The organism is Oculatella sp. LEGE 06141, from assembly GCF_015207605.1.
Lineage (GTDB): Bacteria > Cyanobacteriota > Cyanobacteriia > Elainellales > Elainellaceae > Oculatella.
This window is the reverse complement of record NZ_JADEWO010000022.1, coordinates 1-57,671: the sequence shown is the minus strand read 5'-3', so window position 1 is coordinate 57,671 and position 57,671 is coordinate 1. Positions and strand designations below refer to the sequence as shown.

General features: G+C 50.0%; 43 protein-coding genes and 2 pseudogenes (1 of these 45 running past the window's edge). 13 read left to right on the top strand and 32 right to left on the bottom strand.

What is annotated here, in order from left to right:
- On the top strand, nucleotides 1–218 hold the 3' portion of the coding sequence (locus tag IQ268_RS16015; protein WP_193880926.1) for a PAS domain-containing protein. It extends 988 nt beyond the left edge of the window; 218 of the gene's 1,206 nt are visible here — the last part of the coding sequence; its start codon lies off the left edge, out of view; its stop codon occupies nucleotides 216–218.
- Here the strand turns inward: IQ268_RS16015 and IQ268_RS16010 are convergent.
- Nucleotides 192–437 carry a hypothetical protein gene (locus tag IQ268_RS16010; protein WP_193880923.1) on the bottom strand — a complete coding sequence of 82 codons (246 nt, stop codon included), beginning with the start codon at nucleotides 435–437 and terminating at the stop codon, nucleotides 192–194. The genes IQ268_RS16015 and IQ268_RS16010 overlap by 27 nt on opposite strands.
- A 669-nt stretch (nucleotides 438–1,106) precedes the next feature.
- Between IQ268_RS16010 and IQ268_RS16005 the strand changes: the two genes are divergently transcribed.
- From IQ268_RS16005 to IQ268_RS15985, 4 genes are all read left to right on the top strand, one after another.
- Nucleotides 1,107–2,489 carry a hypothetical protein gene (locus IQ268_RS16005; protein WP_193880920.1) on the top strand — a complete coding sequence of 461 codons (1,383 nt, stop codon included), beginning with the start codon at nucleotides 1,107–1,109 and terminating at the stop codon, nucleotides 2,487–2,489.
- A gap of 337 nt (nucleotides 2,490–2,826) precedes the next feature.
- Nucleotides 2,827–4,119 carry a PAS domain-containing protein gene (locus tag IQ268_RS15995; RefSeq protein ID WP_193880915.1) on the top strand — a complete coding sequence of 431 codons (1,293 nt, stop codon included), beginning with the start codon at nucleotides 2,827–2,829 and terminating at the stop codon, nucleotides 4,117–4,119.
- The gene (locus IQ268_RS15990) at nucleotides 4,076–4,264 is read left to right on the top strand and encodes a hypothetical protein (protein WP_193880912.1); all 189 of its coding nucleotides are present in this window, start codon (nucleotides 4,076–4,078) and stop codon (nucleotides 4,262–4,264) included. Before IQ268_RS15995 ends, IQ268_RS15990 begins: the two co-directional genes overlap by 44 nt.
- A gap of 645 nt (nucleotides 4,265–4,909) precedes the next feature.
- The gene (locus IQ268_RS15985) at nucleotides 4,910–6,037 is read left to right on the top strand and encodes a DUF3474 domain-containing protein (RefSeq protein ID WP_193880909.1); all 1,128 of its coding nucleotides are present in this window, start codon (nucleotides 4,910–4,912) and stop codon (nucleotides 6,035–6,037) included.
- A gap of 324 nt (nucleotides 6,038–6,361) precedes the next feature.
- On the opposite strand, the gene IQ268_RS15980 is transcribed toward IQ268_RS15985, so the two are convergent.
- The 3 genes from IQ268_RS15980 to IQ268_RS15970 all read right to left on the bottom strand — a co-directional run bounded on the left by IQ268_RS15980 (nucleotide 6,362) and on the right by IQ268_RS15970 (nucleotide 11,156).
- Nucleotides 6,362–8,542: a CHASE4 domain-containing protein gene (locus IQ268_RS15980; RefSeq protein WP_193880906.1), complete on the bottom strand. Its 2,181-nt coding sequence runs from the start codon at nucleotides 8,540–8,542 to the stop codon at nucleotides 6,362–6,364.
- Between the two features lie 466 nt (nucleotides 8,543–9,008).
- Nucleotides 9,009–10,112, bottom strand: coding sequence for a hypothetical protein (locus tag IQ268_RS15975; RefSeq protein ID WP_193880903.1), 1,104 nt, complete (start codon nucleotides 10,110–10,112; stop codon nucleotides 9,009–9,011).
- Between the two features lie 147 nt (nucleotides 10,113–10,259).
- A complete protein-coding gene (locus IQ268_RS15970) occupies nucleotides 10,260–11,156 on the bottom strand; it encodes a calcium-binding protein (protein ID WP_193880900.1) in 897 nt (298 codons plus the stop codon).
- Between the two features lie 1,253 nt (nucleotides 11,157–12,409).
- On the opposite strand from IQ268_RS15970, the gene IQ268_RS15965 reads away from it, so the two are divergent.
- The 5 genes from IQ268_RS15965 to IQ268_RS15945 all read left to right on the top strand — a co-directional run bounded on the left by IQ268_RS15965 (nucleotide 12,410) and on the right by IQ268_RS15945 (nucleotide 19,265).
- Entirely contained in the window at nucleotides 12,410–13,192 is a 783-nt protein-coding gene (locus IQ268_RS15965; protein ID WP_193880897.1) for a peptidylprolyl isomerase, read from the top strand.
- 120 nt (nucleotides 13,193–13,312) lie between these two features.
- Entirely contained in the window at nucleotides 13,313–16,462 is a 3,150-nt protein-coding gene (locus tag IQ268_RS15960) for a peptidase domain-containing ABC transporter (RefSeq protein ID WP_193880894.1), read from the top strand.
- 99 nt (nucleotides 16,463–16,561) lie between these two features.
- Complete coding sequence (locus tag IQ268_RS15955) at nucleotides 16,562–18,037, top strand: HlyD family type I secretion periplasmic adaptor subunit (protein ID WP_193880891.1); 1,476 nt, start codon at nucleotides 16,562–16,564, stop codon at nucleotides 18,035–18,037.
- Between the two features lie 179 nt (nucleotides 18,038–18,216).
- The gene (locus IQ268_RS15950) at nucleotides 18,217–18,657 is read left to right on the top strand and encodes a hypothetical protein (protein ID WP_193880888.1); all 441 of its coding nucleotides are present in this window, start codon (nucleotides 18,217–18,219) and stop codon (nucleotides 18,655–18,657) included.
- 152 nt (nucleotides 18,658–18,809) lie between these two features.
- Entirely contained in the window at nucleotides 18,810–19,265 is a 456-nt protein-coding gene (locus IQ268_RS15945) for a hypothetical protein (RefSeq protein WP_228035422.1), read from the top strand.
- Between the two features lie 225 nt (nucleotides 19,266–19,490).
- On the opposite strand, the gene IQ268_RS15940 is transcribed toward IQ268_RS15945, so the two are convergent.
- The 10 genes from IQ268_RS15940 to IQ268_RS15900 all read right to left on the bottom strand — a co-directional run bounded on the left by IQ268_RS15940 (nucleotide 19,491) and on the right by IQ268_RS15900 (nucleotide 27,933).
- Nucleotides 19,491–19,727, bottom strand: a complete 237-nt coding sequence (locus IQ268_RS15940; RefSeq protein ID WP_193880885.1) for a hypothetical protein — start codon at nucleotides 19,725–19,727, stop codon at nucleotides 19,491–19,493.
- A gap of 118 nt (nucleotides 19,728–19,845) precedes the next feature.
- A complete protein-coding gene (locus IQ268_RS15935; protein ID WP_193880882.1) occupies nucleotides 19,846–20,640 on the bottom strand; it encodes a hypothetical protein in 795 nt (264 codons plus the stop codon).
- A gap of 163 nt (nucleotides 20,641–20,803) precedes the next feature.
- Nucleotides 20,804–21,334, bottom strand: a complete 531-nt coding sequence (locus IQ268_RS15930; RefSeq protein WP_193880879.1) for a DUF2808 domain-containing protein — start codon at nucleotides 21,332–21,334, stop codon at nucleotides 20,804–20,806.
- A gap of 207 nt (nucleotides 21,335–21,541) precedes the next feature.
- Nucleotides 21,542–23,044: a CHRD domain-containing protein gene (locus tag IQ268_RS15925; RefSeq protein ID WP_228035421.1), complete on the bottom strand. Its 1,503-nt coding sequence runs from the start codon at nucleotides 23,042–23,044 to the stop codon at nucleotides 21,542–21,544.
- A 186-nt stretch (nucleotides 23,045–23,230) separates the two neighbouring features.
- Entirely contained in the window at nucleotides 23,231–23,425 is a 195-nt protein-coding gene (locus IQ268_RS15920) for a hypothetical protein (RefSeq protein ID WP_193880876.1), read from the bottom strand.
- 522 nt (nucleotides 23,426–23,947) lie between these two features.
- Entirely contained in the window at nucleotides 23,948–24,079 is a 132-nt protein-coding gene (locus IQ268_RS32930) for a hypothetical protein (RefSeq protein WP_255527205.1), read from the bottom strand.
- Between the two features lie 6 nt (nucleotides 24,080–24,085).
- Complete coding sequence (gene cynS, locus IQ268_RS15915; RefSeq protein ID WP_193880873.1) at nucleotides 24,086–24,535, bottom strand: cyanase; 450 nt, start codon at nucleotides 24,533–24,535, stop codon at nucleotides 24,086–24,088.
- An 85-nt stretch (nucleotides 24,536–24,620) separates the two neighbouring features.
- On the bottom strand, nucleotides 24,621–25,517 hold the full coding sequence (locus IQ268_RS15910; protein ID WP_193880870.1) for an ABC transporter ATP-binding protein: 897 nt from the start codon (nucleotides 25,515–25,517) through the stop codon (nucleotides 24,621–24,623).
- Nucleotides 25,514–26,347 (bottom strand): nitrate ABC transporter permease, encoded by an 834-nt coding sequence (ntrB, locus tag IQ268_RS15905; protein ID WP_193880867.1) that lies wholly within the window; start codon nucleotides 26,345–26,347, stop codon nucleotides 25,514–25,516. The genes IQ268_RS15910 and ntrB overlap by 4 nt, the downstream gene beginning before the upstream one ends.
- Before the next feature lie 11 nt (nucleotides 26,348–26,358).
- On the bottom strand, nucleotides 26,359–27,933 hold the full coding sequence (locus IQ268_RS15900; protein ID WP_193880863.1) for an ABC transporter substrate-binding protein: 1,575 nt from the start codon (nucleotides 27,931–27,933) through the stop codon (nucleotides 26,359–26,361).
- A 353-nt stretch (nucleotides 27,934–28,286) separates the two neighbouring features.
- On the opposite strand from IQ268_RS15900, the gene IQ268_RS15895 reads away from it, so the two are divergent.
- A complete protein-coding gene (locus IQ268_RS15895; RefSeq protein ID WP_193880860.1) occupies nucleotides 28,287–28,490 on the top strand; it encodes a hypothetical protein in 204 nt (67 codons plus the stop codon).
- On the opposite strand, the gene IQ268_RS15890 is transcribed toward IQ268_RS15895, so the two are convergent.
- A complete protein-coding gene (locus IQ268_RS15890) occupies nucleotides 28,471–29,277 on the bottom strand; it encodes a response regulator (protein WP_193880857.1) in 807 nt (268 codons plus the stop codon). The two genes, IQ268_RS15895 and IQ268_RS15890, sit on opposite strands and share 20 nt — an antisense overlap.
- A gap of 176 nt (nucleotides 29,278–29,453) precedes the next feature.
- On the opposite strand from IQ268_RS15890, the gene IQ268_RS15885 reads away from it, so the two are divergent.
- Nucleotides 29,454–31,172, top strand: a complete 1,719-nt coding sequence (locus IQ268_RS15885) for an ATP-binding protein (protein ID WP_228035420.1) — start codon at nucleotides 29,454–29,456, stop codon at nucleotides 31,170–31,172.
- A gap of 17 nt (nucleotides 31,173–31,189) precedes the next feature.
- Here IQ268_RS15885 and IQ268_RS32300 read toward each other — a convergent pair.
- Nucleotides 31,190–31,910 (bottom strand): annotated as a pseudogene (locus IQ268_RS32300) (hypothetical protein); the annotation flags it as partial.
- Nucleotides 31,911–31,912: 2 nt separating this feature from the next.
- Entirely contained in the window at nucleotides 31,913–35,596 is a 3,684-nt protein-coding gene (locus tag IQ268_RS15880; RefSeq protein WP_193880854.1) for an NB-ARC domain-containing protein, read from the bottom strand.
- A gap of 577 nt (nucleotides 35,597–36,173) precedes the next feature.
- Here IQ268_RS15880 and IQ268_RS15875 point away from each other — a divergent pair.
- Nucleotides 36,174–37,949: a Rieske (2Fe-2S) protein gene (locus IQ268_RS15875; RefSeq protein ID WP_193880851.1), complete on the top strand. Its 1,776-nt coding sequence runs from the start codon at nucleotides 36,174–36,176 to the stop codon at nucleotides 37,947–37,949.
- 119 nt (nucleotides 37,950–38,068) lie between these two features.
- Here the strand turns inward: IQ268_RS15875 and IQ268_RS15870 are convergent, their stop codons facing one another.
- From IQ268_RS15870 to IQ268_RS15800, 15 genes and pseudogenes are all read right to left on the bottom strand, one after another.
- Entirely contained in the window at nucleotides 38,069–38,740 is a 672-nt protein-coding gene (locus tag IQ268_RS15870) for a metalloregulator ArsR/SmtB family transcription factor (protein ID WP_193880849.1), read from the bottom strand.
- Between the two features lie 377 nt (nucleotides 38,741–39,117).
- Nucleotides 39,118–40,065 carry a DUF6734 family protein gene (locus IQ268_RS15865; protein WP_193880847.1) on the bottom strand — a complete coding sequence of 316 codons (948 nt, stop codon included), beginning with the start codon at nucleotides 40,063–40,065 and terminating at the stop codon, nucleotides 39,118–39,120.
- Nucleotides 40,065–41,441 (bottom strand): DUF6519 domain-containing protein, encoded by a 1,377-nt coding sequence (locus IQ268_RS15860; RefSeq protein WP_193880845.1) that lies wholly within the window; start codon nucleotides 41,439–41,441, stop codon nucleotides 40,065–40,067. Before IQ268_RS15860 ends, IQ268_RS15865 begins: the two co-directional genes overlap by 1 nt.
- Before the next feature lie 9 nt (nucleotides 41,442–41,450).
- The gene (locus IQ268_RS15855; protein ID WP_193880844.1) at nucleotides 41,451–44,027 is read right to left on the bottom strand and encodes a hypothetical protein; all 2,577 of its coding nucleotides are present in this window, start codon (nucleotides 44,025–44,027) and stop codon (nucleotides 41,451–41,453) included.
- Entirely contained in the window at nucleotides 44,024–47,416 is a 3,393-nt protein-coding gene (locus IQ268_RS15850; RefSeq protein WP_193880842.1) for a putative baseplate assembly protein, read from the bottom strand. Before IQ268_RS15850 ends, IQ268_RS15855 begins: the two co-directional genes overlap by 4 nt.
- A complete protein-coding gene (locus tag IQ268_RS15845; RefSeq protein ID WP_193880840.1) occupies nucleotides 47,413–50,448 on the bottom strand; it encodes a putative baseplate assembly protein in 3,036 nt (1,011 codons plus the stop codon). Before IQ268_RS15845 ends, IQ268_RS15850 begins: the two co-directional genes overlap by 4 nt.
- Nucleotides 50,445–50,807, bottom strand: a complete 363-nt coding sequence (locus tag IQ268_RS15840) for a GPW/gp25 family protein (protein ID WP_193880837.1) — start codon at nucleotides 50,805–50,807, stop codon at nucleotides 50,445–50,447. Before IQ268_RS15840 ends, IQ268_RS15845 begins: the two co-directional genes overlap by 4 nt.
- A gap of 6 nt (nucleotides 50,808–50,813) precedes the next feature.
- Nucleotides 50,814–51,182: a hypothetical protein gene (locus tag IQ268_RS15835; RefSeq protein ID WP_193880834.1), complete on the bottom strand. Its 369-nt coding sequence runs from the start codon at nucleotides 51,180–51,182 to the stop codon at nucleotides 50,814–50,816.
- Nucleotides 51,183–51,206: 24 nt separating this feature from the next.
- Nucleotides 51,207–51,710 carry a phage baseplate assembly protein V gene (locus IQ268_RS15830; RefSeq protein WP_193880831.1) on the bottom strand — a complete coding sequence of 168 codons (504 nt, stop codon included), beginning with the start codon at nucleotides 51,708–51,710 and terminating at the stop codon, nucleotides 51,207–51,209.
- Between the two features lie 2 nt (nucleotides 51,711–51,712).
- A complete protein-coding gene (locus IQ268_RS15825; protein ID WP_193880828.1) occupies nucleotides 51,713–52,906 on the bottom strand; it encodes a hypothetical protein in 1,194 nt (397 codons plus the stop codon).
- 29 nt (nucleotides 52,907–52,935) lie between these two features.
- Nucleotides 52,936–53,226, bottom strand: coding sequence for a hypothetical protein (locus IQ268_RS15820; RefSeq protein ID WP_193880825.1), 291 nt, complete (start codon nucleotides 53,224–53,226; stop codon nucleotides 52,936–52,938).
- A 42-nt stretch (nucleotides 53,227–53,268) separates the two neighbouring features.
- Nucleotides 53,269–53,925, bottom strand: a complete 657-nt coding sequence (locus IQ268_RS15815) for a hypothetical protein (RefSeq protein WP_193880822.1) — start codon at nucleotides 53,923–53,925, stop codon at nucleotides 53,269–53,271.
- 424 nt (nucleotides 53,926–54,349) lie between these two features.
- Nucleotides 54,350–55,582, bottom strand: coding sequence for a DUF4157 domain-containing protein (locus IQ268_RS15810; protein WP_228035419.1), 1,233 nt, complete (start codon nucleotides 55,580–55,582; stop codon nucleotides 54,350–54,352).
- A gap of 22 nt (nucleotides 55,583–55,604) precedes the next feature.
- Nucleotides 55,605–56,816 carry a DUF4157 domain-containing protein gene (locus IQ268_RS15805; protein ID WP_193880817.1) on the bottom strand — a complete coding sequence of 404 codons (1,212 nt, stop codon included), beginning with the start codon at nucleotides 56,814–56,816 and terminating at the stop codon, nucleotides 55,605–55,607.
- A gap of 38 nt (nucleotides 56,817–56,854) precedes the next feature.
- Nucleotides 56,855–57,671, bottom strand: a pseudogene (locus IQ268_RS15800) (hypothetical protein); the annotation flags it as partial.

Sequence of the window (57,671 nt, the reverse complement as noted above, 5' to 3'; positions counted from 1 at the left end):
TTCCACGCGGTGTTGAATCACAATGGAAAACTCAGTCGGGTGAATGGGTTTATCTGTATAGTCAAGGGCAACCCTTTCCACTCGCCTTGAATATTGATGGCATTGCGATGAGCGGGTATAACATTACCGATCGCAAACGATTAGAAGCCCAACTAAGCGCCCACAACGAAACGGGGTCGGGAATCAAAGATCTACAAAACAGTCATCAGCGAGTCTAGAATTCCAGGTGGACCGTACGATCGCATGGTTTTCGCGTTGGGATAACAGTCGGCACCTGGGTTGTCTGACCGCACCGCCAGGGCGCGAGCATCGTCAAACTTCGCGCCTTGGCCAGTCCCATCGGCCAAGCGTAGCCAATGCAGGCACAAATTGCATTTCAGTAGGGTCATCAATCCATCAACCGTTGGCATGGTTAGCTGAAGACTAGCTGAATGCATGTATCAATGCTTGGGATGTCCTGTCTTCGATCGCCCCCTTCCCCGATCATGGGCTTCAACGGCTTCAGCGTGAGCGCTCAGCCATCGGCAGACGACAGCAAAATGCATGGAGGTGTCTCGCTGTCTGGTAGTCTCTCTATCTGGTAGTCTCTCTATCTGGTAACAGAGAAAACAGACTGAACGTAGCAACAATATGTAATATTGAATGAGTGTAAAACGTTTTACAATGATCGCTTGCCCTGCTCTCGCGAGTAACCGGCAAGCAGTCCCAATGGCAACCTAAAATAGATTGCCAGATTTAACATGAAGTAGTGGTTTCCTGTTAAAAATTAGGGTAGATTTTTGGTAGATGAACAGCGAGATTATCAAAAAAGCCCATAGCAGGTCTGCAAAAAGCAGTTGTTTAGGCATACTTTAACCCGCGATTCTCAATTACAAAAATCGTCTGAATCTCTAAGCAGGTATCTGTAGGATTGAATCGTTGAAATCATCTTTTTCAATTCTTGAATGAATAACGCCTTTACTTTGCACAATCTTCCTATTAGAGGCTTATTCATCTCAGAAGCTTGCTATAGAATACCCTTATATCAACTTACAGGCTTTGGTTTATTGAGTCTACCCAACGTTGGGTACTTAGATGTCCTGGTTTTTTCCTGATTTCGTGTTTTCATGGATCGCAAAGTTCCTGCCCCTGTTGCTGAAGAGAGGCTTGCTCAAGCTAGCTTTGAGCAAAACGCTGAGGCTGCCCTAAATCGATTTCATCAGGCTGAACTTTCTCCAGAAGGGAATGCTCTAAATGAATGTTTGGTAGAGTATGCAGACGTGTTTGATCAAGTTAGCCAGCTTGACGTAGGCGCTAAGCTTGCCCTAATTCGCAAGCTCATGGCCCACCTCGAAATTGACCAGGTTCAAGCCATTTTAGAGTTTGGACAGCGAGAAATCGCTGAGCGCCAGCGTCACACTCCATCTACTACAGCCGCGAGTAGCCATACTCGGCTGTTGCTTAAAAAAGACTATAGCTATCAGGATCGGGGTCTAAGCGAACCGACCCAATACTATGTTTATCTCCGGCGGCGGAAACCTAAGTTAGATCGCTATATTGGAACGTTATTCTATTTGCCCCAAGGGTGTGCGCTCTCCTATTTTCCCGATACGGAAGGGCGAATCATTTTCAATCCGCCTCACAACGTGTTTCAGCTCAAAGATGCTAAAGATGCGTCTGTAGTGCAGATTGTGCGCTTAATTTGTCTGGAACCTCCCCCTCCAGACTATACATTTACCAAGCAACAGAATGACATGCCAGACATTTTTTTGCGTCTGGAATATCTCGATCCCACCACGTTTCGACCGATCAGAGAAGAATCTTACCCGTTTCCTTTCTGTATGTATGAAGGGGGGCAACTCGATCGCTACCGATGGGACGTTTCCGTCATTTTGCCGTCCGAGTTACCTGTGCCCAATCAGCATACCGTACCAAAGCGGGGCGAAAAACCACCTCCCAAAGCCCATTCCTCTCAGTCCTCTTCACCGGAAACGTCCATGAACGGATCGTCTCTTCAAAGTAAGACTTCGCTGCCCCCTGTACCCGGCAAACCTGCTGCTAGCAGAACTCCTCGCCGCATAGTTGAGCTGCCTGCCCCCGTCTCTTCTACGTTTTATCTAACCAATCGCTGTGATGCCTCGCCCATTCTAGAGCGAATGCGTCTCTGGGTAGCCTGGAGCGAAAAGGCAATGCCCCAATCGCGGTGGGAAATTGTGCAAACGGGTGCGGTTTACACCCTGATGAATGCGACGTTTAAGCGCGATATTTTGAGTTTTTCGCTGGATCACGCCTCGGTATCCTTAGAAAACTCGTTGCCTGTTTTGATGAAATGGTTCCATGACCTGAGTCTGGCTGTTTCTCAGTCGCAGAGCCAACGCCAATACAGTCCAGCGCAGTTGAAGCTGGCGCACAGCCTCTTTGTCGAGATGAGCCTACCCCAAACAGAGCCTCTAGTGGTACTAAAGAAACTATTTGATGTTTCGTTCTCTAAAACGTCGTTATATAAATAAGCTCCGTAAAACGTACGTGAAGGGTTGGAAATATCCCTCCGGGGCGCATCTGTTTGCTAGGATGGTGGGCGCGGGTATCTGCCGCTTAGAGAAGGCGATCGCCTCTCTGAGCCAGTGTTTGATGGGGTTTGAGCAGTTAATCTATTCTATTTGAGCCAGTCAACACACTGAGTTAAGTAAATTCGATAAAGCACCGCGAAATTCCTGATTGCTCAATCTAGGTCTGTATGAGTAGTGGAGTAGACCTCGCTGTATTACTCCTGTATACACATACCTCTCATTCTCTCATCATCCCTTGAGCAACACTGTCAGGCTTATAGATTCCAACGGACCTTCCATGTCTTTGCAGCCTTCACCCAAGCAAGACTTTTTCCTGTTTCCGGTAACCGATCTCGGTTCGAGTATTGCGAAATCGGTTTTGTTGGCCATGGAACAGGTAGGCATTGGGGTGGCTTACTGGGATTTTGACAATGACATGATCTACTGGTCAAAAGGGTTAGCCGAGCTGTATGGGCTGCTCTTAGGTTGGTTTCATCGCACCTATCAAGACTACCTGGGACGTGTTCACCCCGACGATCGATTTGAGCTAAAAAGCTTGATTGAGCGGGTGAAAACCACGCTAGAAGGAGAGCAGATCGAATACCGGGTCATGGTGGAAGACCAGGAACGGTGGCTTCGGTCTTATTTCAGTCCAGGGATAAAGGATGGGCGGTTAACCCACATTATCGAACTGGTTTTTGATATTTCGGACTTGAAATCGGCTCAGACGGCGTTGGTGAGTGCCGAGACGCGGCGACAAAAGCTGTTAGGCAGTATTTCGGATGTGTTGATTGAAACGACGTTTTCGGGAGAGGTTGTGTTTGCAACCGACTCGATTACGCCGCTATGGGGCTATCTGCCCGACGAGTTACGAGGTGCCAGTTTGCTGTCGATCGTGGAGTTTGAGGACAGCTTTCCGCTCGATTCGTCTGCCCGGATGGAATCTGATTTTCTGCCCGTATCGGTGACGGCCAACGTCTTGCACAAGCATTATGCGTGGACAACCACTCAGTGCAATATTCAAGTTGATGCGGCTCGTCAGACCCTATTTTTTATGTTCAAGCCATCCCGGCAAACGGGCTTGGCATTAGAGGCCAGTCCGCAGATTCGCGGGGCGATCGCATCTGTAACGAATGCGCTGGTGTATCGCTATCCTCTGCCGTCGATTTATGCCAGTGTGTTTGAAACGCTGGCCTCGTTGCTGCAAGCAGACTGTATTCATCTCTATCAATATCATTCAGATCAGCAGTTGTGGCGCAATATTTACGACTATCGGCAAACTCCCGATTTGCCCTGCGCCCTGGGGTTTGAATTCCCTGATCAAGACAACTGTATCTCTCATGTACTGAAACTGCCGCATCCGAAGCGAATAGAGTGTTGGGAGTATTCTGGTATTGACCCTGAACCTGATTTCATGGCGCAGTTTTCCGGTGTGTGGCTGGTGTTACCCATTTTGGTCAATGCCAAGATCTGGGGAGCCATTTTGGTAATTTGCTTTGATGAAGGCAAACAGTGGACAGAACCAGAGTTTAATCAGGCGATCGTGTTTGGCGACTACATTAGCTTGGCGATCGCCACCCAACATCCCTGAGAACGAGCTGAAACCTGTTAAACACGCATCAAACATTGACGCGCCAACCGTTGACATTGCTGAATGGACGGCTAAATCGTTGAGCAAAGATGGCTCGGATCGTCCCCTTCAGTTCTGGCGCGTTGACGGTTCGGGCGTTCGCTAGAAGTGGGATGGAAATGCTCCAGTCTCCCTTTCAGTCTCTAATTGGAACTCTGTAAAAGTCAGGTTCTAGTTTGTTTCGATGTTGAGAGTGGGAGCAGATGTAGGAGCGTTGCTGAACGGACAGATGGCGTTGAGCGGTCGTAGTTCGGATCGCCCTTTAGATCCCCCAAGTCTGGAGGACTTTGCAGGTTCAGAAGTCCCTTAATGTGGAGGGAGTGGCGAATTCGTACCCTGATTCAGCACAGCCTCTCAGAATGGGTTTTTAGGAGCAAATTCATAGTGCGATTCAGCAACGCCTAACTGTAGCGCGATCGCTCTTTCTTGGGTACTCTTGGCTGAAACCCTCCATGCCTGCAACATGCCTGCAAGAAAAAAATATTAAAACCCGTTATAAAAGGTTACAATTGTCCCGTTTCCAACCTGCATTCGTCCTTCCAACTGCACATGGCCTTTAGGAAGAAATAGATCGCAGCCATCTTCCCAATCCATGTGCTCAACAAGCCGACTTGATTGAGAGCTTGGGGGGGTGCGTGTGTGAGCTAAATTAGCAACCCTCTAATTAGCAAAGTATTTCAACCTTAGTTCAATCAACGTGGCACTAAAGGGCAAACTGTAGGATCTCAAATCAGGATCAAACCGAAATTTCGTGCAATTAAACACTGAACTCAATCAATTACCCGTTGCAGTTTCATCCACCCACACCGCCAAGCTTCCGTTTACGCTTCAAGAGTTAAGGGCTGCAATTCCTGCCCATTGTTTTGAACCGTCTGTCTGGAAGTCTCTGTCCTACTTTGTGTTAGATATCTCAATCATCGCTGCACTCTATGCGATCGCCTACACGTTGGATTCCTGGTTCTTTTTTCCAGTGTTTTGGCTGATGCAAGGAACGATGTTTTGGGCATTATTTGTGGTCGGGCATGACTGTGGACACGGTTCCTTTTCGCGCCTCAAATGGCTAAATAGTCTGATTGGGCATCTCTGCCATATTCCTATCCTGGTGCCATATCACGGCTGGCGCATCAGCCATAGAACGCATCATGCCAACACGGGCAGCATTGAAACCGATGAGAGCTGGTATCCGGTGTCTCAGTCTTATTATGAGCAGATGCCCTGGTACGAAAAGCTGTTTCGGTTTTATGTGCCGCTGCTGGCTTACCCGCTCTATCTATTCCGTCGATCGCCCAGTCGAGACGGTGGCTCGCATTTTTTGCCGGGTAGTCCTTTATTTCGTCCGTCAGAGAAATGGGATGTCCTCACCAGTTCTGTGCTGTGGGCAATGATGTTGGTTGGGCTTGGCCTGCTCACCTACCAGTGGGGATGGCTGGTTTTACTAAAGTATTATCTGGCACCCTATCTTGTGTTTGTGATGTGGCTTGATCTGGTGACGTTTTTGCATCACACCGAGCCAGATATTCCCTGGTATCGCGGCGACGACTGGTACTTCCTCAAGGGGGCGCTATCAACGATCGATCGCAACTATGGGTTGATTAATTCCATCCATCATGATATTGGCACTCACGTGGCGCATCATGTTTTTCTGAGTATGCCGCACTATCACTTAAAGACCGCCACAGAGGCGATCAAACCGATCTTAGGCAGCTATTATCGCCACTCGAATGAGCCAATTTGGAAGAGCTTTATGCGTTCTTACTGGGCATGTCAATTTGTTTCCGACCAGGGTTCGGGCGTTTACTATCAGCCAGTGACCAAACCAGTGACCAAATCAGTGACACAGCGGTTTATCAAATCGTTGCTCAGGGTGCGATCGCGCTAATACGGTTGACCGCATAGAGGCCAATTAGGAAGTAGACCTAATTGGCCTGGAGGGTGGATGACCTGACGATACCCTGAGTGGACTCGTCTCAATCCACCATTCCTGACCTGATATTTGAAACGCAGCAAAGCTGCATTCGCCCCTAAATCTCCGCCCTGGGGATTTGGGGGCTTTCGAGCGTTAACCAGCGCTTTTACAGCAGTTCTCAGTCGAGTCAGCCACAGTCTCGCCAAGATGGATGTGGGGTATAGGGTTTGAGGCGTGGTGAATGCAACTGAAAATGGCTGTTAGCGTCCTTTTGCCTTCAATCAACCGCTGAGTTAACTACAACCACCGTCGTAAGATGGTATCTAAATCTTGCATTCGGAGCGGTTTACTGAGGTAATCGTTCATTCCAACCTTCAGACATTTTTCGCGATCGCCCACCATCGCATGAGCCGTTATACCAATGACGATCGTTCGCTGCGGTGGTGTTTCTCGCTGCCGCAACTGTTGTGTGGCCTCGTACCCGTCCAGAACAGGCATTTGGCAATCCATCAACACAATGCTGTAGTCTTGCTTTGCCAGTTGATCGAGAGCCTGCTGACCGTTGCTCACCACATCAACCTGGTAGCCTAACTGTTGGAGCATCATGACAATCAGCGTTTGATTTTCCTCTATATCCTCTGCCAGCAAAATTTGAGTGGTTGATGCAACCGCCGTGTTTGGGTTGAATGCCGCAGCGCTGGACGGTTCTGGTTGTGAAGAGCAAAACGGCTCCAGTACCACAGTGAAGCCAAAGGTGGAACCCTGGTTTAAAGCACTTTCAAGCTCAATCTCTCCTCCCATCAACTGTACAATTTTTCGGCAGATCGTCAGCCCCAGCCCTGTTCCTTCGTACCGTCGCGCGTAGGAAGGATCAACTTGCGTAAAGGGTTTAAATATATGTGCCTGATCTTCTGGGGCAATGCCAATTCCGGTATCCTGAACGCTGAAGTGCAGCTTTACACCGTCGTCTAGAGATTGATCGACTAGTTTAATCTGGATCGTCACGCCTCCGGTTACCGTAAATTTGATGGCGTTTCTAATCAGGTTGGTTAAAATCTGTCGCAGCCGATCAACAGAACCAACCAGACGACGAGGAACATCTGGAGCAATGTTAGCTGTGAGATATAACCCTTTGGCGGCAGCCTGAGGCTGGAATATCCACGTTAAACTTTGCACCATCTCCCGCAGGTCGAATGGGTGGGAGTCCAGCCGGAGTTCTCCGGCTTCCAGTCTCGACAAATCCAGAATGTCGTTGATGATAGCCAGAAGGCTTTCTCCACTCTGGGTAATGCGCTGAAGATAGCCCTGTTGATCAAGATGGGGAGACGAAATTTCTAGCAACTCAGTAAAACCCAGGATAGCGGTCAAAGGAGTGCGAATTTCGTGGCTCATGTTGGCAAGAAACTCGCTTTTGGTGCGGTTAGCAACCTCTGCGGCTTCTTTGCTAGCTCGTAGCGCGTTGGCTTGCTCCTGCAATTCAGCCGTCCGTTGCTCGACCTGTTCTTCTAATGCCTGGTTCAAGGTAGCCAGTTGTTGGCGATCGCGCTCTATGATCATGGACTGCATCACCCGCCGGAGCAACACGCAAATGGCAGCCCCACACAGCAGGCTAACGATTAGAAGGGAGGCTCCCAAATAGCGCAAGCTGAGTAGCCCTTGCTGATAAATTGTTCTCGGTGTATCAATCCGTAAGATTAGGATAGGCGTATTATGAACATCGTATAGTAGCCTATACCCCGCAACCTGGTTCTGGTTCAGCACCTGAACCACATCATCTTCCGGACGCTTGAGTAGATCTGTGCGAGCCGTTTCTATATCGGCTGGGAGTTGAGTATTGTGAAGCGGGTACACAGCGATCGATAGTTCGGTTAAATTCTCCAACCGTGCCATCTCTGTGCCGTTCAAGTAGCGTCCAATAATCAGCGTGCCTCGGCTAGGCCCTTCATCCTGGCTAGTTAAGACTGGGCTGGATGCGACCAGAAGCACCCCAGTTGGCATGAAAAGCAAGCCAGACTGGTTCGATTGGTCTGGTGGAGCTAACTGTTGCAACAGACTCGCATCTAGCCGATTGTCGCGTTCCAGACCTGAAGGGAAAGGCGTAGCTTGAAACGCTTCCCAATCAAAGCTTTTTTTGAACAATACTCGGGCGGATGGATCAACGAGCAGGGCAAGGTCTAAACGAAGATTCTCAAAGGTTGTATCGCTCCAGTTTATTTCGGTATAACTTGAATCACCCTCCTCCATGAAAATATACGTGTCATCCCAGTAGGCATAGTCCTGAGCTTCGGTTTGTAAGGCGTTCAAGTCATAGTCGATCGTATCTTGCACCCGTCGAAGGTCTTGCTTCACCAGTTGGTGTTCAGCTTCAATAACATTGTCTAAAAGGATTTTTGAAGTGACAAAATATAGAACTCCGGTGATGCTGAGAATGCCCGATGTTACAAGCAACGGTATCCGCAGAGTATTCAACCTGATCATGAATCAGTAGCCTGTATTCAATTGGAACATGCTGCAACAGAATGGGTCGCCCAAAATTATAGCTCAGGTTTCATTCGGCAGACGGAATTAGATGTAAAAAAAGATACATTCGCTGATGCGATTGGGATGATTCAGAACAGTGTTGATCGATACACATGCGCTTTATGAAGCGTGTTCGGGAAATCCCGGTTGGTGACGTACGGAGCGATCGCTTCAGGTTTCCGTAATTGAAGCCGCCGTTTTTTGCGTATTATTACGTAACGGTTAATCCCTCTGACGAGAAGAGACAAATACAACAGGACATAAACAAAGAGATAAACACAAAAATGTGATGAGGGTGCGAGTAGCACATCCTCATCTCCACAGAATATGATTCAATCGTTAGTCTGGCGACTCACTTACCTTTAGGTTAGGGTACGTTAAGTCAATGTACGTCAGGCCAATGCGCGTTAGCTTAAGCGATGCATCAAGGTTTTGCGAAGTTACCCAGTGCCTCTTTCAGGGAGTCAATAGCCGATTCGGGTGGGATAATTGAAGGCTTTGGAGCCACTGTGGTTGACGATGTGGAACTGCTGGTTGAAGTTGCTTTTCTGGTTCTAGTATTGGGCTTTGCTTCAGCCGATGGAACCTGGGGCTGCGCCCATTTCATTGCTTGTTCCAGCGCAATGGGTAAGCTAGAGCGCTTGGGAATCGGATCTACTGACAGAGGAAGAGAACCATTCATCGTAGACGATAGCGTTGGCATTCCAGCCGCAGCAGACAACTCATCGGCAGATTTTGATGCCAGTTGTATCCAGCTTTCGTCTGCTTCAAAAAGTTTATTCATGGCTTGTTGCAACAGCTCTTGCGCTGGCAGGCTGTGATACAGCAACGAGCCGTCAAGGGATCTGAGTGTATCAATCACTCCTCTCCAGTCCCCTGCATTTTTGGCGATTTTCGCTTGAGCAAACAAAGCGGCTTCCTGATTCCAGATCGTCCGTAGTTCAATGGCACGGCCATACCGTTCACTGGTTGGCGGAATGGCATTGAGCATAGAGATAGCGGTTGTAGTCTGAGCTTGTTGATAATGGTTGGCAGCTTGTTGCAGCAGTTCCTGTGACCAATCTTCCTGGAGCTGTTGCGCCATGTCGTAGTGCCGACTGTTCTTGGGAATGCCAATGATGTTAGCGATCGCCTCTGCCAAACGATCGTTGCTTGCAGCGGCTTGTGCCTCCTCTAATAATTTGCCATACACGGTTTCCATTTCATCTGGCACCACAGATGCACGCAGGTTGCCCCATAGCGCACCAAGCCGCAGAAATTCTGGAACGTTGTTAATAGTCGGAATCATACTACTGAGCTGGCACTGGCCTTGTGCCAACTGTTGAGGTAGCCAGGACGAAGTAGCCTTGGCACCACTGTTATCACAGTCAGTGACGTTTTGTTCTGGTGTAGAGGGTTGTGCCAAACCAGAAATGACCATTGCAGAGCAAGCGATCGCTCCACCACCTAATACCCGACGGTTCATAACCAGGAAGTCCCAAATGAACAACAGTAGGTTTAATAAGCGAATACTAGACGGTAGCTGCACCCCGATGGGCTGAGTGCTAAACCCATGTATTGTTCAGATCAAGGCGTTGCAATACTGATGGTTGGGTGTTGCAATGACGTAACCTTATCGAGTCGTTAATCTGTAATCTGTCACCAGGAGATGTCGATCGGTTACGGTTCATTGAAATTAAGCCAGGCTAAAATCGTTGGCTGTAAAGTTCGCCAGATTCGTCAACCCAGATTGTCCTTGCTGGTTGTTGAGGTTGGCTAACACGCTGATGTCGCCGCCATTCGCCAGATCCTTGGAGTAAACCAGTCGGCTGATTCCCAGGGTTGTGTTGAAGTAGACAAATACGCCTTCTCTCGCCTGGACGTTGTTGTTGTTGGCAATAGCACGTGCTGCGGCTCCAGCAGCAGCAAAACCATCTGTTAGCACGATGGTATTACCATCAGCCAGTTGGGCAGATTGGCCTTTTTGGAAGACCAGGTCAGATAGTCCCAGGTCTAACTTATCCAAGACGAACTGATCTTCGCCAATCGTGTAATCAGTAATGATGTCGGGTGTGTTCAAGACTTGAATACCCGTTTGTCCTGCGGGTACGGTTGGCCCATTAGCAAAGACATCACCGTTGTAGACAAACTTATCGGCTCCTGCGCCGCCCGTCAGCGTATCGACTCCATCACCACCTACTAGTTGGTCGTTACCATTGCCGCCTACTAGTGTATCAATGCCGATTCCACCATCCAGGAAGTCGTTGCCGTTGCCGCCGTCCAGTTGGTCATCTCCTGCTTCGCCGTACAGAGTATCTCGCTGAGCACCACCTGAAAGTACATCGTTGCCGCCGCCGCCAAATAGAACATCGTTGCCGCCATCGCCATCCAGACGATCGTTCCCTGCACCACCGACCAGGGCATCCCGTCCTTGTCTGCCTCTAGCAACGTTATTTTGCGGAACTCCAACAAAGACATCATTCTTCGCTGTGCCCTGGAATCGCCGCCCCTTCACGAGGTTTAAGTTATTACTGTTGCTGTTGTTGAACAGATCCAGAATTGCGTCTAAGCCTCTGCGTGAGGTGTTACTCATGATAGATTCCTTGTAATTAATGAACTGCAAAGCGGTTGTCAACTCACCTTTACAGAAGGGCTGATTGCAAGTTCAGACCAGCCAAATCGGCTTCTCAATTAAGAAGCAGCATTTCGTTTGAGAATGCCTATTGAGAGTAGTGGTAGTGCTAAAGACCCCACGCTTGCCGTGCTGTGTCTAGGTCTTGCGGTATCCCGTCCGTGCGGGCTAGTTGAACTGGCTTGGAGATTGAATGAACTAAGCGTTGTCTGAATCTAGTAGCACTGCACTTGCTGTTCTAAGTTCAAATGCGGTGTGATTCGTGCACCAGTCTAAGTAAAATTTAAAGATTTCGCCAACCCGGGAATTCCAGATTTTTTTTGAGGCGATCGCACTTTTTTATACATCAAGCTGCCTCACTGCCACATCAATCTTTTATCGCTGTACTCCTTATGGAGGAGCAGCTTCTCTACAAAATGGCTGAAATTGATCGGGTTTATGCGTAAAATTACTGAAGCAAAACATGTTCTATTTTTTACCAAAAGTTGCAATTATGGTCTAACTAGAACCCTTATTAATTTCAGGTTCTAGTTAGGAAAAGGGTCAAGCTTTGATGAACATCGAGGCTTGGCGGTTTTTTGGCTACTAAATCTGCTACGTTATCCGGGTTTGGCGTAGAACCTCTGTATACAGGGAGTGCTGTAGTAATAGGTGCAATCGCGATCGCTATCTCAATAATCTTGCCTCTGCTGTGAGCCAGATCACCAATTAATTGGAACAAAGTTTGCAAATTGGTTCTAGTTATCTGAATTGTGTTCTGGTTGCCTGGTTGTACGGATGAATGTGATATGGTTTGTATTAACTTAATAGTTTGGTGCTCTTCCTCAAGCCGCTCTTTATACACGAGCGTCAACGTGCATAGCAGGACTCAGCATAGCGACGACCCGTGCGATGCGAACTGCGACCTTAACGAATCAGGTGTTGCCACTGCTGCCGTCTTTCCCTAACTGGCTAAGTCATCTATCACCAAGTTATGAACTGCCGCACTGTATCAAACAGGCAAGGCGAATATCTTGGTTGGGCTCTACAGGGTTCGCTGAAGTGAAAGGATGGGTTTAAACAGTGGAGCGACCTCCAAAGTTTACCAGCCATACTCTAAACTTCGGTGCTAACGGCTGAATGGATGCAGTGACACTTCGCCAAGTGACACGTGATACGAGTTATTGCTAAGTGATTGACGACTATTCTCCGGTTCAGGGTTCAGGAACGCCTCCATGAGCAACAGTTTGAAGATTGGAAGTCGCATATTTGATGGCGATCAGATCATTTCTGCGTTAGTTCAATACAAACTCTTAGAAACATTAGTAGGGCAAGTTGTACTAGATGAAGTTGTTGAGCAAGTTCCCTTAACCCAAAACGAGCTATTTCAAGCTCTGGTTGGGCCGACCAATGCTCCAGTACCAGAAGATTTCGACGATTTCTTAAACCAATGGTGCGAGCGCAAGGGGGTGGCTCCAAGTTACCTCAACAGTGTGATGCTGCGAGATTTGCGAGTGGAAAAATTCAAACAACTCTATTTCGCTGACCAGATTGAGTCCGAATTTCTTCGCACCAAGTCAGACTTTGACCAGGTCGAGTATTCGTTGATTCAGCTTACCGATTTAGCATTGGCTCAAGAGCTATATTTCCAAATTCGAGACGATGGAGCCAGCTTTGCCGAACTGGCGGAACAACATTCTTTGGGAAGAGAGCGCCAAATGGGTGGATTGATTGGGCCGGTTCCCATGTCTACGCTTCCAGTTGAAGTTGCTACTCTGTTTAGCAGTGGTGAAGCTGGCAGTGTCTATGGCCCAGTTCCAATTGCCGATCGCTTCTGGCTGGTGCGGTTGGAGCAGATGACATCTGCCCGTCTAACCGAGGCCACTCGCACAAACCTGGTGAATCGACTCTATAACCAGTGGCTTCAAAATCAGATTAAGAAAGTGGTTTCTACCCCCGGCATGATTGCGGTGCAGCCCAACGCATTAGAGCCATCGTCTGTGCCGTCGGCAGGGTAGGGGGCTGCGGTAATCCTGTGTCGATTCAGGAGCGGTAATCGTAACGACACGCATGGTTTCGCCAACTGACGTTGAATCATGGCGCAAGAAGTTGATGGTGGTAATTAAGGACTCGCAGCAATGACGTACGCTGATACCCAAATTAACTCGTATCTTTCAGATTTTTTTGAAGCGTGGCCGTTCAATCATCTCTCTGCCAAACTGCGAGGGCAGGTTGCCTCTAAACTGCAACTGTGTTCATTTCGTCCTGGTCAAGTCATCTATCCTCCCAGGGAATTGCCGTCCGCCGTTCATTGTGTGGTGCAGGGACGAGTTCGCATCCTGGGTTTAACCTCCTATCAAAGCCCTACTCTGGCCGTCAGGGGAAAAGGTACGGTGATTGGCTGGGATAGCTTACTCCGTCGAGTTGCGGTTGGTTCAGTGCGGGCGGCACTCACCGCTTCCGAGCCTTCCGAGCCTTCCGATTCGGATGAGGTTGATCAAGAGGTATTAACTCTGTCGCTGTCGGCTGATGACTTTGAAGCGATCGCCCAACAGCATTTAATGACGGTATTAACCGAACAGGCAAGCTTAGCCGAGCTGTTTGATACGCTTTCCCGCTTTATGGCTGGAATGCAAACTCGGTTTGATAAAGTCAACCTCAAGGATGTCGTTCAATATATAGAACGAGAACAGTTGGCTGTTGTCCAACATTGGTTTCCGGCGGCCAATCCCAAAACGGCAGCCTTTGAGTTGCCCACCGATCGCACGTGGTTGGTCAGCGGTGGCGCACCTCTTGATATTCCCATTGGTGTTCCAGTGGTATTTACCGATCAGCTACCGTCGGTACGTTCATCCCCATTTCCAATTCGGTTGATAGGGATTGATCAACGCTTTTGGATGTCTACCATTCTGGGTAATACGGTTCCGGCGGTTGCTGATGTTGAAACGGCAGAACCCTCTAGCAAACTGCACCTGTTGCCAGAGACCCCCTCCCTCGCCCACGAAAGCCCGTCCTCTGCTTTTGTACCCTCTACATCCTCTGCCATTCAGCCGGTATCCTCTGGCCTACCCAGCGTTGAAACGGCGGCTCCCCGTTCTAAGGATTTTCCAGTGTGGCGATCGCCCGCTCCTACAGCGGTTGAAGATGTGGTGGCCTGCTTCGGCATGATTTGCGAGCGGTTACAGGTACCCTATCGTCCCGATTCGTTGCGCCGCTGGTTAGCAAAACAATCCCTGGACGAATACGATCCGCTGGATCTGTGTAGCCGCATTGCTCAGGCGGTTGGTCTTAATGCCGAAATTGTCCGCTTTACGCCCACTCCGGGCGGCATCAATCGCTTAGCCACTCCAGCCATCGTGCAGTGCCGCGATGTGTTTACCGTTTTACATGATGTCGCTCCTTCCACGGTTGTGCTCGCCTCGCCTCGCACCGGGCTATTACGATTAGCTCCAGCACAGCTAGCGTCTCGCCTTGTCCCCAAACCAACCTCAAAGGCAGATAAAGCGAATCAATCCACCAGTATTTGTCGGGCGATCGTTTTAGAGCGATTGCCCCAAACGCCGATCAAACATTTTGGCTTCAATTGGTTTTTGCCTGTCATCAGCCAGCAGCGCGGCGTGTTGATTCAGGTCTTGGTGGCCTCATTGTTTGTTCAGCTTTTAGGATTAGGCAATCCATTGCTGGTGCAGCAAATCGTTGATAACGTCGTGATCAAGGGCAACATCGGGGCCATGACCATGTTTGGCATCCTGATGATCATGTTTTCGATTTTAGAAGCCGTGCTAACCGTTCTGCGGATGCATTTGTTTGCCAGCACCACCCATCGTGTGGATCTGCGTCTGGGTAGCGAGATTGTGCGTCACATGCTGCACCTGCCGATGGGCTTCTTTGAAAAACGTCCGGTGGGGGAGCTATCGGCGCGGCTTTCCGAGTTAGAAAACATCCGTCAATTTTTAACGGGTACAGCCCTCACTGCTGTGCTAGACGTGATATTTTCGCTGTTTTATATCGCGGTCATGTTCCTGTATAGTCCCCAGCTAACCGCTTGTGTTATGGGGACAGTTCCAGTGGTTATTGCTTCTACCCTATTTGTCGCGGGTATTCAGCGAAAACTGATTCGGACTAAAGCAGAACACAGTTCCAAGGTGCAATCTTATTTAATTGAGGTTTTGGGCGGCATCTTTACAGTTAAAGCGCAGAATATGGAGGCTCTGGTTGAGGCCACCTGGCGAGAGCGATACGTGCAATATCTTTCCAGCGGATTTACAACCGCCACCGTGAACACCATCTTTTCCTCATTTAGCAATTTTCTCAACACAATCAGCAGTTTGTTGGTGCTATGGGTAGGAGCCGGATTGGTGATTCAAGGGGAATTAACCCTGGGGGGCTTAATTGCGTTTCGCATCCTGACCGGATATGTCACAGGGCCGCTGTTGCGTCTGGCACGCCTGTGGCAGAAGGTGCAAGAAACCTCACTCTCGATGGAACTGCTAGCTGATATTGTGGAGTTTCCGTCTGAGGAACCACCCCAGGATGAAGGGCAAGTTCAGCTACCGCTGATAGAGGGGCGCGTTCAGTTTCACGGCATCAACTTTGGCTTTAAACCGGGACAGCTACAGCTATCAAATGTTAGTTTGGATATTCCAGCGGGTTCGTTTGTTGGCATTGTCGGACAAAGCGGCTCTGGAAAGAGTACATTAATGAAGCTGCTGCCGCGTTTGTATTTACCGCACTCTGGCAGTATCTCAATTGATGGATATGATGTAGGCAAGGTAAATCTTGGATCGCTGCGGCGGCAAGTTGGAATTGTGCCCCAGGATGCCGTTTTGTTTGAGGGCACCATCCGTGACAACATTGCGCTGTTTGCCGATCTGCCGGATGAAGAGATCATAGAAGCCGCCAGGGTGGCCGAAGCCCATGATTTTATCATGCAACTTCCCGAAGGCTACAGCACACAGGTGGGAGAGCGTGGAGCATCCCTCTCTGGAGGACAACGACAGCGCATTGCGATCGCCCGTGTGGTTGCCCGAGAGCCGCGTCTGCTGATTTTTGATGAAGCAACGAGTGCGCTAGATTATGAGACAGAACGACGGGTTTGCGAGAACCTGATGCGACGGTTTCAAGACCGTACCTGCTTTTTCATTACCCATCGGTTAACGACGATCGCTCGTGCCGACTGGATTTTGTTTATGCAAACGGGTGTCATTGCTGAACAGGGTAAGCACACTGACCTGATGGCACGCCGCCAACTTTACTACTGCCTATATACCCAACAGTCGCGTCTGTAGCCAGTCCAGTCGTCTGATTTGCCCTGTCCAAGCAGCCCACCTTGCTGCTAGACCTCTGCTATGACATTGATGTTCTGTTGATTGTGATAAGGAGAGATTATGCGCCTACGTCATTGGTTGGTTAATCCACTAGGAGCACTGCGAGGTCACTACCAGACTACAATTGATCAGGTAGAGCATGACCTGACGGCTGGAGCTTTAAGCCTGCCGTCTCCTGCCGTCTGGACAAAGCGACTCACTCAGGTCATTATCATTGGAATGACCGCCGGGGTCGGTTGGTCGATTATGACTCGCGTGGATGTGGTCATTCCAGCCAGAGGTCGGCTCGACCCCATCTCACAATCTCAGGCCATCCAGTCTAGGGTGGGAGGAGTCGTCACAGCCGTACTGGTGCGGGAAGGCGAACAGGTCAAGCAAGGCCAACTGTTGATGCAGCTAGACAAAACTGCTCTGCTAAACCAATTGCAAACGCTGATGCTGCAACAGGAACAGCTTGTCAAAGAAACAGCGGTATTGCGAATGGCTCGACAGGATGCACCGCTCAACTCGCTGTATCAAACGGTGGGAGAGGTGCCTCCGGAACTAATGAACCGGGTTCAAACCCGCCTGTTGCTTGTTGCTCAACTAACAAATGACCCCAGCAGCTTATCGGCTGATCAACGTCAGCGCTACGAGCTATTTGAACAGCAGCTCGCAGATCGGGTGGCTGTCACGTCTTTGCAAGGATCGAGCCTGCAAACTCAAATTGCATCCATGGAAACACAGCTTGATAAAACTGAGTTTCAGATGCAGGTAGAGCAGGAACTGTTATCGCAACTTCAACCGTTGTTAGAACAGGGAGCCATTTCCCGTACTGACTTTCTGCGGCGGGCGGTTGATGTTAATGCCTTGCAAAGCCAGATGAATCAAGACCAATTGCAAAAACGACAATTGCAGCTCACGCAAATGCAGGCACAGGTGACGGGGCGGCAATTGATGACGGAAACCTATCAGGAGTTACAGTCGCAGTTAGCTGCATTGGATGCCGAGTTTGACACCACGATTAAAACCAATCAGAATCAGATGATTCAGGTCAACTCGCAGCTTAATCAAGTTCAAATTGATCTAAAGCAGCAAGACCTACGCGCCCCCGTGGACGGTATTGTGTTTAACATGGGGCCTAAATTGCCAGGGATTGTAGCCCAACCCGGACAATCATTGATGCAGGTGGTTCCCAGTGAGTCGTTGATTGCTCGTGTTCAGGTGGCCAATGCTGACATTGCTAACATTCGGGTGGGTATGCCGGTAGATGTCCGCATTGACGCTTATCCGTTTACCGAGTATGGTTCAGTAGATGGTATCGTCACCAAAGTGGGAAGCGAAGCGTTGGCTGTGAGCGAACAAAATGCAGCACAGACCGTGTTCCCTGTTGAGATTCGCCTAGAGCAACAGTTTTTAGAGCGGGGAGAGGAACGGTTAACCCTTGTTCCTGGTATGAGTTTGGTTGCCAATATTAAGGTGCGCGATCGCTCACCTATTAGCTACGTGGCGGAAGAACTGATTAAGGCCTTTGATGGATTGAAATCCGTTCGCTAACAGCGATTGCAACCGCTGAGTCGATGAGTGTCATTAAATTCGTGCGATTCGTCAATCAGGATGACGCAGGAGCTTTGATGTCGGTACGGCTTGTGCGATCGCGTCACTCATCGACTAAATGCTTGAGGCAATCGGCTTAAGCGATTCACACCAATATGGTCAAGTACTAGGAGATGACAGTGCATAGAATTTTACCGATCTTCATTTCAACGGTTTGTGGCCTTTCCTTTGCTCCCATGATTATTGCCTTGCCGTTGATTGCTCACCAGAATCAGATGGTATCGGCTGATAGTATCGGGGCGACTATTCACGTTGATCCAAACGATATTCCGCTAGCAGGAGAAGCCAGCCAGACGTGGTTTATGTTGGCTCAGAAAGATGGCAGCATGATTGCTCTAGAAAATTGTGACTGCCAGGTGATGGCTTACGACTCCAACAATGAACCGCTCGCTCACCATTTGCCGCTCTCTACCATCTCTGTCCAGGGGCATGAGGCGATCGGTACAACGATTACCTTCCCTACTCCTGGGTCGTACACTGTTGTGTTGTCAGGAGAGTCTAAAGATGGGAGTTTTTCTCCGTTTAGAATCGAGTTTCCCATCATGGCTGTGAATCCCTAACGTTGAGCTTGGGAGCAGAGGTAGATCAATGAAAAGACAGCTAGAGGTAGGCCAGTGCCGATAGCGTAGCAGCGCTTGAACAGACTTTCATCACTACTTCTGCGATCGGGGGCATCACCACGTTAACCCCTTTCAGGAACGATGTGATGTTCATGAATATGAAACGGGCCAAGATCGAGCAGACACTTGCAGCACTTCCCGTAGCACCGGTTCAGTATCAGCGAGAACACATTAAACAAGAGTTGCGGCAGCGAATCCAAGAAACGCTTTGGGCGGCTCAAGATTTATCTCCTGAGGCGTGCTTACAGGAAATCCAGGACAGGCTTTTAGCCATTCAACTGTATTGTAAGACCGTTGGCAAGACGTTCATTATGATTGAGGAGGAAATCACCTGCAATCAATTTGAACTGGGAGGGCGTTCCGAACATGGAGCCACTCTGTTTCGCGGTCCCAGTGAAGATGCGTCTGTTGCTATTTGTGTGACCCATCGAGGCTCTTTGCTGCACCGCAACGACAGCTCCTGGAAAATTTACAAGAGTGCAGGCGATATCAATCCTCCGGGCGCAATCGAGTGCTTGACCAATCATTTAATCAGTCGCTTAGCCTAATGCCTGAATAGGGCATTGCTTGCCGGTACAAATTTGCCCCCCAACCCCCAATTCTGAGGAAACTTCAAGGTTCGGAAGTTCCTCAGAATTGGAGTCTCGACTATCCGAAACATAGCGTCTTCAAAGAGCCTTACTTCCAGGCAACACCGCATTGGTGGCTGGTATGGATGGCTGGGGTGAGTGGATGTAATGATCATTGATCATTGATTATGGAGCGTCCTTACCTCAGAATACATCATTCCTGCCCACCACGACTCCCGACAGGGGTTGTCGCCAAAGGTCAACGCCTGCTCGCAGGTGGCTCGCCCTATCAGAACGGTGTTTTAGCAGAGTATAGCCGTAGTCCTGGTCTGCAAAGAGCCAGTTGATGCCGCCGGACGATGTAGCACTGTACCGTCCTGGCTCGATGCAATGAATAGGATTGGCTTCCGCAGGGTTGCTCGCCGCTGGGCATGGCTGCATGGGTCAGCTTGATATCATACTTTTGAGTCGTTGCGATCGCCTGCACAAAAAATAGGGGTTTGGCAGTGCCAAGCCCCAGGTTCAGGTTTCAGTTTTAGAGTTTAGGATTCGAGCTTTATCACAGAGTGAGGTTATCGGCATAAACCAGACGGGTGGCCGATCGCTGCTCAAACAGCATGTATTCTTCCATCACGCTCCAGAAGAAGGCACGTAAGGTCTTACGCCGCATCTCTGGGGGAATCGCGTAGTAAAATGAGGAGTCACAGGGTTTTAGCTTGGCTAAATGATTCTCACAACCGCAGCCATGCTCAATGAAATAACCGTAATGGCTGGATACGCTGTCAATCAACCGCCGCAGCATTGAAACATAGCCACCATGTAAAATCGCATCAAATCGTCGCGCAATTCCCAGGTCTTGCTCGCTAAAGCGGAATGAGCGAACTTCAAACAAGTCTGACCGTTGCAGCGGATGTAAAAACGTCCAATAAAATGTAGCGGGTACGTCGTATCCCAGCTCGTCAAACAAATCGCTAACGATATTTACCAACGAGAGCCGCTCGTCTTGCTGAAAGTCGCTCGACGCGACCTGCTGGCGAATATGCTGGAGGTCAGGATAATTCTCTGGTAAAAATGCTTCGCCATAATGGGATACAGCTTCCCACGCCAGTTTGCCATTCCCTTCACAGTAGGCGGCTTTGAGGTGATCGGTATCAGAACGCTCCAAAAACAAAACGTGTCCATACTGATTCTTTGCCAGAAACACCTGTGCCATTGCAGTATAGACGCGAGCCTCGGTCATCCATGCTCCATCTGCAATCTCTTGCCAGCTTTCTGGCATGTGTTCTAGTGGAATGGCCGGTTCACCATTGATCGTCGTTAAAACAGAGCTAGATGTGAACGTTGTTGATGGCATACGAGAATTCTCCTTGTCGTAGATAATACCCTTCAGGTCATGGGTTCAGCCAGTGCAAACTCGCTGTCTGGATGAATTCAGTTAGCTTACGCGACTTTTATTTGAGTTGAGTCGGTTGTAAGCCTTTTTTCCAATTCCCGTTGAAGGGTGTTTAGGGCATGGGTTACCGACGGATATTTAAAGTACCATTCCCAACATAGACAGCGACCGGACGGGCTGTTGCTGGATAGGCGGCAATGCCGTATTCATGGGTTGACCCAGACGGTGTTGGTTTCGCATTAAATGCGACCGTCAAAACGGTTCCTGGTGCGATCGATGGATCGAACTCGATCCAAAAGGTACCCGTTTCATCAATCCAGGTAGACTCAATTGCTACAGCCTGTCCGTTCGCCCCTGGTGTGCCTAGAAATGCCTCGGTACTTGCCAGGTCAAACGGAATGGACACTGCCCCTGGATCTTGAGATCTTTCTGTAAAAGACAATTGAGCAAACCCCGTTGCCGCACGAGTGGGGAGGGTCATTGTCAAGTAATAAGTGTTGTTGTTGGTGGGGGAGCGATCGCTCGTCACCGTAGAACTGGCAAGGGTTTGAGAGGAGGCAACACTCTGGGAGCTATTGTTGCGGTCAGCGGCGATCGTCCAGGAACTCAAAAGAAGACTGGTGGTGGCGATCGTCAGAATGGCGCTAATTTTCATGGCTCAACTCCAATAGGGTGCAAATTCACATCGGAAACATGTGCCTTTCAGAACATTGGTCAGATTAGACAGTGACCTCTGATCGGAGTGTATGGGAGTGTTGATGGTAGAAAAAAGCCTGTTGAGGTGTAATCGCGGTTCTCACTACTCCCCAACAGGCTATCCGTTTCAGTCAATTAACGAACAAGAAATTGGGAACAGGTCTAGTTACCTAAACTTGACCACGTTCTGGTTAAAGTTGATGCGGTTTTCTCCGGTTGGGAAACCACCTTTACCGTCCTTATCACCATCAATGTTGGTGTGGATATTCAGGTAGATGTTGCCAGCCAGGAAGGCGGCTTGCTCTTCAGGCGAGAGTTCAAATTCACCCCTTAATGTACCGGATTTGAAGTCGGCGTTAACTTCGGTTTCGACAAACCGAACAACGGTAGCATCGGCAAAGTTGCCACGCTTGTCTCCAGATGGACTAAAGTGCAGGTGCGCTCCTGTAATGGGGTTGCCCTCTACATCTTCTGGAACGCTGATAAAGCCCTGGGTGAACTTATCAGGATCGGCTCCATTAAGAATGGTAGCGGTTGGATCAATCTTTTCATCGACACCGTCCTGGCTAAAGAGCGGTAGTCCATCAAAATCTTTCCAGGTACCATTGATTTTCAGCACACCATCTTTCAGCGTGGCATCTACTTTGGTGCTTCCAGGGCTGTCTGTGGGGAAGGGGAACTCGTCGATCCCTTTGGCTTGTTTGATTTTGAAGCCATCATTACCCACATAGAGGAAGTCGTCCCCGCTGCCACCCACCAACTTGTCGCGATTCCGCGTTCCGTTGAGTTGACCGCTGCCCTCCTGGGTGTTGAATTTCGTTTTGTCCAGGGTGCCCAATGCACCAGCATCAATGGTTCTAAAATTGCCTGTGCTTAGAGCTGACGCATCAACAAATGACAAAGATGCCAGGATATGATTGGTCGATTTGTCAATAATCAGCGTGCTGGTGATTGAATCGAGCGGCTGATCCAGTGCTCCTTTTCCAGGGTTTTTCCCTTGAGCAATAACGATATTATTGATATCGACATCGCTGGAGAACCCTAACCGATCGCGGCTAGGATCAAAGTCAAAGATCCGGTTGGTCGTTTCCTTACCCAGGATCACCACGTCTTTGCCGGTACCGGTTGTGATTGTGTTAAAACCACCCCCAGTGCCGAGGATAATATCCGAATCGCCCGATCCAATCACGGTGTTACGACCGCCGCCTGGATCAAGGAGGTCACCTTTTCTGCCGATGTCTTCTTTGAGCGATCGCTCTACCCTAACTTGCTTGGGATCAAGTCCCCGAGTTGGGCCAACGGCAGCTAGATCAATATGGAAGTCAAAGTTGCCTGCCCCTTCAGGTTTGGCGTGGTTATGGTCATCATTGGAGGAATCTGTCTCAGATGTGCCTTCAAGGGAAGCATTACGGCCTTCAGTCTTGTTGCATTGACACATCGACGTGCCAGCAAATTGACAGGTACCCATCTTGGGCGGTTCTGACTTTTCTTTGCTTTGCTCAAGGTCTGAAGTGGCCTGGTCGAGTGCGCTGACGAAATCAGTTTCTTGCACTAAGGAGCCTTTGGAAGCACCTATGGAACTGTCAACATCAGAAGTGCTACCTCCAATATTTCCTATCTGAGTAAGATTCTGCTTATCATCCGCAGATTGATTGTCAAACCCTTCCATGATGACTCCTTGAAATCTAGGAATAGTACAGCAATTGATGACGATTACCGTAGGAAAATAGACCTCAAAGCGATCGCTGTCGTTAGAGGCAATAAAGCGATATCAATGAAATCAGTTGGTCACTGACACACTGGCGGCACCAAGCAGCAAGCGCACACTGATTAAGGTTATGCGTTCTTGCTGTTGCTAAGTGGGTAAATGCAGCAAAATAGTGGCCAGATGTTCAATGCCATTGACCAGGATAGTGGTAAAAACGGTAAATGCAAAGATAAGCTTGGTAGTTAGCGCCAATGCCTCTGACAACAGGGAATAGATGTAGGCATAGAGGCTCTGAGTCTGTTTTAAGCAGTAATCGTCTTCGCTTGCTCTGAAGTATAGCAAATTCCGAGAAATAGCAACAACATTTAGCGCCTTTTTCCAAAAAATAGTGTCTTCTAACTGGAACTAAATGTCTGAAATCAGTTCTACTGAGTTCTAGTTAGAGTTCCATGACGGCAGCGACAGTGGCGACGCTTTTACATATATACAGTCATTCTCATTTGCATTCACCACACACCAAACCCTACACCCACCCCCATCCTGGCGAGACAGTGGCTTACTCGATTGAGAACTGCTGTAAGATCTGATCGGCTAACAAAACCCCTGAAATGCTGACTCCTCCACGCGTTGCCTTCGTTCTACGGTGCTGGCACGGACATGGATTGAGCGTAGTCGAAAAATTCCCCTTTTCTAGGGAACGTTGAAACAGAACTGGCTCGGCCTCAAGTTTGGGGAGGTTGGGGCGAATGCAGCCCATTTATTTCTCTCAAATATCCTCCAAATCCCCGACTGCTCAAGGGTAGCCGGGGATCTATGAAAGCGGAACTGAGCCGTATTGAAGCAGTGATTAAACAATACTGGTGATTAGAACAGCCAGCGGAGCATGGTGGAGGCTCCCAGCAGAACTTGCCATAAGCCAATGAATGCCAGTATCATGACTACAAATTGAGGCCAGTTTGTTGTTTGGGTACCTTTCAGCGGAGCGTGTCGTTTCATTGCGGCTTACCACTTTTTGTACGGTAGAAACTTGCCATTCATGATTACCTTGACGCGATCGCCCTTTGGATCTTCTTCTTTTTCAACATCAAGCGTGAAGTCGATCGCGCTCATGATGCCATCGCCAAATTTTTCATGCACGACTTCTTTGATTGGCATTCCGTAGACTTGCATAATTTCGTAGAAGCGGTAAATGAGCGGATCGGTTGGCACCACCGGACCTAAACCCTTGAGTGGGCAAGCCATCAGTTCAGAGGCGATATCTGGCCCTAGCCCCAGAGCGCTCACAATTTTGCTGGCTTCCTCCTCTGATGCGCTCGCCTGACGATAGAACACCGATGCAATCCATACCTCATCACGACCGACCAACTTTTCCAACTCGGCAAACGTTACGCCCGTTGCTTCTTTGGCTGCTAAAAGTTTCTGGGTGATCGACGGAATGTCTAATGCTGGCATAATAAGCTCCTTAAATTAACAGTAAACAGGATCTAAGGGACATGATTAATCAGGGGAGATTTCATCATCAGCTTGCCCCCTTGCATCAAGCCTTCACGGGTCTGCGAATCCGCGACTCTTCTACTGCACGAGTTTCCTGCGAGAGGTGTGCTTCCATCTCAGCCTTTAATTCGTGATAAGCGGGATGCTGATCAAGCGTTTCACGATGGCGGGGACGAGGAAACGGCACATCCAGAATCCTGGCAATGTTGGCCTCCGGGCCACGGGTCATCATTACAATCTTGTCGGAGAGCAGCAGCGCTTCTTCGATGCTGTGTGTGATCAGGATCACGGTTTTACGCTGTTGTTCCCAAATTCGCTCCACTTCATCCTGTAGAAAGCCGCGTGTTAAAGCATCCAATGCGCCAAATGGCTCATCCATCAGCAAAATTTGCGGATTGGTGGCTAAGGCGCGAGCAATGCCGACCCGCTGTTTCATGCCGCCGGATAGTTCGTGGGGGTGCTTCCGTTCGGCTCCTTGTAGCCCTACTAGTTCAATGTACTCCTGCGCGATCGCCTTTTGTCTCGATACTGCCAGTTTGGGGTTAACCGTTTCAATGGCAAAACGAATGTTTTCCAATACGGTCATCCACGGCATCAGAGCATAGTTTTGGAAGACAACCCCACGGTCGGAACCGGGGCCTGCGATCGGTAGTCCAGCAATGGTAACCGCACCCGTAGTGGGTTGAGACAGTCCGGCAATAATATTGAGCAGGGTTGACTTACCGCAACCGGAAGGCCCAATGATCGACACGAAGGTATTGGGTTCAATATCCAGATTAATCTGATCCAGGGCAATGTAATCAATGGAGGCTCGATGCGTTATCCGACTAAACCAGTCTCGCTTGCCGGGAAATACCTTAGAAACATTGTGGATCGATAGATGAGCACTGGAGGTCATGGCTGCTGCTTCGGAGAAGACGGTGTGCGGAGGAGTGATCATAATCGTTGTCCAAATGCGACCCAGTGTTGCAACAAACCAAAGACCCGATCGAGCAGCAACCCTACAATGCCAATCACAATAATGGCTGTAATGATGCTGGTGATTTTGAGGTTGTTCCACTCGTTCCAGACAAAGTAGCCAATTCCGGCACCGCCCACTAAAATTTCAGCCGCTACAATGACCAGCCAGGCAATGCCGATGCTAATTCGTAATCCCGATACGATGTAAGGAGCAGCGGCGGGAAGAATGACTTTAGTTAAGGTGCGCCAACGAGAGGCACCCAGTGTTCGTGCAACATCAAGATAGGATTGATCTACATTGCTAACGCCAAACTTAGTGTTAATTAAGGTCGGCCAGATGCTGGTAATGGCAATGACGAACAGGGCTGTACTTTCCGAGTTTTTGAGCAGACCCAAACCCAATGGTAGCCATGCCAGGGGAGATACGGGTTTTAGGATTTGAATGAACGGATCGACGGCTCTGGACGCGACATCTGATAGCCCGATCAGGATGCCCAGGGGAATGGCGATCGCTGCTCCAATGGTAAAACCAATGAGTACCCGTCGTAGGCTGGTTAGTAACAGCAGCCCGATTCCCTTATCGTTGGGGCCATAATCAAAGAACGGATCGGATACCCAAAACCAGAAGTCCTTGAAGGTTTCACTGGCCGAGGGCATTAATGGTGAAAATAATTCGAGCCTTGCGCCCGTTTCCCAAAACACCAGTGTCACAATCAGGATGGCTAGAAATAGCAGAATCGCTTTTTGGTTGGTGGAGAGTGTGAATGGTTTTGGGCGAGAGAGTGCGGGTTGCAGGATGTGATTGGTCATACGGCATCGTCCTATAGGTTGTAGGTTTTGATTTGTTCGTCAACATACGCTTTAGGATTGGCCGGATCAAAGGTATCAAATTTTAGCGTTTCGACTCGTTCTGTTTCGGTGGGTGGGGTTTGTCCCAGTTCGGTCTGTAATTCGGCTGCAATGTCGGTTAAAAAGATATCCTGAGCGATCGCATCATAGTCGGCTTTATCATCGGTCATTAGATCCCACCGCACTAGTTGGGACGAGATCCACTTGGAGAAACTTTTCCAGGGATAGGGGTCAAATCCAATCCGGTCGGCAACTTCCTGGGTATTGCCTAAGCCATCATCAAAGGTGCCCGTCAATACGGCTTGCACCACTTCCAGCGGTTGGTTTAAGTACTGTCGTTCAATCAGTGCTTCTGCAATAGTTTGTCGATTTGCGGGATCGTTGGCGTAGCCTGCTGCGTCAACGATCGCCTTATTGACGGCTTTGAAGGTGTTGGGGTTGGTATCGATCCACTCCTGGCTGGCAGCAAAGGCGCAGCAAGGATGACCATCCCACAGGTCTTTGCTGAGGATATGGATGTATCCTACGCCTTCGTATACGGCTCGTTGATTGAATGGGTCGGGCATCAGCATTGCGTCGAGTTCGTCTGCTGTCATTTTGGCGACGCTATCGGGTGGTGGTACGGGGAAGATTTGTACGTCTCGATCGGGGTCAAGTCCGCCTGTTGCCAGGTAATAGCGAATTAGCAGGTTATGCATCGAGAAGGGGAACGGCACGCCAATCTTGAAGCCTTTGAAGTCTTCTGGCCCTCTAACGGTGTCTTTGTGTTTCAGGGCAACGGTGATGGCTTGACCGTTGATGTTTTCAATGCTGGCTAGTTTGACGGGAAACGAGGCTGAACCGAGTCCCAGGGTGATGGCGATCGGCATGGGAGAGAGCATATGATAAGCGTCGAGTTCTCCGGCGATCGCTGAATCTCTGACGGCGGCCCAGTTTGGCATCTTGATCACGGATACATCTAACCCATATTTTTCGTAGAACCCCAGCGGTTCTGACATCACAATGGGCGTGGCGCAGGTGATTGGAATGAAGCCGATTTTTAGCTCGGTTTTCTCCAGGTTGGTTGGTGTGTCTGCACTGGGAGCGGCGGCGGTGGGGGATGAGTCATTGGCGGAGTTGGCGCAGCTCGCCATTGCAATGAGTGCGCCAGCGACGGCTACTTTTTTAAGGAAATCACGGCGGCTGAAGTCACCATTGCGAATAGTGTTGCCAAAAAACTCGGTTGCGTGAACACCAAAGGCGGCGGCTAATGCCTGGTCTAAGCCTCCTGCTTCTTTGATCAGTTCTCGGCACAGGCGTTCACGTTCGGGGTTGCCGCCACTAATTTGATGCAGCAGGAGGGCTTCTCTTAGCTCAACTTGAGTCATGGTATGAGCTAAGTCCAGGGCTTGTGGTTTGTAGATCCCCATTTTGATCAGATCGGAAACCATGTCGGTTGGAGACTGGGGCATACTTTCCAGAAATTCCCAGTGGTCTTGGGGGAAGTGGTTTCCACCACAGGGGCAGCGGGCGATATCAGGCTGAGTTGATAATGGTCTTACTGACATAGGACAAACTCACATGAACGGGTAAGACAATGGGCTGGCTGGTTGCGATCGCACGGCTGAAATGCTTGTGTGTAAGGTATCAAGGCTTTTTGGAAATAGCATTGGAGCTTTTTTGGCAGAAGTAGGACTTTCTTTCGATGTAGGATGAATCAGTCTCATCGCTACATGGCACAGATACAAGCTGCATTGGCATGGCTGAAAGCTTGATATACCTGTACGGTGGGCATTGCTGATCGGCGTTCAGCTATGGGTTGGAGGTTGTTGGAGAGTAGCCATCCTCTGGTTGAGGAAAGACTGGAGTGATGATTGGTTTCTGTTTTGAACTTTACTGCTGGAAATTCGAGCATCGGGGGATGCCCCCAAACCCCCTGACTGGGGGACGGCCCGCTTCCCCCAGACCCCCTCCGAAGGAGTTAATGGTGAGTCTGGGGAAGTCGCTTCGCATCGGCTTCGGTTCGGGCGTTTATTGGGGCGATCGAGGAATTTCTGTCTACGGCAGGCCAGAAAAGGGGGCGATCGCAGTGGTGCAGAAAAAAGCTAACCTGCTTGCGCGTTGATGGAACGGGAGTCAATTGAGTTACGCCAGACGTGTGGGGAAGTGCTGTGAAGTTGACGGAATAAACGAATGAAGTAGCTTACGTCGGCATACCCTACGGCTTCAGCAATTGTTCCAATGGATTGAGTGGTGTCCATGAGTAAGGTTCTGGCTTGTGCCATGCGCCGTTCAATGATCCAGCGTTTAACGGTTCGGCCTGTCTGGCTTTGTACTAAGCTGGTTAAATACGCTGGAGAATAGCCAACGGCTTGCGCTACATCGCTGAGGCTAATAGTCTGGTTGTAATGAGCTTCGATAAATTCAAAGACTGGCATCAGTTTGGGACAGTCGGGAAAGATTGTAGAGCTAGAGGCAGCAGAACTATCCTCTGATAAGTCTGAGTCGGGCTGCTGTTCCTCGGAATAGGCGCGTTTTAAGACTTCTTGCCGCTCTAAACGGATGGCGATCGCTGACAAGAACTGTTCAACGGTGCAGGGTTTGATTAAATAATCATCTGCGCCCAATTGCATTCCCTGCCGCAGATCGGCCATTGTTACCTTTGCGGTTAGAAAAATCAGTGGAATAGCGGCAGTGGCTGAGTTCTGTCGTAGGGTTGTCAAAACACGATGACCGTCTAAATCGGGCATCATTACGTCGCAAACAATCAAATCGGGTAAGTGAGTCTGTGCCAGCTTAATGCCAACTGACCCATTTTCTGCCCCTAACGCACAGAAGCCCTCGAAGGTTAAGCACCTCAAGAAAATATCTCTGGTTTGGGTTTCGTCCTCAATGACTAAAACTTTTTTCATCAGAGTTGAGGAGTTTCGCTATGTTTTTTATTAATCGTTTTACGCTAAGGTTTATGTGTAATGCACTACAGTATTGATCGGGCTGGTCGATCGCGCTACTCTGAATCCGTTTGCTGGCAACGGATTCGCTGCTTAAGTCATAGTTCAATTACCCTTTCAATCAGGTCAGTTTGACCATGCAGCACTATTACCGACTGTCTTCCAGGTCATCTCATCTGCGGGCGACGAGCAAGCAACCATTTTTGACCAACCAGACGTTCAATTCAACGTTAGTTTCGGTCAACATCATTCTCAAAGATCTGTTGTTGGAAACTCAAACTGTTCCAGTTCAGACGACCTATCGACAAATGGCCACCTTTTTTCGGCAGCATCCTCAGGCAACGGGTGTTTTGGTTGATCGCGAGCTTGGCTCGACTCATGCGGTGGGGTTAGTGTCACGACGGCAGTTTTTACAGTGGCGATGCGATCGCCAACAGTGGCGTGCTGCACTCGACCAACCCCTGCCAGCGGTAGAGGCATGGTGGCACACTGTCTTGGACTATTTGATCATTGATCATCAATTGCCTCTCAAAGATGTCATTTCGCTTATCCTGGATCGGCCTGACTTTGATTTACAGGAGCCTATTGTTATCCACCTGCCAGATGGAATTGGGCTGACCAGCACCACCAGGCTGTTTGCCGTCTACAGCCGCCTGGTGCGTTTAGAGCAAACGACCCTGGCTCATGCGGATCTGGAAAGCCTGCGACGTCAGCATCAGCTTATCCTGAACGCGATCGGGGAAGGCGTTTATGGTGTGGATTTACAGGGAAACGCGACGTTTGTAAATCCAGCAGCGGCACATATGATCGGTTGGGATGGACAAGAACTGATTGGTCAGTCTATGCATGACATTCTGCATCATTCCCGCTCTGATAAAACGTTATACCCTAAAGAGGCTTGCCCTATTTATGCGGCTTTTCATGACGGTATTATTCATCGTGTAGCCAATGAAGTCTTTTGGCGCAAAGATGGCACCAGCTTTCCAGTAGAGTATATTAGTACGCCCATGCGTGATGAGCAAGGAGAGCTAATTGGTGCGGTTGTTGCCTTTCGGGATATCACAAAACGCAAATGGGCAGAGGCAGTCTTACATCAAGCCAATGAAGATTTAGAGCAAAAGGTACGAGAACGCACAGTAGAACTGCGTCAATTAAACGACCAATTGAAGGAGCTGAGCGAGTTGCGATCGCGCATGGTATCAATGGTGTGTCACGAATTTCGCAATCCGTTGAACAATATTTTGCTCTCCGTGTCGTCCGTTGAACGCTATGACAGTCATCTCACCTCTGAGCAGAAGGAAAGCTACCTCTACGGTATCAAAGCCAACGTTGAGCGCATGACTCAAATGATTGACGATATCCTGATGATCAGTAAGGTAGAAGCTAAACGTATTGATATTCAGCCCGACACCATTGATCTGGTTCAGTTTTGTCGTAGTCTCATCTTGGAACATCAACCCAATGTCAATTCAGTTCAGATTAAGTTTGTCAGCCGCAACAAATCACTGATGCTCAAAGCCGACGAAACATTGCTGCGATCGATTCTAGCGAACATCCTGTCTAATTCCATTCGTTACTCTCCCAACGGGGGAGAAGTTCAATTCAGGCTATCCCGTCAAAAGCAGCAGATCGTATTTCAAATCAAAGACCGTGGAATTGGCATTGCCCCAGAAGATGAACCCTATTTGTTCGAACCATTCCATCGCGGTAGAAACGTGAGCAACATTCCAGGAACCGGGCTGGGACTCAGCATTGTCAAAGAGTTTGTAGATCTATTGCAGGGTAAAATTCAGGTCGATAGTGAACTGGGATCTGGTACTACTTTCACCGTGACCATTCCGCCTCATCTTAAGTGATAACAGTTTCTATAGCCCTACGCAGTTACGTTAGGACATTCTTTGAAGGCAGCATCGACACAACCTCGAAAGCTATCAAACTCATCCCACCGTTGCCGCATCCAATTCTTCAACACAAACCACCAAGTGGCAGTATCCAGCAAAGTTCATGGGCGCAAAGATGCTGCTCTCCCGCAGTGCGGCTGATCCAACTGATTCATTCTAGTGCGTTTAGCGGATTTAAGCGCATAGAACGTTGCCGAATCTCGCAGTAAGCGTAAGGATAATCGTCTCGATTATCAATGCCTGCATCGACATAGACAATCTGATGGGGCAACTTGTGCGTTAACCGTTCTTGAAACTCCTGACGCTTCAGTTCATCTCGTTCCCGGTAGCCGTATGTCTTTTTCGACTGAATCCAATCTTACCCAATGCCCGACTGATATCCTGCTGCGTCACATGCTCACCCCACAAACTTGCCACTCTAACTTGAGTTTTACCTCCATGAGTTTTGGCAAATTCACCAAAGCGACTTCAATCGGTAATCTTACAGCCATTTTCATTTGCATTCACCACACACCAAGCCCTACACCTCACCCCCATCCTGGCGAGACTATGGCTGACTCGATTGAGAACTGCTGTATGTCGATTCCCTTGCTGATACCCACGGATAGCTCGTCAATTTCCCGTTTCTTCTTCCTGCTTCAACCACAGGTCTGACGTATTGCGACCGATATTCAATATCCGACAAACTTCAATGCTTATATCAGTGCCCCTAATGCACTCAGTGTTGCTTTTTGAGCGTTCGTTAACCCCGTTGCCCCTCGAATGTTCATGCCTTCATACAGCCGATCGGCCATGAGTGTGCTGAGACACTCCCCCGTTTGGGCATTCCATAGCTTAATCGTTTGATCGTGACTCCCACTGACCAAGAATGGCTCTGTGCTTGGTGACACGTTTCTGGCTGGGTAGGATACCGAAGACGTTGGAGGGATAAAAATTAGCGTTGAGATCCAGCGGGTATGCCCGTGTAAAACCTGAATACATTCGCCTGTTTTGAGATTCCACAATCGAATGGTGCGATCGCCCCCACTGGCTAGCGTACGACCATCGGGACTGATCGCCAGACTCCAGACCCCTCCCGTATGCTCCGGCAAAATCTGTAAACATTCTCCAGATTGCAGGCTCCAAACGCGAATGGTACGGTCAAAACTGCCGCTCACCAGTCGCTCACCATCGGGATGAAACGCCAGCGTGTAAATTCCTCCGGTATGCCCGCGCAAAACCTGTAAACACGCTCCGTGCAGATCCCAAAGGCGAACGGTGTGGTCAAAACTGCCGCTGGCTAACCGCGTACCTTTGGCGTTGAAAGCGATCGCCCAAATTCCACTCTCATGACCCCGCAAAACCTGCAAGCACTGATGTGTTTGGGTATCCCATAGTCTCACGGTACGATCAAAACTACCACTTGCCAGGATGTCTCCGCCTGGACTAAAAAGCACGGTTTTGACCGACTCAGCATGACCAGAATTCCATTGCTGGCAGTGACCTGTTTGCACATTCCATAGAGCAATTAAAGGGCTATCCTGTCTATTGCTAGCCACTGTTTGACCGTTAGGATGAAAGCTTACCGAGGAAAGCCAACTGGTTGCCTGAGAAAAGCTTCGAGTCGGGCGAGGCGATGATAGAGGCTGGTCAGGCTGTATCTGCCACAGGTGAATCATTTCATCCTGACTCCCGCTGGCAAGCAGGTGTACATCTCCTACTGAGGTTGTGACGCAAACTGGACTGAGGCTCAGAGAGCGAATGCCACTGCTATAACCGCGCCATGTTTTAAGGTTCTGTCCATGCAGATCCCATAGCCGCACTGCCTGATCGCGACTGACACTGACAAGCCGTTGACCCACAATGGCGATCGCAAAAATATCATTGCCTTGACTATTCAGCACATTGATACACTGTTCTTCTTGAACCACCCAAAGGCGCAGCGTGCCATCGTCACTGCCACTTGCCAAAATGGTACCATCGGGGCTAAACGCAAGACTCCAAACCCAGTTGGTGTGTCCACGCAGTACCTTGATACTACACAGGGATGTTTGGGGTTCTAATGGACTGGCTGTAGCATCAGGCAGGTCATTCCACAGTCGAATGGAATGGTCGTGGCTGCTGCTAGCAAGCTGCTGACCATCTGGACTGTAGCGTACGCAACGAACGCTCTCCGTATGTCCCTCTAATAGTCCCAGGCAGTTGCCGTTGCTCACCTGCCAAATCCGAATGAAGGTATCTTTACTGCCGCTGGCCAATGTTTGATTATCGGGTGAGAAATGAACCGAATAAACGTTTTCTTGATGCCCTTCTAGAATATGAAGACACTGCCCTTGTCGATTCCAGATCCGCACCGTTTGATCATCACTGCCACTCGCCAATTGCTGCCCGTCAGGGCTAAAGGTCACGCACCAAACGCAGCCGATATGTCCCGTCAAGATCTGTAAGCAATGACCGCTTTTTACATCCCATAACCGGACGGTCGCATCGCCACCACTGCTGGCTAACGTAGTACCATCGGGGCTAAACGCCACTGACCACACCCAACCCGTATGTCCCATGAAGGTGGTCAGCAGTTGAGTGGTTTCCATGTGCCAGAGATACACCAATCCACTGGCATCACCCACTGCAACCATTTGTCCATCGGGGCTGATATCGATAGAAATGCCGTTCCCAAGGGTTTCTGAAAAGATGGATGTTGCTAAATCAGCATTTTTAAAGTTGACCCCTACCAGACTAACCTGCCGTAGATCCGCCTGCTGCACCACAAGTTCAGAAAAGTCAGCACCGCGCAAATCGACTTTGAATTGAACCAAAAGATTGATCAAATTCCCTGCTGCATAGCCAGATTGTTGGCGCTGCTCTGCGAGTAGCTGTCTGGCTCTCTCCTCAACTTCTGCTACATTTCTGTAAGCTGATAACAGCCACTCCATCACAGGCTGCATGATCAACCGCAATTGTATCTCTCGGATATAGTCTTTTGCCTGCACTCGCAAGAGTGAATGACTTTGTAAAATGTCCAACTGCTGAGTGACAAATTCGGTGCAAACTTGTTGAATCAATCGTTCCGTGACATATTCCATGACCACGGGCTGTAAGAAAAATAAGCTACCTGTTTTTTCAACTAGCGATCGCCGAAGGAGCGAATTGACTTGTTGGAGAACGCTTTGCTGAGCCGCTAACCCAATCACATTTTGACGCATCTCGGCGATCGCCACTGGCTCTCGGTAAATGGCAAACCAGTAGAGAATTTTCTGTTCTTCTGTGGATAGGCGGTTGAACTGACGCGCCAGTAAATCGCGAATATCTTCAAAAACAACCGTTCCTTGATCAAGATAGCCTATGACCTCGCTAATGCTACCGTTGAACAAATCCTGCGTGGCAGATGCCACCAACTTCAGCGCCAGAGGGTTGCCACCATAGTGATTAATCAGGGTTTGCCACTCGGTATCTGACCCGGTGAATGCTCCTTTTTGCCGAAAGATGGCGCGTCCGTCGTCGGGCGTGAGTCCGCTTAGGGCTAGCGATCGCACCACACTCTGTTCGCCATCCAATAGGGCAATTTCACGAGGTTTCTCACGGCTGGTCAGCAAGCAGCAGCTTTGGTGGGGCGTTTCTCCTAGCATTCTTAAAAATTGCCCATAGGCTTCATACCCCGGTTGCCATTGACCGACCTGTTCGCTGTGCAAAATGGTTTCGGCGTTATCCAGTATCAATAGAGATCGCTGTGATCGCAAATACTGCATCACTTTAGAAAGCTTTTCATTCAAGCTTGCAGGAATGATCGGATCGTCGCCTTGCAGCGGCATCAGAAACTTCAGCAGGCTAAACAGCAGGTCATCTAATGAGGGCGCATTGGCAAGCGATCGCCACACCACCACCTCAAACTCGGACTGCATTTGCAGAGCCGCTTTGACAGCGATCGTGCTTTTGCCAATTCCCCCAATGCCGAGCAGCCCAACTACACGACAACGTTCCACCACAATCCACTGCCACAGTTGCGCCAACTCGATTTCACGACCGTAAAACACGGCAGCATCCACTGCGTTATCCCAGTCCTGCTGTGGATTGGCTCGTTGCCTCGATGACACTTCCTCTGACGCGATCGGAGGAACATAATCGGTCTTTGTTAGTTCCAGTTCAAATGATTGGAAGAGAATTTCTAACGACTGGCGATCGACCCCCAATTCTCGCTTCAGAATTCGGGCAAGGGTATTCAGCGATAGCCCAGTGCGTCCATTCAGGTCTTCCTGCGTAAACCGTTTCCCCCAGTTTTCCGCCGACTCTATCTGTTGCTTTGCGGCTTGAAACCGTTGCCATCCATGAGGTGACAGAACAACTCCTCTCACCCGTGCAGATGAGCCTCCACGCCGCCTGGCTTTTTTGGCATTAGCATTCATACTCCAGCCAGCAAAGGAAAGGAATTAATCTTCCGAACGGAGGGCAATGACAACAAGAGAATATCAGGCTTCAGAAATCTAGTATTGATCTTAAGGTGGTTCTGCTCCAAGATCTATCTTTGGACATAAGATCTGCCTGAGTATGCAACAGTTGCAGGATGGCGTAATCCTCTCCTATTAACCTGGCAGCCATTGTTCTTAGGGCAAACCGTGTTTGGACTCCGCTCAGCACTCACTCCCGTGTGGGGTGAGCGGAGTCGAACCCCAATCCCTTATGCCAAATCTTTTATTGCCGGGTCAATAACTCCTGAGGCAACCAGTTGAGATCCTGAAAACACTCTCCATTGAGCGATGCGTCTGTATGGTGAATTCCTCGACTTGAGTTTCAATCACTCAAGTCGAGGAAAAGCTCCGTCAACCCTGAAGCCCAATTCTTGCGCTGTTTTATCAAAATCTTGCGGTGTATCTTGTTAGTGTCGCAGCAGGGTTAAGCCAGAGACATTAAGAAACTAAAGAAAAGTCTTTACAAACCGGGGAGACTTGCTTAGGATATTTCTAAAGAATTTCCTTTAGAAATATGGTATCCACTTCAGTCCAACCTCAATCGCTTGTCCGCGCCGCAACCCTGGCAGAACTACAGGAAAAAGGGCAGTTACTCGTGCGGTTGAGCCAGCAACCTGTTGCATTGTTCTACAGCAACGATCGCGTCTATGCGATCGACAACCGTTGTCCGCACATGGGTTTTCCCCTACACGGTAGCGTGTGCAAGGATGGGATTGTCACCTGTCCCTGGCACTATGCCCGGTTTGACCTGGCAAGCGGCGGCACGTTCGATTCCTGGGCAGATGATGTGCGATCGTTTCCTGTCCAAATTCAAGATGGAGAAATTTGGGTAGATGTTGCACCTCTGAGCAATCTTAAAGTTCATCAGCAGCAACGATTACAGGATGGACTGGAACAAGGGATTTCGCTGGTCATTGCAAAATCGGTAATTGCATTACTGGATCTGAAAGTTGCCCCAACGGCACCTTTTCAAGTCGGACTATCCTTTGGCACTCGCTATAACAAAACTGGATGGGATACGGGGCTAACCATGCTCACCTGCATGATGAATCTACTGCCGTATATGAATGAAAGCGATTACCCCCGTGCCCTCTATCAAGGACTTTCTGCCGTTGCTCGTGACAGTGCAGCAGCACCTCCGCATTTTCGAGTTCATCCCCTGCCCACCACGAACCTGGATTTTTCTACTCTAAAAGCCTGGTTTCGTCAGTTTATTGAACAGCGCGATCGCGAGGCGGCTGAACGGTGTTTAGTAACCGCGATAGAACTTGGAATCAGCCGGACTCAGATCGCCGAGATATTATTTGCAGCCGCCACCGATCACCGTTATTTGGATGTGGGTCATGTGCTGGATTTTATCAACAAAGCATTGGAAGCTTTGGATGCGACTGGCTGGCAGGAAGCTGAATCGGTACTGGCAAGTTTGGTCACAGGACTAGCCAATGCAACTCGTATGGAAGAAGCAAGTTCATGGCGGTATCCAGTAGATTTGGTCGCAATTCTAGACGGTGCGTTTGAGCAATTGCCTGCTGCGCTGGAGGCTGGAAAATCTTATCAAGGGCAATGGGTTCAACCCCCGGAACTCCTTTCAGTATTGTTGGGAGAGGATGCTCAGGCGATCGCCGATAGTTTATTAGAGGCGTTGCGATCGGGCTGTACAGAGGAACAGTTAGCCCAAACCGTCACCTATGCGGCGGCCCTGCGCGTTGCCCGATTCCACACGAATAACGATCATGGAGATTGGAACAGTGCCCATCACCCTTTTACCTTTGCCAATGCTGTTCAGCAAGGGATTCGTCGAGTTCCAACCGTTGAACTACTTCGGGGTGTATTCGATGCAGCCATGAGCGTTCATTTGAACCGATTCCTCAACGTGCCACCTGCTCGCTTACCAGATGCTAAAGATACCGTTGCCAATCCTGAAGCTTTACTGGAAAAATTACCTGACCTGCTCGATCGCCAGCAACAGGTGAATGAAACCGGACGGCTGGTCGCGCAATATCTTTACAGTGGTGGCAACCCCAGGGCTTTAATGGCAATGCTGGCAAAACTCATGCTGCGCGAGAATCGAGATTTTCACGTCATTCAATCGATGGACGCTGCATTCCGCTTGTATTCCCAACTTGCCGATCCGAGCGAAGGAGTACCTGTACTGGTGGCAGCGGCACGATATTTGGCGGCTCATGCGCCGACAATGCGATCGCAAGAGCAAACTTACCAGATGGCCTATCGGCTCCATCGGGGCGATCGACTCTTTGAAGATACAGAATCAGAAGCCAACCCTGGCTGAATGGCAGTGAAATAAGTGCGTTTATTCCGGGCTTCGACTACGCTCAGCCCTCACCAACGAGGGCTGAGCGTAGTCGAAGCCCAGTCTATACTGATGGCGCAGCTTTGTTTCAGTGCCATTCAACCCTGGCTAATTTGATAAGCACAACGTCGCTCTCCAGCGATGATATGCTCAACTCGTTGAACCGCTGTTTCATTGCCCAGGATGGCTTGAAAGACCTCCAATTCTTTCGTACAAAGTCCAGTACAAGCCGTAGCAGCCGCGCAAATGGGGCAGTGATTCTCAATCAATAGAAATGACCCGTCTCCCTGAGTTTGCAACTCTGCCATATACCCTTCATTCGTGCGGATCTCAACCAGTTTATGCAAGCGTTGCTTCAGCGATCGCTTGCCTTTCATCTGCTGGTTATAGCTATCAAGCTGCTGTTGAGAACGCACGTCTAGCAAACGGTCTAACCCTGCTTCACCAAATGCTTGTTTCACGGAATTCAATAAGCTCAGCGTCAGTTCTGCATATCCATTGGGAAAAAAGCGATCGGCAGCGGCCGTCAACTGCCACAGTTTAGCAGGTCGCCCCATTGGGCGAGATTCTTCCTCATAAGTCACCAATTGCTCATTTTGCAGAGCATAGAGATGCTGTCGCACGGCCATTGCCGTAATCCCAAAATGGGAGGCGAGGGTTTCTGCATCTAAACGTCCTTCCTGCTTTAATAACTGCACGATCGCCCGTCGTGTCCGTTCGCGGAGCGTTCCGCAGGACGCGGCGGTTTCTTTTTGTATCTTTTTTGTCATAATTTGCGCTCTACCTATTTACAAAGTAAAGAACTATCTTTACAAAGTCAATGGCGATCGCCTATCCTTTTTCGCAGGACTAGCCCATAACGTTTTGGAGGTGGCATGACTCGTTGCCTACCCCAGCATTATTGGTTAGCTTTCTACTGCCCAATGAGAGCCTCACCGTGTAGCGGAATGCCGATAGAGCTTCCATACAACCTTTTCATGGTCGGGAATTTCATGGCCGGGAATGGAAGATTAAACTCCTTCCAGACGACTCTGATTTGTGGAGGAGTATTGGGATAAATCTTGCTAAGATTTTTGGCATCCTGCTCTACAACATTAATTGTATTGAACGCAACTTACAGCCATTTTCATTCACCACACCTCAAACCCTACATCCCACATCCATCTTGGCGAGACTGTGGCTGACTCGATTGAGAACTGCTGTAAGCAAGAACCGTTGAAAGACAGCGATCGTAATATTCTGGGTAGTCTCGTTGTACTCGCAGTTCCAACCGATTTAAGATGCCCCGGTGCCGTTTTGCTCCCATCAGATGGGTGTAGCCCGCCGCCGTGGCACAATCTGGGTTAAAGGCATCGGCGGCTGAACGAAAAACATATTGCATATCAATGCCCGCAAAAGGCGAGTGGGGTTGTGCTTTATGGTAATCCACGCAGGCAGACAGCAGATATTGTTCCACCAGTACCATGTGCCCCATTTTGTTTTGAAGGTGTTGCCATGCCAGCCGATTCGCCGGATGGAGCACCAGTTTTAGAGCAGAGGTAGCGTAATGTCGAATGAAATCAATGTGACTACCGCCAAACAACCCGCAACAATCTCCTCGACGGTTTGCTACCCCAGGTTTATACCACTCCAACTCTGCGGGCAGCCAGCCATTACCTACTTGCTTAATGGCGGTTTCAAATGCTTCGGGTTGATAACACCATTGTCCCTGATCCAGATATTCTGGATTTTGTGTAAACACGGGCGCAGTTTCGACCTGCTGCGCTAATGGCTTCCAGAGAAACACATCATTATCAATGTGAATAAATGGTTCAGTTTGTTGACGATAGGTGAGGAGTTTTCCTAATGTCCACCATTCGGGATCACATCGATCGAGTAAATTGAGCGCTGTTGAAACCGATACAAACGGCAACTTGAGTTGATCAACGAGTAAGCGCGCTCCGGCATCATCCGTCACTAAATAGGTTTGCGGATAGTGTTGTCTTGCTGTTTCAACGGACACCACCCAGGAAAACCAATGATGTTTGTTGCTGTTCCAGAAAGTGTGGCGATGCGTTTGAAAGGGTTTTGTCCAGAAAGACCACACGGCTCTCATTATACTTGCTCTCCACCTACGCCCATGTTTGAACCGTAATAGGGCCGACACTCAAGCGATGTAAAAGTGCAACGGCAATCGTGAACCACACGTTGACCCGAATATCGATCGCTAGCAATAACAGCCAGCGGCGCGAAGTAATGCATCACGCCGTGAGGCGGCAGTGCTGCTGGTTGGTCGTGATCCATTTCCCATTCAATGTTGGCGATCGCCCGTCGCGCTGGAATGAACCAATAATCGCCCGATCGGTATGCACCATCGGCTTCAAACTTAACTTCAATGCCATCTTCTAATGGAATCCAACCGTCATTTGCCGCAGACCGTGTATCGATCGCACCCGCCGAATCCCAACGGCGAAGTAAAGGATGGTGAGCCTCATTAAAGCGAGTTCCATGAGCGGGTGCACCCTTCAGAACAAGGCGTCGTTCTACCACATCGATGGATTCAATCTGGAGTAATGGATGAACTCCCTGATGCCAGGTGGAGCGATGATCGACAATTTCTACCCAGTTGCCTGCGGCCAATCCAAAGCGGCTGTCGCGTCCCAGGTGTTCTAACAAAACGGTGGTTTTAGGATCATCATTCTCCTGCGTCACGGCGATCGATCGAATGGGAAACACCACCGAAGCATTATCCCGTGACCATTTGAACGTGGCACCCTGACTCAACTCATCTCCCTCTTCCGGACTGCTCTGATGGATTTCTACCCGATACAGTTGATTTTCGCCCCGATAACGAGCATCCGGAGAAATCGTACAGCGATCGGTTGAGGGCGGTTGATCAACATTTTGCAGTTTGGCTCTCATCCGTCCGCGGTGTTTGGGTTGCCACTGTTCAACCAGCGCATCCCAACTGGGGTCGAGATTGGCGCAATCACTGCTGCCAGAATTGAGATGAACCGTTTTAACCTGCCAAACCACTCTGCTGCGCGTTGCGGTGTCTGCACCGTTTAAGGCCACTTCACGAATGCTGCTATCTTCAACGGCGCTAACATGCTGTTCCCAAACATCGAGATAGACCAGAAACGGCAGCTTGGGTAGCTTATAGTCCTCATCATTGCGATCGAGCTGGCAGTCAGGTTGGTGGTAATAGTGACAGGGCGTTTCATTTTCACACAGAATTCCTGCTACATAATAGTGCCCTGCACCAATACCAATGGTTTTATGTTGCCAATCAATACTCACCTCAAAGCCGCTGTGCCCAGCAGGGCCACCATGCGGCCCAATTAAATCCGCCGTTAGCGTTTGCAAATAGTGAAGCAAAATGGATATTTGCTCATTCCAATCCGCATCAAGATCCACTCGCCCTTGCTGCTTGAGCACACGGCGAAAGTGTTTTTGAACGGCAAATGTATCACGAGAGAAATCGCCCTGCATTCTGTCCTCCTAGCTTACGTAGATGATGCCAGCCTCCATTCCAGCAGGCAGATATTCATCCAAGCGAGCACGTAAGTTGGCGGCTCGTTGGGGTTGATAAAGCTGATGAAACGCGCCCATTTCTGATTCGTCATCGGCACCCCGTTTAATTTCTTCAGCACAGGCGTGGCTCAGTTGGCAATATGCGGGTGTACTGTAGCGCGTGCTGTTGAACTGAGGACGAACGCGCTCTCGCTCGCGCTGTTGGGCGGCGGCAATGGCAGTCAAGAGGTCTGGCGAGTGGGTGGTGTCCGATTTTCGCACTGTTTGTTCGGCAGCCTGTTCAACTAAATCGGGCTGGCAATTATAACGGCGAGGCGTACGCGAACCAGGTTTGGTGTAATAACAAAACCGCATACATCCCTGCTGACGACGAGCCACTTTTAGGACACCATTGAAGATACTATTCTCGGCCAGGGCGATCGCATGAACGTAGATTTCTCCTATGACGGTTGTGCGAACGATGGTGAGTACCGCATGGGCGATCGCACATCCCGGCGCACCCAACGCTTCCCGTTCAGGACTGGTGGCATCGAGAATACTATCACTGATGTAAATCGGCATCGGATCGGTGCGGACTTCGTCTTGATTGACCTGAATGGACCCCAAAATGCTGTGGGCGATCGTGACGCGAGTTCCCACATTGACACAGGTGTTGGCTATCTCCAAACTAGGTTCGGCGGGTCGCAGTGGTTCACAATTGCCGCGAAGTATCCAGCCCGGAACGAGGGTGCAATGCCGCATCGTCAATTCGGCCAGACTGCCAGTGACTTGAACCCCCCGGCCTGTAATCAGTAATCCATCCAGCGTGAAGCGACTGCCCGATTCCCCCGTGATATGTAAACTATCGGGTAAATCGGTGTGCCAATCCAACAGGCGCAAGGTGGGACGAGCACCATTGGCACCCCGCAATTGCAAACTTTGCCCTGCTCGCAGTTGAATATTGATCTGTTCTACAACCACCCGGCTGCTCGTCAATTCAATCACAGCCTGACGTGGACGTTCTCGTCGCCATTGCCGCAGAATTTGGTTGAGGCGATCGCCCTCACCCACTTGATACAAGGCAAAACTCCTGGCGATTTGGCGCGGATAGGCTTCTTCAAGCAACCTGCGGTTTAGACGGATGCGATCGCGTCCATCGGGAACCTGGGCGATCAATTGTTGGGTTGCAGGCGAGAGTTGAATCCCGACAAAGCGATCGGGATCGTATAAACTGTTGCCTTGAATCAGACGATTGAGTTCGACTAAAAGCGCATCACGAAGCGCATCAGACGGTTCACCCGATCCCGGATAAGCGTCTAACCATTGCCGCGTACTGGCCGAAAACTGTGCTTTCAAATAGTTTGATAAAGCAATGGGTTCTGCCGTTCCCGTTTTGAGTTTAATTGTGAATCGTTCCAGGTTCCTGAAATCAGCAGGGGTGAAAGTCCAGACCTCTGCTGGTTGAGACAACGGGCGCTGGTATTCGCCTCCCCCCATATCAGCGCTAAAGCCGTAGTGAAAGGAGACTCGTACCTCTTTAGACGGCAATTGATCAACGGGAAACGCCATCCGACCGAGCTGTGGATCAACCGCAATGTGGTTGAGCGGTGGACGGTAGTGCCAGCGCGTCAGGTCAGCCGGAATGATCGCTTCACGTGGAATGGGCAAATCGGGATCGTATCCGGCCCAGTCTCGCACCCAGATTGCCAGACTTTTCCCGATGCCGTAATAGTCCGCAGAGGCGTGCGATCGCCCACTCATGGGATGGCGCTCCTCAAGCCGATGACGAGAAATGGGCATGGGCACATTCAGGTCATTGGCAATATGAGTCGGGTCGGGTTCTAACTCAGGACGCGTGTATAGCGGATAATCATTGCCCAAAATGCTAAAGGTATAAGCATGAGAGCCAGCTTCTTCTAAACAGTAGGCTTGAGTAAAAGTAATGGGATACGCCTTTAGCCGCCAGACAAACAGCCCCACATGAGCGCTATGGTGATAGCCACGGGCATGACGTGAGCTGATGCGACGCACATCAACGCTATGCGAGAGGGAATCGAAAGCTCCATCCAGGCGATCGAGCTGCTCACTGTCTCGCAAATCCACTGTGCCTCCATGAGCCGATCGCAGGTGATTGAGAGATTGCGTGAGTTTGAGTAAGGTATAAAATTCGACCGCACGAGCCGACCAGCCTGCTACATCATGCGCCAGCAGTTCCAACAGCGCCAGTGTGCCTCGCCGTCGTCGGTAGCGCACCACGTTTGCCACCTGCGATCGAGATACCAAAATCTGATTGAGCTGTTGCCCCTGTGGCGTTGTGATATCACCAAAGCGCCCCGCTTCATCTACTGGACGATAGCCGACCAGATCGCCAATGTAGGGCACCACCCAATCCTGGCAGGTTTCAATAAACCAATTGTCGTAGAGTTGCCCAATATCTGCTTCAACAACATTGACCTGCTCGGTGATCACCTGTAGTAGTGTTTGCAGTTCATGGTTGTGGTCGGCGTCGCGCAGCCGATAAATGGCAGGCAGCAAATTGTAGAGGCGATCGCGTCCCTGATTCATGGCTCTACCCTCGTGAGAATCAGCGTGTCTGGCAAATTTGGATTGAGAAAGGCAATTTGGGCAGGGACGATCACGCCTGCTTCTGCCCTGGCAAGATTCACCATGACTCGTAACGGCTGGTTTTTGGGTTGCTGGGCGCTCTGCTCAATGAACTGTTTCACCTGCGCCGAGATTTCTTTAGGCGTGAGGAGTCGGCGTTTGCCTGTAGCGGCATCGGTCAGTTTTTCGGGAATGCCGCCCAATACATCTAAATCAACGGCTGCAACCCCTGCCACCTTTTGAATGGTATGAATGACATGACTCGGCACGACATCTTCACCTAACTCTTGCTGATCAAAACTGAAGCGATCGAGTAATGCTGCGCGAATCTGGGGTTCAACGCCCTCCCAGAGGTAATCAGGCAATAGATGCACCTTTGCACTCATCACCAACACCATCAATTCTCGGATATCAACCTGAGCGGGTTGATAAGGATCGCCCAGGCGATGTAACGCTTCTACAAAATTGCGATACAGATCAGATGTGACATCAATAGGAGCGTCATCCACGCCAGCAATGGTTAAATGTACGAGTTCGCGCCGTCCATCCGAGAGAGACACGGCACTGGCCTTGGCAATCCCTGCAAAGGTGCGCGCAAAATCAGCATAATCGGGCACCGAAACCAGGCGATCGAGTGCCATAACAGCCAACGGAATGTTGTGACGCGCCTGATCGCGGCTCTCTGGGTCGGCTCCACCCGATGCCCGCATGGGATTGGTCACCGCTTGCAGCCCCAGCGGACGGGTGAGCAGGAGACTAATTTGCCCAGCCTGGGCATTACCCGCTTTGCCGATGCCAGTACGGTAAACGGCTTTGACATTCTCTAACCCCGTGGGCAGACGCGCCCCATTCTTGCCATTGCCAAAGATGGCGCTGGTTTTACCCTCGGCATTGGTTTGAGTCATGTAACCGCGATCGTCCTCACCTAAATACACCAAACTCTCGGTTTCGTGCCAAACAATATCATTAACGCTGACTTGCAGAGTACTTTTGCTGCCTTTGGCTGTGGGGGCGGCAAGATGGGTCAATGGTAATTGGGGCAGGGTAAAGTGCTGCATTGCCTGACTGCCGTCTCCGCTACCCAATACATCGGCACGAGTTTCACCGTGGGTCGATCGCACCACATTGCCATAAATGGTGACCGTATCGCGCTTGTAGCAATAGGCCAGGTCATTACCCAAATGCAAAACGCTGTGGGGGTGATCGTTGCCCAAATCCGGATCAAAGGTTTGTTCAACGCCTGCCAGCATCACCAGTTCAGTATCAATAACGCCGCTAACGCCCGAAATATCGGTTCGTTCGCCAGTGACAATCAGCCAGCGCCCCGACTCTAAACCGGGCACCAGGCGATCGAGTTCAATGATATTGCCGCAAATGGGTTCTTCTATGGGATCAATGGGAGCCGGGGCTAATTCCAGTTCTTCACTGTGAGCAAAGACAGTGGTATCACGAATCACATCAAAGCGGTCTCCTGTTTCACCGCCAAAGTCGAGCCAGTCGTGGTGAAGCTGCATTTGGGTACTTTGCGCCGTGATGCCATAGTCGGTGCGGGCGCGATCGCTCACGGATTTAACCCGGTCAATGATCATTGTTTTTTGCCGATCGTCTCGATCGCTGGGACGTTCCAATACCACCCAACTGCCCGGTAGAATCTGACTGTATGCCGCATCCATGGATACTACGTCGGTCTGTTCGGTGCGTCTAAAAGAGGGAACCCACTGCAAACTACCCCGGACTTGAATCACCAACGCTTGCTCGGTGAACCTTGCTGCGGCAAAGGAGGCGTCTGATAATTCATCAAATAACAGATGGGTGCCTGCGCCCGGTAATCGAACGTCTCGCGCTGGGGTGGATAGATCGCTAACGGCTTGAATCACAGTGGTGGGGTTCGTTCCCTCACTGGTAACGTACAATTGCCCCTGGGTATCAAAGTCTATGACAATGCTCGTCTCACGCTGCCTCATTGAAAACTGGAGACGAATGAATGTAGACTGCCGTGAGCTGATCGTGGTCGTAACGGCGATCGTTTCGTCGGCCTCAGAATATTCAATCACAAAGGTTTCAGGCTGCACCGATCGCTGGTCGGTTTGAACAGGAAAGTCGGAAATGCCGATCGTGGTAGTAATCACTCCAAAGGGCGTAGCGTAACCGTAGGAAAAATCGTCCTGCCAGATGACTGTAATTTCAAACGATTCGCTGATGGGTTCACCCGATTCAATTAAATCCCATTCGCGATGGGTAACGGTGCCATCTTCATTAGGGGTCGCTCTCAACGGTGCAGTGCTGCCATACGGCGCGGCTTTTAAGCGTAACGCATGTACTTTAATGGGGACAGCAGACGTGACATTGGCCTGACTCCAGGCTCGATACAGCGACGGTTTCAATGCGGGTTGGCTTTGCGTCAGGAGTTGCAGGTTCAGATCAGAGGATTCGGCAAAACTGCTGGCCAAACTGCGCCCCAAACGCTGGCGAGACTGGGGTGGAATCGCCCGTTCTGGAATCGGTTCAGCCAGTTTATTGATCAACTCACCCAAATCAACAGGCGTTTTAGCTGGAGGCAGAGTAAGGTCAGGAGGAAGGGCCTGCCACGGTTTAACTGTAATTGCGGTGCGATCGCTCTGCTGGTCAGCAACGACGGTTTCGACGCGATACAGAGCAGCAGAAATCCTGCCATTGGTAGTACCATTGGCTGCCACCGCAGCATGATTAAGGGGTACATTGAGCGCAGCATCTTCTGGATTAATCAGGATTGGATCGTTGGCATTGAGCCGGGTGGCGGTGCCCTGAATATAAATGACGTCCGTTTGCGGTGTGAGCCGTTGAGGCCGCGCCAATCGTGGCTTCAGGCTATTCCATTCAGCACGAACGAGAATGGATTCACTCGTTTCAAAGCTCTGCGGAAACTCCCCCGGATTGGGCATCGTTTGGGCGCGGATGCCTGCCTCCAGTTCCAGCGTGTAGCCATCATCTACGGTAAAGGCCAGGTAGGCACTGGCAGCAACCCCCGGACGTAAGGTATAGCCAACAAGCCGCGCCAGTTCCAGCACAGACCGTCGCTCGGTGGCCGTTCGCAGATAGCCTTCATTGGCGATTCGTTCCTGATAAAACGTGAGAATATCAGCAACAACAGCCCACGCATCTAATAGCGCGATCGCCGGATCATCACTGGCACGCGTCGTTAATTTTGCCAGTCCAGCATAGTCGTGATCGGAGAGACGCGCCTTCATGGTTTCCAGAAAGGTGGCATAGGTGCCCACTCGGTAGGCAATGGCATCGAATCCAGGCGGAGTGCCGTGCTGAATCGGGGTCAGGGCTTCAATACCTTCACAGCAGCCGCAGGAGTTGTTCATCGTCCACCTCGCATCTCCAACTGGAGCCGACCGTTTTCGGGGAAGTTGGGATCATTATCCAACCGGGCAATTTCCATCGGATGGATGGGCAAAACCCCGGTTTCAATTTCGCGATTAGCCCCTTCGTACAGTCGTTCTAACGTTGTCACTGTTACACTTTCCACTCCCGGTACCGATTGGGCGATCGCAATAATTTGGCTGAGGGCGATCGCACTTCCAAAGGTCAGGTTATCCGGATGGAAAAAGCCGAGCTGACCGTTGGGCAATCTCCGGTTACTGAATTGCTCCAGCAATTGGGCTTTGACCTGAGCCCGCAAATAGTGAGGCAACACGCAAACCAGCAGAGCCAGATCCAGCGGTACATACTGTGCTGGAGCGACAATCAGCTCATGACCCATCCGGCGGTAGCGATGGAGATATCCGGCAATCTCCTGTAGGAGGGCATCATTCATCTCAGTGCTGCCGATTGGATCGATCGCCACCAATACCTCATACCAACTGCCCATCCAGCGCAGCGTCGCAAACGCTTTCTGTACCTGAGGATGTTGTTCGGCTAAACGGGCATAATCCTCGGCGGTAATGGCTCGCTGCAACTCTCGACGCAGGGCATGGGGGGCAAACAATTTGGCTTCGGCGATCGGCTCTGCATCGGTGCCACGTTGGGCTGGAAAGGGATTACGTGGTCGGATCGAGAGTCCAGTAATTGATAGGTGCCGCCATACCAGATACGTAATCGCTTCAGCACCCACATTCCCGGCCCGTCCGTTGCCCATGCGATATGTTGCTGTGAATGTGGTTTCGGCATCGGGTTTGCGTCCTGATTTGCCATCCCCAAACCGCAAATGGGACATGCCTCGCTGATCAACCTCTACAACAACGTGATAGTCATCAGGACGGCTACTGAGTAGATCGGGCTGCACGCTCCACTGTGTTTCTGTGATGCGATCGAGCCGATGTTGCAGTCCATGCAGGGGTTGAATTTGCGGCAGGGCGCGACGTGGATCTTGGTGCAATAAATCTGTGGCAGAGCTATCTATTGAAAGCGGTTGGCTGAAGGTTAATGGAACTTTCTCTAAACGTGGCTGGAAGCGATCGGCTAGAATCCTTGTTTCAGCCAAGCGCCCTTCACCTTCACACTTCAGCTCATTCATGGCAACGGGTACACGCCCCAGCGATTCAGCTTCAATGGTGCGTCCATGATCCACAAGAACGACATTTCCTCTGGCAACGCTGATATCGGTCATCAGAGCGCAATCGGGCGCAGAGCCAATTGCAGAGACACATAAAGGAAACGGAAGCGCATCGGCGATCGCCCACTCAATGTTTACAATGGGCCGATCGGTGAGTCGGTCTACTGTCGGTTGCACCTGGGTTAAGCGCACCGCATGGCGATGAGCCGGATTGGCATCGGCAGGATTTCCGGTCTTTGCTCCTTTGATTTCCTCGAATATCAAAACATCTCCCACAACCAGGTTCAAGGTTCGTCGTCTCCGGACGATGGGTTCTGCTGGAGGGCAATCAACGCTAGATTTCTGCTGGGACGGCTCATCCTGGTTCCCTTTTGAGTCTGCTTTAGGAGGCCGTTTCACTAGCTTTGCGTCTGGCTGAGGCTCATCGGGTGGTGGCGGCAGAGAGACTTCTATCCAGCGATCTTCAAGCGTGGCAGAGGTGCTGCCGTGCGGTAAACAGCACTGGCGATCGCCCCAGGTATAAATAGAAATTTGATTGTGTGCTTCATAAAAGTAGAGCTTACTTTTTGCGATCGCTTGAGGATATGCCTCTTCGAGCAGCCAGCGATGTAATTGCTGGAGGGCATCTCCTTGCGGCTGTTGCTGCAACCGTCGCTCTGTTCCTGCGCTTAACAGAACGTGGGCAAACCGAGCAGCTGTGTAGAGGCGATCGCTCTTAATCTGGCGGTTTAATTCTGCGGCTAACGTTTGGTGTAGCGAGTGAGAGGGCGACTGGGTGGCATCATATTCGCGCAGCAATCGCCGAGTATAAGCAGAAAACTGTTGATGTAGATAGGCTGATAAGGGGTCGTCAGCCTGTTGTAATTGAGTAATCAGCCCTTTGATATCAATCAAGTCCTCTGGGTGAATCTCGATACCCGGATGAGGACGAAGGGCGATCGGCTCAAATACTTCATATTCGCTCCAGGGAATACTCCGCAACTCGTCCTGAGTCAAACTTCTTCTGTCTTCTGGAGCATCATTGTAGCTGGTAATAAAGTAAATCTCATCAGGTTGGCATGATTCATTGCTATCCGCGATCGCCACATGTATCCAGGCACGAGCATTACAGCCTTCATGCAATGCGTAATCCATTAAGCGAGCATGGCGACGTACCGAGATCCGTTGCTGCGCTGTTTCCAGATACGCTTCTGTGGCAACCGCATCTTGATAATAGCTGAGGTAATCGCCCACATAGGCCAATAATTCAACCAGTGTAATACCCAGATCGGGAATGTGCCGCTCTTGCCAATGGGGAAGGAGCAATGAAAGGCGATCGAGAATTAAACGACGGAAACTGGCGTAGTCTTTGGCAAGATAGCTAATTTCCGGTTTGGGAAAGGCCTCAGGGGGACACACGGTGGATGTCTGGCAATCGAGATCGCTGGGACAATTGACTTTAAAGTTAAACTCCAGATGCGCGTACCGTTCATCAAAGCCAGAGAGTGGGCGATCGGTGGCTCGTCCCTGTGCATCCACGTCAACCACACGCAACCTGTAAGGTGAGAAGTCGCCCGGATGGTTGACGGTCACCATCATCCAATCATCTTCATCGGGTTCTGGACGGTGATGAAGTTGTACATGCTCGACTCGAATATCCTGAATCCGCCGGCCGCCATCAATCTGGACATTCTCTTTGCGGATGGTATCGGGCGCTTTTCCTAAAAAGTAAATCGTGAGTGTAAGCTGATCATCACTCACTTCCAGATAATCCAGTCCATTCAGATCGCTGTCTCGAACGGCATAACGGCGCTGTTCATTCTGGCAAGTTAAGGGGGAGGGAGATGTAGAAGCTGTCATCATCGTAGCCCTCTGCGCTCAAAGGTAGCTGTCCGCAGTTCCTGAGTTTGGCGTACCCGGTAACGAACCAGAATCCGCAAGGTAGACTCTTCATGCGCTACATCTAACGTTTGAACTTCAATCACATCACCCAACCAGCGCTGGAGAGCGGCCTGCATGGTGAATTGTAGCGTTGCTGCCAGTTCGGGACTGTTAGGCGAAAAAACCAGTTGTAACAAGCCGCTGCCAAAATCAGGACGATTAACACGCTCTCCTAAATTGGTGAACAGCACCTGTGCAATCAGGTTATCCATGTGAGCCGCGTCGGTGGTAGTGGCTGTTCGCCCCTTTCGATCGATGTGAAAGGGGAAATCAATGTTCATGGCTACTCACGTTCCTATCACTCGCGTTTGCATCATTTTTACGATCGGCGCGCCCTGCGGTATGGGTTCAACACTTTGGCAAATTCCTGATCCCGTTCCCTTTCCGGGTAGCGGTTGTAGCAATACGGGTTGACCATTGACAAACACCCGCGTGGATACCATCACCCACTGCACCGTTACACAGGGCTGAAGTTTTGGTCCAGCGGGTGGAGGAATTTGAAACGGGCATCCTGCAACGGTTAGTTTGCTTTTGAGTGTCGCCACCGGCTGAGCGTTCACCAACACGTTTTTTTGGTCTGGAACAATGGCTACAGGTGCAAGGTGAGTGCATTGCATCCCGGTTCCGGTCATGGCATGAAGTAGTAATCCTGACACCGTTCCGCCTCCCATTCATCAGACTTAAATCACTGTAAGTGCCGTTCCATTGATGCTGACCATGTTACCCACGAGAGCAATACTGGCTCCCTTACCGTTAGTAATCGTGATTCCTACATCATTAATCACAATCATGGCTCCCTTCGCAGTTTTCAGCAGGATGCCACCCGTTGGATCGAGTGCATCACTGATATGCAAGGTATTTTGTCCAGTGGTCTGTAACAGAATATGCTGCACCGGTTGAGGCGGAACCAGGGCAAGGGCAGGTGTTTCTCCCAAGCCCCAAAAACACCCCGTCCAAATAGGTCTTTCTGGATTCCCTCCTTCAAACTCAACCCAAATGTTGGCATTTTTAGGTGGCACCGCATAGAGTCCGGCTTGAATTCCGGCATAGGGAACACACGGCATGGCCCAACTCAAGCGTCCAGTTCCCAAAACCTCAGGGACGCTGACCTGAATGCGCCCCCGGCTTTCGGGATCAAAGTTTTGCTCTACCTTGCCTCTATATTTGCCAAAAAAACAGGACATAATCACACCACTGGAGTAAGTGAACCGATTCCTTCCCGCGCTAACGAGAAGCGCTGTTTATACTCTCCTTTGCGAATGGAATGCGTCACACTTTGCACATGGAAGTGGCCGCCGTAACTAAACCCCGCGCCTTGAATACCCACAATGCTGCGAGCTTCCAAAATATCACCGTAGTGTAATGCGTCTAATTCACCGGTCGCAGCAACGACCTGATCCACGGATCGATCGACAATTCCCTGAGCGCGTGCCTGTGCCTGCACAAACGTGAGTCCTACAGGCGCTTCCTGCTGGTTGTCCATTGATGGCATCCCATCTTCCCCAGCGGAACATCGGGTGAGCATGCGGGTGCGAACATTGGGCTGATTGAAGAGCAATGCGGGTTGACTGGCAAGCGGAATTCGAGTGCTAATGGGAAGCGGCAAAACGGGCATCGGGATATTGAGAGTGCTGTCCAGTATGGTTCCCGATACTTGCACCGGCGCTAATGAGTTGTATTGAAAGCGAATTGAATCAACGTTGCTATTGGGGCCTGTGTTTACCGAAAGCGGAGTTTGTCTCTGCACTGGTAAGCGCTCTGGTGGCCCCCAATAGGCGATGTTTTGCATGGGTAAGGGGCCCGGTTTGATGTAAAACAGATAACCATAGCGACCTGCCAGCATTTGTAAATAGCGCAGGTCAGTTTGGTTCTGCACTGGAATCCGCTGAGTTGGATTGGGGAAATCGATCGCCGGAGGGTCAATCACCATTGGCAACAAACCATATTGGGGATAGCTGAGAATAATTTTGCGAACGATGATACTCTCATTTTGGGCAGGATGCTCATGGGGCTGCTCTTTCATGTCCATCATCAAGCTGACATCTTCGCCCATTACTGTGAGTGTAGAGGCTCCGGGTGTGTTGCTGGGCGAGAGTTGTACCTGTGTAATAATCCCATCCATCAAAACCTTGGGTATGATGTTAAAGCGAATCAACAGCACAACGCGGTTAAAGGGTCGCAGCAAGGGATTGGTGAGTAGACTATAATCCAGCAGGTCAAGCCCCCCCGATCGCCCCACTTCAAAGGTGAGTTGAAATCCAGAACGGTCGCGATCGCTGTGAGTCACTTCTACGCCCGTCAGCGCTTCAACGATGGTCGGCGGAGCCGGAACCGCAATCGTTGGACCAAGCATGAGCGTGAGGTGAATGCCGAGCAGCATTATTTCCTCCTTGTTGGGGAAATGTAGAGTTAGCTTTGGGGCATGGCAATGCGTAAGGTGCGACCAATTTCAGCCGTTAAGTCGGTGGGATTCATGGCATGGTTGGCATCGCAAATCCGCCAAAATTGTTCAGGGTCGCCCAAATGACGAGCTGTAATTAAATCGAGGCGATCGCCCTGCGTCACCACTACCTCTGCCAGCAGCGGCATTGTCTCACTGGATGGCAGAAACCGTCGCCGTTTGTAAGCCAGCATACGACCGTCCGCATCAGTGTAGATCGCTGTTTCCAGTGTATAATAGCGGCTTGTATGCTCAAACATAGTGCTCCTAAAACACCTGTCTAAAACACGGTTCTAAAACATCTAAAACAATAGATCAATCCCTTCACCAGCAATAGCTCCAACGTTCCGAACACTTTGAATACTGGCAAACACCTCCTTGGCAACCTGGTGGGCGAGGAATAGATGATATCCTGGGTTGGTTAATGATAAATCGTTGTAACTTAACACTCTCAATCCTAACGATGCCCTGGCTCGAATCGGGTTCAAATCGGTGTCATAGGCTTCTTCAGTGATCGTGAAGTCGGTGAGGCGAACCGGCAATACTCGCTTGATTCCCCAGATCAACAGCGTGAAAGGGCCAATGGGCGGCACGATTTCCAATGTACCTAATCCTAACAACACCGTGTTGGCAATGACTAAAGCGCTCTTGGGATAAATCAACATCTCCATTGCCGCCAATTGAGGATGGATTCCCAATGCGGCTGTCACACGATCTCCTGTTTCTAGTTGATCGGTCGCATCAATTTCTACATCCAGCTTGATGGTTTCTGTTGGCGCACCTCCCAGACGCATTGCTTCGGCACGAGCCGCGTTTTCACTGGCCGACCTGGCTTGCAAGGTACGGGTCATTGTGTCGGGATTATATTGAAACACAATGATGCTAGAAACAGGGTTGAACAAATCAACGCCGACGATCGCACCTTTGAGCACGCGAGGCGAACGTGGAAAGGAAGTCATTGAAAACATCCTTTTTTACAAGTGTTTCCACATGAAACCTGGATAAGCTGCTCGATTCGGGAACTACAAACCTTATCTATCTGACGCGTTATATCCTGATGCGTTACATCTTGATCGGGCTGCGTCATGCCAAGGCCACGGACATCATTCTTCGTAGGATAATGAGCTTATCTTTTGTGGTTTTTATCTTTTGTCACTTCTATCAATTAGCCCTATCTTGACTGATTTTGCCGAAAACAGCAATATTTTCAAGTAGATCTGTAATAATTGAGGCCGATCGCTTCATTTTACTTTGTAGAAATTTCGCGATTTGGGGTGATGTAGAACTATTACCTTGATCGGAGTCACAGCAACCTTCAAAGCAATCACGCAGACGACACACATTGCCTGCAACAGCTTGTTATAGCCTTTTTCCACGCACCAGTTAAACGACATCATAGGTACAGCCAGTCATTTGGTTGAGGGCATTTGCAAAAGGTTGATAATCTTGAGTCGTGATTGTGTTGCCGAAACACATGACTCCTGCAAGAGGATATCCGGGCGCACACCCTCCTGCTACATATTGATCTCGACGGCCAACAAGATGTCCAAATTCATGGATTGCTGGCACCATCTCTTCAACGCCAGTGCGCTTTAAGGTAGGGGTCAAATCCAGGCTGTCTAAATGGGCATTACCAGAGCCTGCTCTACTGGTAATGCTGGTTGTTGTGTGTGTAACATTTACACTGACATGCGGAATAGTATGAGGTGCGTAAATGGTCACAAATGGTGTTACCTCAGAACAGCCAAACGGGCAATCTCCTATTATTCGGAGACGATGCGCTCTACTCCACGCCGTTTGTACTGATGTAATGAACCGATTTTGCCAATCTCGTTTTTCTCGTTCATTTGTCCAGGTTCCCAAGAACGCAAAGTTCATGCGGAACTGCACTTTCATCCGACAATCCCGGTAAAGTAATGTATCGAATCGTCCCAGTCCGCCTGACTCACGGTGGTCAAGACGAATGGCAATTACTTCATTGGGGGATTGGGCAGGAGTAGGGGTAGCCGTTGATGTGGGTGCAGGTTGTCGTTGTAGGCTCCGCAGTCCTGGTGAAACATCGCCAGGTATTGAATTAGCTATACTCTCTGCATAGCTATCTGCTTCGTGTTCAAGGGGACTGTCTGATGGGCTAGCAGTCAGTGCGTTTGATGCAACTGGTGTAGTCCGTTGCTGTTGTAAAGTATGAACCAGTTCGTGAGCAAGTAATTTCTGACCCTCGAGCGTTTGAGGTTTGTATTGCCCCTTGGCGAAGGCAATATCTTGTCCAACTGTATAGGCTAACGCGTTAACTGCTTGTGCTGAAGCATCTGCTTGAGCATCTGTATGTAATCTGACTCGGCTAAAATCTTGGTTGAAGCGGGATTCCATTATTGTACGAGTGTGCGAGTCTATTGGCTGACCGGGTGAACGGAGAACCACGTTAACTAAGGAAGGCACACTGGCTTCAGTCTGGCTGTTTGCCCGACGTTGTAAAGGGGGTTCTCTATGGTGAGCAGAATATGCACTGTTGACAGTAGGATGTTGGCGACAAGACGCACAGTTACGCTGTAGCTGTCTGGTCTGAGTAGAGTTGAAAGATGAGTTTTGTGTTAAATGGGGCGATCGCGACTTCATTTCCTACACCTCCAGCGATTATTTAGGACATGATCCCTTCCAAACCAGGAATAGCCTCCATTTCTTCTAACGCAGCAAACTGAACACCCCTCGTAGCTTCCTCTAATGCTCCATTGGCTCCACCTCCCATATCCGTACTGGTAGAACCGCACTGTTGAGAAACATCACAGGCAACAGGTGCCGCTCGACCATCGATCGTGACATTGGTACGTCTACCATTAGAGAAGTCATAAATTCGCTTGGCGTTAGGTTCATCCATACGTACGCAACCATGACCAATGGGTTGACCAGTAACGGTAGAGTGTTGATGTAAAGCAATTCCTCGCGAAGCGTAATAAGGCTGAATTGGAGTCCACCACTGCCATCCATTGTGTTCTTCACGCGGCGTACCTGTCCAAAAAGTATTGCCGTAGTAAGTGCAACAAGCTCCTACTTGGGTCGGTCGATTCCAGGGTGGCGCGCATTGCGTCATAGGATCGCTACAACAACTGCGAGTACAGGTTCTCGGCGGATCACCAGGATCGCTATACCCCTTCCCAGTAGAGACAGTGAAATGATCACTGCCTGTTGCCGTAGCAGGTGGTGTGCCCTCCCATTCTAAATCTGCCGTTTGGGGTGGAGTTAAATGAACTGTAATTTTTTTAATGTAAGGGGCTGCCCGACGATGTATCGTTGGTCTGGAGGGTACAATTCCCCCAATCGGGTGACTTGCCAGAACCGCATCCGCTACCGCATCCGCATTGGCTTCTGCAGATGAAGAGTCATTGGCAAAATCTATGGTGCTGGTGCTGGTATGGAGTGTGCCTTGCTGGAGTACGTGAGCTAACTCGTGAGCTAACAGATGTTGCCCTCCTGTTGTAGTCGGTGTGTGTTGTCCTGCGGCGAATACAACATGATGTCCAACTGTATAAGCTAGAGCTTTCACAGCATTTGCTGATGCGGCAGCTTTAGTATCGGTGTGAACTCGGACATTGCTGAAGTCTTGACCAAACCGAGATTCCATGAATTGGCGGCTACTTGTCTCTAATGGCTGTCCCGGTGAGTTCAATACATCATGCACAATGGGCGGCACGTCTGAAGGCTCAGCTTGGTGAGCAGAACGCCGTTGGAGCAGGGCTGATTGTTGTTCACAGTTTGGACATTTCCTGCCTGCGCCCGTATGTTGTCCACAGGCAGCACATTGACGTTGCAGTATTGTCGTTTGAACGGGAAAAAAAGGCGATCGCTGTCCCATTCCAGCAGTCCTCCTAACAATTCTTTATAAAAGCCACCTTACCTTCTTGGTCTTCGGCGCGACAGATTGATAGACCAGTGAGGACTTCTCCATTCATAACTAGTAGTACCGTCTTCACGGCAACACAGACAACCAAAGATACTAACTTCATTTCCCCCACTGACTCGGCAGTGCCAGCGCTCACCTGGTGCAGCATCGCAAGCGTCTATCGCTCCTGAAGCAAAACTACCCACTCCTCGACAATCACCCAGATCTTCAGGACCATAGCCCTGATCTAGCAGAAAATTAACAACGGCTTCTTCCATATCAACCTCATCTTCACAAACTAGAAACGTTGGATTCCTTTCTAAACATTGTTGTCTGCGACGACGTGTTGTTTCCGGTTGGGGCTGAGGTTGGGGGTGAGGCTGGGGATGAGGCTGGGGTTGGGTTGGGCTTCGAGGCTGACTTCGCAGCCATTCGATGATGGCATCAGGTGGTGGAGAGGGAAGCCGTGGTGCGGGGAAAGGACTAATTGGCTCAAATGGAAAATCTGGGAATGCAGGACGGATAGGGCGGGACGGTAAGTGACAGCCACCAATACATAAACCCAGTGGATTTTCTAAAATAATGTACCCTTCGGCACGGAGTGCCTCTTGAAATCTAGCAAGCTGCCAAAGTTGAATTCCAGCAACGACCATAATTGCGACGATCGCAGCAACCCCAGTGACAGTAACCGCAGTTGTGCTGATACCTGCACCCGCTGCTGCCTCTGCACCTACTGCTGCACCCGCTGCTGGTGCAGCTACTGGCGGTGGTGGTGCAGCTACTGGCGGTGGTGGTGGAACGAGTCGGAGTGGAGGTGGAGGTGGAGGT

Bases quoted from the DNA above. Each gene is read 5' to 3' on its own strand.
- IQ268_RS15980 (WP_193880906.1), bottom strand. From the start codon at position 8,542: ATGATCAGGTTGAATACTCTGCGGATACCGTTGCTTGTAACATCGGGC.
- cynS (WP_193880873.1), bottom strand. From the start codon at position 24,535: ATGCCAGCATTAGACATTCCGTCGATCACCCAGAAACTTTTAGCAGCC.
- IQ268_RS15895 (WP_193880860.1), top strand. From the start codon at position 28,287: ATGCCCCCAAACCCCCTGACTGGGGGACGGCCCGCTTCCCCCAGACCC.
- IQ268_RS15925 (WP_228035421.1), bottom strand. From the start codon at position 23,044: ATGGAAGGGTTTGACAATCAATCTGCGGATGATAAGCAGAATCTTACT.
- IQ268_RS15995 (WP_193880915.1), top strand. From the start codon at position 2,827: ATGTCTTTGCAGCCTTCACCCAAGCAAGACTTTTTCCTGTTTCCGGTA.
- IQ268_RS15840 (WP_193880837.1), bottom strand. From the start codon at position 50,807: ATGAACATTGATTTCCCCTTTCACATCGATCGAAAGGGGCGAACAGCC.
- IQ268_RS15930 (WP_193880879.1), bottom strand. From the start codon at position 21,334: ATGAAAATTAGCGCCATTCTGACGATCGCCACCACCAGTCTTCTTTTG.
- IQ268_RS15970 (WP_193880900.1), bottom strand. From the start codon at position 11,156: ATGAGTAACACCTCACGCAGAGGCTTAGACGCAATTCTGGATCTGTTC.
- IQ268_RS15865 (WP_193880847.1), bottom strand. From the start codon at position 40,065: ATGAGAGCCGTGTGGTCTTTCTGGACAAAACCCTTTCAAACGCATCGC.
- IQ268_RS15945 (WP_228035422.1), top strand. From the start codon at position 18,810: ATGAATATGAAACGGGCCAAGATCGAGCAGACACTTGCAGCACTTCCC.
- IQ268_RS15805 (WP_193880817.1), bottom strand. From the start codon at position 56,816: ATGGGACAGCGATCGCCTTTTTTTCCCGTTCAAACGACAATACTGCAA.
- IQ268_RS15860 (WP_193880845.1), bottom strand. From the start codon at position 41,441: ATGCAGGGCGATTTCTCTCGTGATACATTTGCCGTTCAAAAACACTTT.
- IQ268_RS15845 (WP_193880840.1), bottom strand. From the start codon at position 50,448: ATGATGACAGCTTCTACATCTCCCTCCCCCTTAACTTGCCAGAATGAA.
- IQ268_RS15940 (WP_193880885.1), bottom strand. From the start codon at position 19,727: ATGCAGCCATGCCCAGCGGCGAGCAACCCTGCGGAAGCCAATCCTATT.
- ntrB (WP_193880867.1), bottom strand. From the start codon at position 26,347: ATGACCAATCACATCCTGCAACCCGCACTCTCTCGCCCAAAACCATTC.
- IQ268_RS15900 (WP_193880863.1), bottom strand. From the start codon at position 27,933: ATGTCAGTAAGACCATTATCAACTCAGCCTGATATCGCCCGCTGCCCC.
- IQ268_RS15850 (WP_193880842.1), bottom strand. From the start codon at position 47,416: ATGAACAACTCCTGCGGCTGCTGTGAAGGTATTGAAGCCCTGACCCCG.
- IQ268_RS15910 (WP_193880870.1), bottom strand. From the start codon at position 25,517: ATGATCACTCCTCCGCACACCGTCTTCTCCGAAGCAGCAGCCATGACC.
- IQ268_RS15810 (WP_228035419.1), bottom strand. From the start codon at position 55,582: ATGAAGTCGCGATCGCCCCATTTAACACAAAACTCATCTTTCAACTCT.
- IQ268_RS15890 (WP_193880857.1), bottom strand. From the start codon at position 29,277: ATGAAAAAAGTTTTAGTCATTGAGGACGAAACCCAAACCAGAGATATT.
- IQ268_RS15820 (WP_193880825.1), bottom strand. From the start codon at position 53,226: ATGTTTGAGCATACAAGCCGCTATTATACACTGGAAACAGCGATCTAC.
- IQ268_RS15815 (WP_193880822.1), bottom strand. From the start codon at position 53,925: ATGACTTCCTTTCCACGTTCGCCTCGCGTGCTCAAAGGTGCGATCGTC.
- IQ268_RS15965 (WP_193880897.1), top strand. From the start codon at position 12,410: ATGAGCAACAGTTTGAAGATTGGAAGTCGCATATTTGATGGCGATCAG.
- IQ268_RS15935 (WP_193880882.1), bottom strand. From the start codon at position 20,640: ATGCCATCAACAACGTTCACATCTAGCTCTGTTTTAACGACGATCAAT.
- IQ268_RS16005 (WP_193880920.1), top strand. From the start codon at position 1,107: ATGGATCGCAAAGTTCCTGCCCCTGTTGCTGAAGAGAGGCTTGCTCAA.
- IQ268_RS15855 (WP_193880844.1), bottom strand. From the start codon at position 44,027: ATGAATCAGGGACGCGATCGCCTCTACAATTTGCTGCCTGCCATTTAT.
- IQ268_RS32930 (WP_255527205.1), bottom strand. From the start codon at position 24,079: ATGAAACGACACGCTCCGCTGAAAGGTACCCAAACAACAAACTGGCCT.
- IQ268_RS15960 (WP_193880894.1), top strand. From the start codon at position 13,313: ATGACGTACGCTGATACCCAAATTAACTCGTATCTTTCAGATTTTTTT.
- IQ268_RS16010 (WP_193880923.1), bottom strand. From the start codon at position 437: ATGCATTCAGCTAGTCTTCAGCTAACCATGCCAACGGTTGATGGATTG.
- IQ268_RS15880 (WP_193880854.1), bottom strand. From the start codon at position 35,596: ATGAATGCTAATGCCAAAAAAGCCAGGCGGCGTGGAGGCTCATCTGCA.
- IQ268_RS15885 (WP_228035420.1), top strand. From the start codon at position 29,454: ATGCAGCACTATTACCGACTGTCTTCCAGGTCATCTCATCTGCGGGCG.
- IQ268_RS15870 (WP_193880849.1), bottom strand. From the start codon at position 38,740: ATGACAAAAAAGATACAAAAAGAAACCGCCGCGTCCTGCGGAACGCTC.
- IQ268_RS15875 (WP_193880851.1), top strand. From the start codon at position 36,174: ATGGTATCCACTTCAGTCCAACCTCAATCGCTTGTCCGCGCCGCAACC.
- IQ268_RS15830 (WP_193880831.1), bottom strand. From the start codon at position 51,710: ATGTCCTGTTTTTTTGGCAAATATAGAGGCAAGGTAGAGCAAAACTTT.
- IQ268_RS15955 (WP_193880891.1), top strand. From the start codon at position 16,562: ATGCGCCTACGTCATTGGTTGGTTAATCCACTAGGAGCACTGCGAGGT.
- IQ268_RS15825 (WP_193880828.1), bottom strand. From the start codon at position 52,906: ATGCTGCTCGGCATTCACCTCACGCTCATGCTTGGTCCAACGATTGCG.